Origin of the sequence: Ensifer sp. Root954 (assembly GCF_001429005.1) — a bacterium.
GTDB lineage: Bacteria > Pseudomonadota > Alphaproteobacteria > Rhizobiales > Rhizobiaceae > Ensifer > Ensifer adhaerens.
Genome location: NZ_LMJM01000012.1, coordinates 271 through 51,666, shown reverse-complemented (window position 1 = coordinate 51,666; position 51,396 = coordinate 271). Strand labels below are relative to the sequence as shown.

Annotated in this window: 58 protein-coding genes; 29 read left to right on the top strand and 29 right to left on the bottom strand. The window is 59.6% G+C overall.

The features are described from left to right. Positions 1 to 469: 469 nt before the first annotated feature. A complete protein-coding gene (locus ASE71_RS06585) occupies positions 470 to 847 on the bottom strand; it encodes a hypothetical protein (protein WP_034800313.1) in 378 nt (125 codons plus the stop codon). A gap of 670 nt (positions 848 to 1,517) precedes the next feature. Here ASE71_RS06585 and ASE71_RS35630 point away from each other — a divergent pair. From ASE71_RS35630 to ASE71_RS06570, 3 genes are read left to right on the top strand one after another with little or no spacing between them, the layout of a single operon-like run. Continuing rightward, complete coding sequence (locus tag ASE71_RS35630; protein WP_143106284.1) at positions 1,518 to 2,060, top strand: nutrient deprivation-induced protein; 543 nt, start codon at positions 1,518 to 1,520, stop codon at positions 2,058 to 2,060. Next, positions 2,053 to 2,472: a phage holin family protein gene (locus ASE71_RS06575; protein WP_034800315.1), complete on the top strand. Its 420-nt coding sequence runs from the start codon at positions 2,053 to 2,055 to the stop codon at positions 2,470 to 2,472. Before ASE71_RS35630 ends, ASE71_RS06575 begins: the two co-directional genes overlap by 8 nt. After that, positions 2,469 to 3,404: a DUF3618 domain-containing protein gene (locus ASE71_RS06570; protein ID WP_034800319.1), complete on the top strand. Its 936-nt coding sequence runs from the start codon at positions 2,469 to 2,471 to the stop codon at positions 3,402 to 3,404. The genes ASE71_RS06575 and ASE71_RS06570 overlap by 4 nt, the downstream gene beginning before the upstream one ends. A gap of 99 nt (positions 3,405 to 3,503) precedes the next feature. Here the strand turns inward: ASE71_RS06570 and ASE71_RS06565 are convergent, their stop codons facing one another. Continuing rightward, complete coding sequence (locus tag ASE71_RS06565; protein WP_060634943.1) at positions 3,504 to 3,725, bottom strand: hypothetical protein; 222 nt, start codon at positions 3,723 to 3,725, stop codon at positions 3,504 to 3,506. A gap of 271 nt (positions 3,726 to 3,996) precedes the next feature. On the opposite strand from ASE71_RS06565, the gene coxB reads away from it, so the two are divergent. The 7 genes from coxB (at position 3,997) to ASE71_RS37595 (ending at position 11,341) form a co-directional block, all read left to right on the top strand. Further along, on the top strand, positions 3,997 to 4,869 hold the full coding sequence (gene coxB / locus ASE71_RS06560; RefSeq protein WP_234798837.1) for a cytochrome c oxidase subunit II: 873 nt from the start codon (positions 3,997 to 3,999) through the stop codon (positions 4,867 to 4,869). Beyond that, the gene (ctaD, locus tag ASE71_RS06555) at positions 4,866 to 7,382 is read left to right on the top strand and encodes a cytochrome c oxidase subunit I (protein ID WP_060520203.1); all 2,517 of its coding nucleotides are present in this window, start codon (positions 4,866 to 4,868) and stop codon (positions 7,380 to 7,382) included. Before coxB ends, ctaD begins: the two co-directional genes overlap by 4 nt. Continuing rightward, the gene (locus ASE71_RS06550) at positions 7,382 to 7,762 is read left to right on the top strand and encodes a hypothetical protein (RefSeq protein WP_034800322.1); all 381 of its coding nucleotides are present in this window, start codon (positions 7,382 to 7,384) and stop codon (positions 7,760 to 7,762) included. The genes ctaD and ASE71_RS06550 overlap by 1 nt, the downstream gene beginning before the upstream one ends. Further along, complete coding sequence (locus ASE71_RS06545; RefSeq protein ID WP_060520202.1) at positions 7,759 to 8,388, top strand: cytochrome c oxidase assembly protein; 630 nt, start codon at positions 7,759 to 7,761, stop codon at positions 8,386 to 8,388. Before ASE71_RS06550 ends, ASE71_RS06545 begins: the two co-directional genes overlap by 4 nt. Further along, a complete protein-coding gene (locus ASE71_RS06540) occupies positions 8,388 to 9,455 on the top strand; it encodes a c-type cytochrome (protein WP_063891187.1) in 1,068 nt (355 codons plus the stop codon). The genes ASE71_RS06545 and ASE71_RS06540 overlap by 1 nt, the downstream gene beginning before the upstream one ends. 48 nt (positions 9,456 to 9,503) lie before the next feature. Further along, on the top strand, positions 9,504 to 10,838 hold the full coding sequence (locus ASE71_RS06535; protein ID WP_060520201.1) for a PQQ-dependent sugar dehydrogenase: 1,335 nt from the start codon (positions 9,504 to 9,506) through the stop codon (positions 10,836 to 10,838). 245 nt (positions 10,839 to 11,083) lie between these two features. After that, positions 11,084 to 11,341: a DUF6894 family protein gene (locus ASE71_RS37595; RefSeq protein WP_192445722.1), complete on the top strand. Its 258-nt coding sequence runs from the start codon at positions 11,084 to 11,086 to the stop codon at positions 11,339 to 11,341. A gap of 291 nt (positions 11,342 to 11,632) precedes the next feature. Here the strand turns inward: ASE71_RS37595 and ASE71_RS06530 are convergent, their stop codons facing one another. The 4 genes from ASE71_RS06530 to ASE71_RS35625 all read right to left on the bottom strand — a co-directional run bounded on the left by ASE71_RS06530 (position 11,633) and on the right by ASE71_RS35625 (position 15,549). Then, entirely contained in the window at positions 11,633 to 12,610 is a 978-nt protein-coding gene (locus ASE71_RS06530; protein ID WP_060520200.1) for a quinone oxidoreductase family protein, read from the bottom strand. 55 nt (positions 12,611 to 12,665) lie between these two features. Then, positions 12,666 to 13,232, bottom strand: coding sequence for a TetR/AcrR family transcriptional regulator (locus ASE71_RS06525; RefSeq protein WP_060520264.1), 567 nt, complete (start codon positions 13,230 to 13,232; stop codon positions 12,666 to 12,668). An 800-nt stretch (positions 13,233 to 14,032) separates the two neighbouring features. Further along, positions 14,033 to 14,521 carry a GNAT family N-acetyltransferase gene (locus ASE71_RS06520; RefSeq protein ID WP_034800331.1) on the bottom strand — a complete coding sequence of 163 codons (489 nt, stop codon included), beginning with the start codon at positions 14,519 to 14,521 and terminating at the stop codon, positions 14,033 to 14,035. An 857-nt stretch (positions 14,522 to 15,378) separates the two neighbouring features. Continuing rightward, a complete protein-coding gene (locus ASE71_RS35625; RefSeq protein ID WP_156400723.1) occupies positions 15,379 to 15,549 on the bottom strand; it encodes a hypothetical protein in 171 nt (56 codons plus the stop codon). A gap of 53 nt (positions 15,550 to 15,602) precedes the next feature. Between ASE71_RS35625 and ASE71_RS34945 the strand changes: the two genes are divergently transcribed. Next, positions 15,603 to 16,040 carry a PAS domain-containing protein gene (locus ASE71_RS34945; RefSeq protein ID WP_320410588.1) on the top strand — a complete coding sequence of 146 codons (438 nt, stop codon included), beginning with the start codon at positions 15,603 to 15,605 and terminating at the stop codon, positions 16,038 to 16,040. A 178-nt stretch (positions 16,041 to 16,218) separates the two neighbouring features. Further along, positions 16,219 to 16,779 carry a hypothetical protein gene (locus tag ASE71_RS06510; protein ID WP_060520197.1) on the top strand — a complete coding sequence of 187 codons (561 nt, stop codon included), beginning with the start codon at positions 16,219 to 16,221 and terminating at the stop codon, positions 16,777 to 16,779. A 331-nt stretch (positions 16,780 to 17,110) separates the two neighbouring features. Here ASE71_RS06510 and ASE71_RS37480 read toward each other — a convergent pair whose 3' ends face one another. The 14 genes from ASE71_RS37480 to ASE71_RS06450 all read right to left on the bottom strand — a co-directional run bounded on the left by ASE71_RS37480 (position 17,111) and on the right by ASE71_RS06450 (position 25,784). Further along, positions 17,111 to 17,338 carry a hypothetical protein gene (locus ASE71_RS37480; RefSeq protein WP_320410587.1) on the bottom strand — a complete coding sequence of 76 codons (228 nt, stop codon included), beginning with the start codon at positions 17,336 to 17,338 and terminating at the stop codon, positions 17,111 to 17,113. 50 nt (positions 17,339 to 17,388) lie between these two features. Further along, the gene (locus tag ASE71_RS35615; protein ID WP_060539275.1) at positions 17,389 to 17,733 is read right to left on the bottom strand and encodes a hypothetical protein; all 345 of its coding nucleotides are present in this window, start codon (positions 17,731 to 17,733) and stop codon (positions 17,389 to 17,391) included. 156 nt (positions 17,734 to 17,889) lie between these two features. Next, positions 17,890 to 18,123, bottom strand: coding sequence for a DUF982 domain-containing protein (locus ASE71_RS37590; RefSeq protein WP_034800350.1), 234 nt, complete (start codon positions 18,121 to 18,123; stop codon positions 17,890 to 17,892). 78 nt (positions 18,124 to 18,201) lie between these two features. Continuing rightward, positions 18,202 to 18,393 (bottom strand): hypothetical protein, encoded by a 192-nt coding sequence (locus ASE71_RS06490; protein ID WP_034800353.1) that lies wholly within the window; start codon positions 18,391 to 18,393, stop codon positions 18,202 to 18,204. Between the two features lie 86 nt (positions 18,394 to 18,479). Next, positions 18,480 to 18,728, bottom strand: coding sequence for a DUF982 domain-containing protein (locus ASE71_RS06485; RefSeq protein WP_034800356.1), 249 nt, complete (start codon positions 18,726 to 18,728; stop codon positions 18,480 to 18,482). Positions 18,729 to 19,981: 1,253 nt separating this feature from the next. Further along, the gene (locus tag ASE71_RS06480) at positions 19,982 to 20,242 is read right to left on the bottom strand and encodes an acyl carrier protein (protein WP_060520195.1); all 261 of its coding nucleotides are present in this window, start codon (positions 20,240 to 20,242) and stop codon (positions 19,982 to 19,984) included. A 35-nt stretch (positions 20,243 to 20,277) separates the two neighbouring features. Next, a complete protein-coding gene (locus tag ASE71_RS06475) occupies positions 20,278 to 20,463 on the bottom strand; it encodes a DUF3606 domain-containing protein (protein ID WP_060520194.1) in 186 nt (61 codons plus the stop codon). 396 nt (positions 20,464 to 20,859) lie between these two features. Beyond that, on the bottom strand, positions 20,860 to 20,985 hold the full coding sequence (locus ASE71_RS37345; protein ID WP_255381443.1) for a hypothetical protein: 126 nt from the start codon (positions 20,983 to 20,985) through the stop codon (positions 20,860 to 20,862). A gap of 513 nt (positions 20,986 to 21,498) precedes the next feature. After that, positions 21,499 to 21,630: a hypothetical protein gene (locus ASE71_RS37340; RefSeq protein ID WP_255381441.1), complete on the bottom strand. Its 132-nt coding sequence runs from the start codon at positions 21,628 to 21,630 to the stop codon at positions 21,499 to 21,501. Between the two features lie 67 nt (positions 21,631 to 21,697). Continuing rightward, a complete protein-coding gene (locus ASE71_RS36795; protein ID WP_082566399.1) occupies positions 21,698 to 21,883 on the bottom strand; it encodes a hypothetical protein in 186 nt (61 codons plus the stop codon). A 370-nt stretch (positions 21,884 to 22,253) separates the two neighbouring features. Next, complete coding sequence (locus tag ASE71_RS37335) at positions 22,254 to 22,385, bottom strand: hypothetical protein (protein ID WP_256385322.1); 132 nt, start codon at positions 22,383 to 22,385, stop codon at positions 22,254 to 22,256. 609 nt (positions 22,386 to 22,994) lie between these two features. Beyond that, a complete protein-coding gene (locus ASE71_RS06460; RefSeq protein WP_060634941.1) occupies positions 22,995 to 23,372 on the bottom strand; it encodes a hypothetical protein in 378 nt (125 codons plus the stop codon). A 519-nt stretch (positions 23,373 to 23,891) separates the two neighbouring features. Then, entirely contained in the window at positions 23,892 to 24,125 is a 234-nt protein-coding gene (locus ASE71_RS37475) for a hypothetical protein (protein ID WP_034800367.1), read from the bottom strand. Positions 24,126 to 25,547: 1,422 nt separating this feature from the next. After that, complete coding sequence (locus ASE71_RS06450) at positions 25,548 to 25,784, bottom strand: hypothetical protein (RefSeq protein ID WP_060520263.1); 237 nt, start codon at positions 25,782 to 25,784, stop codon at positions 25,548 to 25,550. A gap of 1,764 nt (positions 25,785 to 27,548) precedes the next feature. Here ASE71_RS06450 and ASE71_RS06445 point away from each other — a divergent pair. From ASE71_RS06445 to ligD, 3 genes are read left to right on the top strand one after another with little or no spacing between them, the layout of a single operon-like run. Then, positions 27,549 to 27,878, top strand: a complete 330-nt coding sequence (locus ASE71_RS06445; protein ID WP_034800371.1) for a hypothetical protein — start codon at positions 27,549 to 27,551, stop codon at positions 27,876 to 27,878. Continuing rightward, positions 27,875 to 28,093 (top strand): hypothetical protein, encoded by a 219-nt coding sequence (locus tag ASE71_RS06440; RefSeq protein WP_051659543.1) that lies wholly within the window; start codon positions 27,875 to 27,877, stop codon positions 28,091 to 28,093. Before ASE71_RS06445 ends, ASE71_RS06440 begins: the two co-directional genes overlap by 4 nt. Continuing rightward, positions 28,094 to 29,068: a non-homologous end-joining DNA ligase gene (gene ligD, locus ASE71_RS06435; protein ID WP_034800373.1), complete on the top strand. Its 975-nt coding sequence runs from the start codon at positions 28,094 to 28,096 to the stop codon at positions 29,066 to 29,068. Here the strand turns inward: ligD and ASE71_RS06430 are convergent. Further along, positions 29,065 to 29,394, bottom strand: coding sequence for a hypothetical protein (locus ASE71_RS06430; protein ID WP_034800375.1), 330 nt, complete (start codon positions 29,392 to 29,394; stop codon positions 29,065 to 29,067). The two genes, ligD and ASE71_RS06430, sit on opposite strands and share 4 nt — an antisense overlap. Positions 29,395 to 30,274: 880 nt before the next feature. Here ASE71_RS06430 and panD point away from each other — a divergent pair. Both panD and ASE71_RS06420 read left to right on the top strand, forming a co-directional pair. Further along, positions 30,275 to 30,727, top strand: coding sequence for an aspartate 1-decarboxylase (panD, locus tag ASE71_RS06425; RefSeq protein WP_060520191.1), 453 nt, complete (start codon positions 30,275 to 30,277; stop codon positions 30,725 to 30,727). 202 nt (positions 30,728 to 30,929) lie between these two features. After that, positions 30,930 to 31,226: an antibiotic biosynthesis monooxygenase gene (locus ASE71_RS06420; protein WP_034800376.1), complete on the top strand. Its 297-nt coding sequence runs from the start codon at positions 30,930 to 30,932 to the stop codon at positions 31,224 to 31,226. A 78-nt stretch (positions 31,227 to 31,304) separates the two neighbouring features. Here ASE71_RS06420 and ASE71_RS06415 read toward each other — a convergent pair whose 3' ends face one another. From ASE71_RS06415 to ASE71_RS06400, 5 genes are all read right to left on the bottom strand, one after another. Continuing rightward, a complete protein-coding gene (locus ASE71_RS06415; protein ID WP_034800379.1) occupies positions 31,305 to 31,496 on the bottom strand; it encodes a hypothetical protein in 192 nt (63 codons plus the stop codon). 30 nt (positions 31,497 to 31,526) lie between these two features. Next, on the bottom strand, positions 31,527 to 31,805 hold the full coding sequence (locus ASE71_RS06410) for a hypothetical protein (protein WP_034800382.1): 279 nt from the start codon (positions 31,803 to 31,805) through the stop codon (positions 31,527 to 31,529). Positions 31,806 to 31,869: 64 nt separating this feature from the next. Beyond that, on the bottom strand, positions 31,870 to 32,019 hold the full coding sequence (locus ASE71_RS36370) for a hypothetical protein (protein ID WP_164475055.1): 150 nt from the start codon (positions 32,017 to 32,019) through the stop codon (positions 31,870 to 31,872). Between the two features lie 262 nt (positions 32,020 to 32,281). Further along, on the bottom strand, positions 32,282 to 33,364 hold the full coding sequence (gene dinB, locus ASE71_RS06405) for a DNA polymerase IV (protein WP_034800385.1): 1,083 nt from the start codon (positions 33,362 to 33,364) through the stop codon (positions 32,282 to 32,284). Positions 33,365 to 33,390: 26 nt separating this feature from the next. Further along, positions 33,391 to 34,062 carry an SOS response-associated peptidase gene (locus ASE71_RS06400; protein ID WP_060520190.1) on the bottom strand — a complete coding sequence of 224 codons (672 nt, stop codon included), beginning with the start codon at positions 34,060 to 34,062 and terminating at the stop codon, positions 33,391 to 33,393. 233 nt (positions 34,063 to 34,295) lie between these two features. Here ASE71_RS06400 and ASE71_RS06395 point away from each other — a divergent pair, with 233 nt between their 5' ends. Genes ASE71_RS06395 through ASE71_RS06385 form a run of 3 tightly spaced genes read left to right on the top strand, consistent with a single transcriptional unit; the run spans position 34,296 to position 39,758 of the window. Then, the gene (locus ASE71_RS06395; protein WP_034800432.1) at positions 34,296 to 35,057 is read left to right on the top strand and encodes an ImuA family protein; all 762 of its coding nucleotides are present in this window, start codon (positions 34,296 to 34,298) and stop codon (positions 35,055 to 35,057) included. Then, the gene (locus tag ASE71_RS06390; RefSeq protein WP_060520189.1) at positions 34,972 to 36,495 is read left to right on the top strand and encodes a DUF6504 family protein; all 1,524 of its coding nucleotides are present in this window, start codon (positions 34,972 to 34,974) and stop codon (positions 36,493 to 36,495) included. Before ASE71_RS06395 ends, ASE71_RS06390 begins: the two co-directional genes overlap by 86 nt. After that, positions 36,492 to 39,758, top strand: coding sequence for an error-prone DNA polymerase (locus tag ASE71_RS06385; RefSeq protein ID WP_060520188.1), 3,267 nt, complete (start codon positions 36,492 to 36,494; stop codon positions 39,756 to 39,758). Before ASE71_RS06390 ends, ASE71_RS06385 begins: the two co-directional genes overlap by 4 nt. A gap of 812 nt (positions 39,759 to 40,570) precedes the next feature. On the opposite strand, the gene ASE71_RS06380 is transcribed toward ASE71_RS06385, so the two are convergent. Together ASE71_RS06380 and ASE71_RS06375 are read right to left on the bottom strand one after the other, a co-directional pair. Beyond that, positions 40,571 to 41,887, bottom strand: a complete 1,317-nt coding sequence (locus ASE71_RS06380; RefSeq protein ID WP_060520187.1) for an aspartate aminotransferase family protein — start codon at positions 41,885 to 41,887, stop codon at positions 40,571 to 40,573. A 2-nt stretch (positions 41,888 to 41,889) separates the two neighbouring features. Then, the gene (locus ASE71_RS06375; protein WP_060520186.1) at positions 41,890 to 42,939 is read right to left on the bottom strand and encodes a phosphotransferase enzyme family protein; all 1,050 of its coding nucleotides are present in this window, start codon (positions 42,937 to 42,939) and stop codon (positions 41,890 to 41,892) included. Between the two features lie 181 nt (positions 42,940 to 43,120). Between ASE71_RS06375 and ASE71_RS06370 the strand changes: the two genes are divergently transcribed. The 9 genes from ASE71_RS06370 (at position 43,121) to ASE71_RS06335 (ending at position 50,528) form a co-directional block, all read left to right on the top strand. After that, a complete protein-coding gene (locus ASE71_RS06370) occupies positions 43,121 to 43,801 on the top strand; it encodes a GntR family transcriptional regulator (protein ID WP_034800404.1) in 681 nt (226 codons plus the stop codon). 76 nt (positions 43,802 to 43,877) lie between these two features. Then, positions 43,878 to 44,618, top strand: coding sequence for an SDR family NAD(P)-dependent oxidoreductase (locus ASE71_RS06365; protein WP_034800406.1), 741 nt, complete (start codon positions 43,878 to 43,880; stop codon positions 44,616 to 44,618). A 199-nt stretch (positions 44,619 to 44,817) separates the two neighbouring features. Next, a complete protein-coding gene (locus ASE71_RS06360; protein ID WP_082566398.1) occupies positions 44,818 to 45,870 on the top strand; it encodes an ABC transporter substrate-binding protein in 1,053 nt (350 codons plus the stop codon). 90 nt (positions 45,871 to 45,960) lie between these two features. Continuing rightward, complete coding sequence (locus ASE71_RS06355; protein ID WP_060520185.1) at positions 45,961 to 47,040, top strand: ABC transporter ATP-binding protein; 1,080 nt, start codon at positions 45,961 to 45,963, stop codon at positions 47,038 to 47,040. After that, positions 47,037 to 48,215 carry an ABC transporter permease gene (locus tag ASE71_RS06350; protein WP_060520184.1) on the top strand — a complete coding sequence of 393 codons (1,179 nt, stop codon included), beginning with the start codon at positions 47,037 to 47,039 and terminating at the stop codon, positions 48,213 to 48,215. Before ASE71_RS06355 ends, ASE71_RS06350 begins: the two co-directional genes overlap by 4 nt. A 2-nt stretch (positions 48,216 to 48,217) precedes the next feature. After that, the gene (locus tag ASE71_RS06345) at positions 48,218 to 49,000 is read left to right on the top strand and encodes an ABC transporter permease (protein ID WP_060520183.1); all 783 of its coding nucleotides are present in this window, start codon (positions 48,218 to 48,220) and stop codon (positions 48,998 to 49,000) included. 41 nt (positions 49,001 to 49,041) lie between these two features. After that, positions 49,042 to 49,392 (top strand): helix-turn-helix transcriptional regulator, encoded by a 351-nt coding sequence (locus tag ASE71_RS37470; RefSeq protein ID WP_320410583.1) that lies wholly within the window; start codon positions 49,042 to 49,044, stop codon positions 49,390 to 49,392. Between the two features lie 210 nt (positions 49,393 to 49,602). Beyond that, positions 49,603 to 49,971 (top strand): MurR/RpiR family transcriptional regulator, encoded by a 369-nt coding sequence (locus tag ASE71_RS06340; RefSeq protein WP_060520181.1) that lies wholly within the window; start codon positions 49,603 to 49,605, stop codon positions 49,969 to 49,971. Continuing rightward, the gene (locus tag ASE71_RS06335) at positions 49,944 to 50,528 is read left to right on the top strand and encodes a tyrosine phosphatase family protein (protein ID WP_034800416.1); all 585 of its coding nucleotides are present in this window, start codon (positions 49,944 to 49,946) and stop codon (positions 50,526 to 50,528) included. Before ASE71_RS06340 ends, ASE71_RS06335 begins: the two co-directional genes overlap by 28 nt. Positions 50,529 to 51,084: 556 nt before the next feature. On the opposite strand, the gene ASE71_RS36605 is transcribed toward ASE71_RS06335, so the two are convergent. Further along, on the bottom strand, positions 51,085 to 51,396 hold a 312-nt coding region (locus ASE71_RS36605; protein ID WP_210178858.1), incomplete at its 5' end, for a hypothetical protein.

Below are 51,396 nucleotides of genomic sequence, written 5' to 3'. Positions count from 1 at the left end.
GGCGTATCACCATCTGCCGTAGCCGGAGGTGTGGCGGTCTGCGCGAGCGCGCCCAAACTCGATGCGCCGAGGAAGACCGCGGCGAGCAGTACGTTCTTCATGATGTTCGGTTCCTTTTTCTCAGCCCGTTAACGGCAATGTTCAAACTCGGCGAAACGCTTTTGGTTCCTAAGCATTTGGTCTTTTCCACTCCCGGCCGGAGCACTCGAACCATCAGCGGAGGCTAGTCCGCAATTCTTTGCGCTTACGCAAGTTGCATTTGCCGAAGTCGGGTGGGAGCCGCTTTTAGCATCAAGAAGTCAACGCCGGACGTTCTCTGCTTTGTAGGAAATGTGATTGCTGCGGATAGTCGACGTGCCATCGTGAGCCGAGCCTCACTGGCACGCCCGATGTCTGGCGCCGCAAATCTCGTTTAGCGTTGGCCCTCGAACGCCGTCCGCCGAGACCCATCGGTTAGAAGGTGCCATGCTTATTTTCTGGCGCTTTTGCCTCTTTGCATAAGAAGCTGCATTTCTTCAAATCGGCGTCGGCGTTCGCCATCTTCCTGGTCGGAAGAGTAGCAAGTCCGGGAGACGCAGAAGCGTAGGAGTTTTGTGATCGGATTTGGCTGATCGAATTCGCAGTCGAACGTATCTGACATTTCGGCCTTCTTCGTATCCGATCTCTCAGAATATTTGAAGCGGACGCCAGGGGGCTTAAGCTCAGGGAACGATTGCACGACCCCGACATTCAGCGTGTCGGTCATGAAAAAATTCCTTGCGACCGACGTGCAGGCCGATTCAAGTTCGGCACTTTGGGCAAAGGCTGGGCCAGCGATAAGAACTGCGGTGACAGGAAGCCATTTCATTTTCCTCTCCATTCGCACCTGGTCCACACGAAAAGGTTGTTGCGTGAACCCGAAAAGACCGGGAAAAGTTCCAATCCATGAGCAAAATGCGGACAACCGATAGAAACCCACGCCTGGTCCAAGAAAATCTCCTGCCACCACGACCTCATCGAGGTTTCAAGGAGCGAATGGAGGGACGCCGAGCTTAGAGGTGGGCCGCCAGTCGATGTCGTCATGCTGGACAAGAACCTTCAGGGGATAGCGGGCTTCCGGTAGCAGACGCCTGCAAGGAGAAATCGATAGCGTTTCTTATCTTGAAGTTCGGGAGCGCCCAAACTGCCCCAATTCTCTCCAAGCCGTTTTCGAGCTAGGCCTCATCGAGGGGGTTGAGGCCCTTCTTGAGCAAAGCAAGAGGAACGGCATCTTCCTCAACATGATCGGTCAGTAGAGTCCTAAGCTCGCAGCACCGCCGTTGGCGGACGCCGCGGTGCTGTGCAGGGGCTGAGGGAGTCCCTGCGCAGGGCGGGGTTGTTCCACGAGATCGATCGCAGTCGCCCAGCGTCTTCATTGGGCAGCGCCTTCGGATCGAACAAACGCCAAGCCAAGTGGCCGTATGAGGCAGGGAACAAGATAGCGATCCGCTGGTTGGAGCGCAACGAAGGGCCCGCGTCAGATAACCAGGAGGTTTGTGATGATCGAAAACCCGGAGAACCGTAGACAACAACAGCAACCTATTTCGCCCTCACAAGAAGGCGGCCCTTATTCTGGGGGGGGCGAGAGCGATGCAGGTCGGCCCCGCGTCGACCAGAACGTCGCGAGTGACGATCTTTCGGGCCAGGCAAAAGCGGCAGCAGCCAAAGTCGTGGATGACGAAAAGGGGGCATTGGCGCGCCAATTGCGTGGTCTTGCTGGCGCCATGGAGAAGGTGGGATCTGAACTTCGCGATTCCGATCAACCGGGGCTTGGCCGCTACACCCAGGACCTTGGAAATTCGATCGGACGGCTGGCCCGCGAATGCGAAGACCGGGATCTCGGTGAAATCGCGTCGATTGCAGAAAACTATGGGCGGAAGCAGCCCCTTGCCTTTCTTGGCATGGCAGCGATTGCGGGACTGGCAGCGAGCCGATTTCTGATCGCTTCGGCAAAGCGAACGGCCACCAAGACATCGAACTCCTCGTCATCCCCCCGCGCAGGCGACGATTGGTCATTTGAAAAGGACTTCCGCGATGCATAACCCCCGTGACGACCGCTCTTTACCCGACCTGATGACGGGACTGGTGACCGATATAGCCGGACTGTTTCGCAAGGAGATCGACCTCGCCAAGGCCGAGGCAAGCGAGAATATTGACCGGGCGATCGGCAGCATCGAGACGCTCATGGTTGGCCTTATCTTTGCTATTGCCGCGATCGGCGTGCTTCTGAGCGCTGTGGTCGAGGGTCTGGGCGCCTTTTTGATGCAGCAGGGAATGCAAGAGGCAAATGCCCATGCGCTCTCAGCGGTCGCCGTTGGTCTTGTCGTCGGCGTCCTCGCGTGGGTTATGATTTCGCGCAGCCTTGCCAGGCTCGGCAACCGCAGCATTCGGTTTGAAAAAACGACGGCGTCGCTCCAGCGCGACCTGGACGTGGCCAAGGAGACAGTGAAATGAACGTCGACATGCATTCGTCCGCCGACCTTCAACGGGAGATCGAGACCGACCGTCAAAGGATTGAAGAAAAACTGCATGCCATTCAAGAGCGAATGTCGCCTGGCGAATTAATGGATGAATTCATCGCCTATGCCAGAAGGAGTGGAGGTGCCGACTTCCTCAACAATCTGGGTGGGGCAATGAAGGCGAACCCGATCCCGGTCGCATTGACAGGGATCGGTCTTGCATGGCTCCTTGCCGATCCCGCCTCGCGAGCGCCTCAAGCGTCGGGCGTTGAGAAGGGAGTGGATGATTACCCGCTTGCGAGAGTAAAGGGCAACTTGCGACGGGTCGGACCGATCGAGGCAAATTTTGGCGAGCGCTACAGCCATTTTGAGGATGAGGACGGCAGTCGTTTTCGCGCGAAGACCGATGCGGCCGGCCGAAGGGCCGGTCACTTCGTCGATCCAAGTGGAACCGTCTATCGCGGTTTCGCCGATACGTCGGGCCAGGCGATTGCGGAAATCCGGGATGAGGCAGGCAGTTTGTTCGATGAAACAACCGGCTGGGCATCAGCGACATGGCGTGAGGTGAAGGGGGCGGCCAGCGGTGTCTCCGGTGCCGTTTCAGATGCCGCCCGGTCAGCAGCCGACAGCATTCGGAGCGCCCATGAGAGTGCTCAGGATCACGGGGCGCAGCTGAATGCCGCCATGCTCAAGACATTTCGAGATCAGCCTCTGGTTGGCGGAGCGCTGGCCTTTGCGATCGGTGCGGCCATCGGAGCGGCACTCCCCGCAACGGACTTTGAGGATGAGACCGCTGGCGAGGTTTCGGATCGCGTTCGCGGCCAGCTTCAAGCAACGGCTGGTGCAGCTGCCGAGGGCGCGATCGAGGGTGCCAAGAGCGCCTTGGGAGAGGCCAACAAGCCTGAAAACGAAAACCCTTCTGGCTGACGGCCGGAAATTGTCACTGACCGCAACCTTGCGGACGCCTGCTGTTCGCTAGGGGCAGAGGCGATCCCCGCGCGCGCTGAGGATTTGCGATCTTGGCGTTCAGGAGAATGCCGATCGCGTCGCGAAGTCTCCCCTGCTTTTGGGAGTGGCGGCAGCCGTTCTTCGGTTCCTGCGGCAATGCGGCGCGCCTCGCTCAATCGGGCGGAACGCCGTCATGCGATGGGCAAATTCGATAACGCGCACGAATTTGTCCGCTCTTGTGCCGAGCGCACAATCGCAGATTGCATCCTTGCCGCTCAGGCCGTAAGCGGCAACGAGCATCGGAACCTCCCTGTCGAGAGCGGTGCGTAGCTCACCGTTCAACACCTACCAATCCCGAGAAGTTAAAATCGGCGCGGGAACGCTTTCTGGAACTTTGCGGGGAGGCTCGGGTTAAGCGATCAACTCTTCTGGAAAGGACAGTAAAACGCCACGCCTCCGATCTCAAAGACGAAAATTGCTCCAAAGGCTGCCCTCAATCGCGGTTGCTCTGCCTGGCTGCCAGGGCACTCAATCCGCGTTGAGCCCTGCGGGTTCGGAAGCAGAGGCGACGTTGACCCTGTTTGTCGTCATGTCCTTCGGCGCAGCCGCGATCTGGTTCGCGGTGGTCGCCTTCGTCTGCTTTGCCGTGCGCAGTCAAAGACGAGTTTTCGCAGAGCCTGCCGCAAGCCGGCTCGTCCTGTGGGGCGGCGGCGTGTTCCCAACTGTGACGCTCTTTGCCCTTTTGACATATGCATTCTGGTTAATGCCGACGCTTAGACCTTCGCCGACTTTTCGCGATGCTACGGATTTTCGGGTCGAAGTCACCGGCAGGCAATATTGGTGGCAGGTGGTCTATGTCCATCGCGGCCTCACAATCGCAGCGGCAAACGAGATCCGCTTGCCGGTCGGTCGGCGAATAGAATTTTTACTGAAGAGCGATGACGTAATCCATTCCTTCTGGATACCCTCTCTCGGGGGCAAGATGGATATGATCCCGGGTCGCGAAAACCGCCTTTCGCTGATGGCGCAAAGAACGGGGGTATTTCGCGGCGCGTGCGCCGAATTTTGCGGGACGTCTCACGCATTCATGGCGCTCACCGCAGTGACCATGGAACCCGACGCGTTCGACGCATGGCTTGCCAGCCAGGCGAAAGCCTCGATAAACGTCGCGGGAGAGGGGCGTGCTCTCTTCTTGCGCCATGGCTGTGGCTCCTGTCATCGCGTTGCGGGCACGGAGGCCGCAGGCGCGGCTGGACCCGATCTTTCTCACCTAGGGTCTCGGCAGATGCTAGGAGCCGGGATCGTCGCCAACACCGAGGACAACATTGCTGGCTTCATCGCGAACCCGGGTGCGATCAAGCCTGGTGCGGCCATGCCCGCTTTCTCCATGCTGGCGCCGCAAGATATCCGTGCAATCGCCGCCTGGCTGAAAGGACTGAGATGACCGAGCCGGGCGCCCGCGCGAGTGAAGAGGAGCGCGCAGCGCAGAGCGAGCGGCTGCGCAAAGTCTGGGAGAATCCGCACGGCTGGCGCTACTGGACGAGCGTCAACAACACGCAGGTCGGGCTGTGGTATGCGTCCACCGCCTTCATCTTTCTGCTCTTTGCCGGCGCGCTGGCATTGATTATGCGGGCGCAATTGGCCATGCCCGACAATGATCTGGTTTCTGCGGACTTCTACAATCAGCTATTCACGCTGCACGGGACCGTCATGATGTTCCTGTTTGCCGTGCCAATCTTCGAGGCAGTGGCGATTTTTCTGTTGCCGCCGATGATCGGGGCTCGAGAGTTGCCGTTTCCGCGACTGGGCGCGTTCGGGTTCTGGAGCTTTTTTCTCGGTGGCATCTTTGTGTGCGGCTCGATTTTCTTTGATGCAGCGCCTTCCTCCGGTTGGTTTATGTATCCGCCGTTGGCAACCGACGAAAAACTTTCCGGCATTGGCGCCGACATCTGGCTGCTAGGCCTCTCTTTCATCGAGGTGGCTTCGATTGCAGCGGCGGTGGAGCTCATCGTCGGGATCATGAAATGTCGCGCACCCGGCATGCGCATCAATCTGATGCCGCTCTTCGCCTGGTATCTGCTGATTGTCGCCGGCATGATCCTCTTTGCATTTCCGCCGCTGATTGCCGGCGATATCCTCTTTGAAATGCAGCGCATGTTCGACTGGCCCTTCTTCGATCCGGCACGCGGCGGCGATCCGCTGCTGTGGCAGCACCTTTTCTGGATCTTCGGCCATCCGGAGGTCTACATCATCTTCCTGCCGGCGATTGCCTTGATGGCGATGATCGTTCCGACCTTTTCGGGGCGTCCGATCGTGGGTTACTCCTGGATCGTGCTTGCCGCGGTCGGCACCGGCTTCCTGTCATTCGGCTTGTGGGTACACCACATGTTCGCGACAGGACTGCCCCAGATATCGCTTGCCTTCTTTTCGGCCGCTTCCGAGGCAGTGGCGATCCCAACGGCGGTTCAAGTCTTCGTCTTCATTGCCACCATGCTTGCTGGCCGCGTCATCCTTTCTACTCCAATGCTGTTCGGGGCAGGCGGCATCGCCATTTTCGTCATCGGCGGGCTAACCGGCGTCATGGTGGCAATTGCGCCCTTCGACTGGCAAGCGCACGACACTTACTTCGTGGTTGCCCACCTCCACTATGTCCTGATTGGAGGGATGCTGTTCCCGGTCGTTGCGGGGATCTACTACTATTACCCCCTTATCGATGCAAAACGCCTGTCCAATACGCTCGGACGCATTGCCTTCTGGCTGATGTTTGTCGGTTTCAACGTCACCTTCTTTCCAATGCATCTGACCGGCCTTTTCGGCATGCCGCGTCGGGTTTTTACCTATCCGGGCGACCTTGGGTGGAACCTCTTGAACCTTGTGTCGTCTGTCGGCGCCATCGTGTTTGCCTTCGGCGTTTTGATCGTGGTGTGGGATGTCCTGCGCCCTAAGCACCGGGAGCCTCGCGCCGAACAAAACCCGTGGAATGCCGGAACGCTTGAATGGGTCAGCGAGCCTGAGGAAAACTGGGGTGTGCGCTCCGTTCCCTTCGTTTCGAGCCGCTATCCACTTTGGGATCAACCGACGCTTGCCCGCGAGATCAGCGAGGGGCGATGGTATCTTCCCGACGCCAAGGAAGGGCGTCGCGAAGGCCTGGTCACCTCCGTGCTCGATGCACGGCCGGAACAGGTCTTGCGCGTTGGCGGCACCTCAAAGGTCACCATCCTCTCGGCCTTCTCGCTCGGTGCCGTGTTCATCGCCTTGACGTTTAAGTGGTGGGTCGCAGGGGCCGTCGCCGCCTTCACCTGTTTCTGCGCGATCCTCTATTGGCTTTGGACGGGGACCGGGGAAATTCCCGAGAAGCCGCAGAAGGACGTCGGCGTTGGGCTCGCCTTGCCGCTTTACGCATCCGGTCCGTCTTCAGTCGGCTGGTGGGCCATGTTCATCACGATGGTGGGCGACAGCACCGCCTTTGCGAGCCTGATCTTCGGCTATTTTTTCTATTGGACGATACACGAAGACTTCACGGCGGGATCAGCTGGTCCCGGGATGATGTGGCCACTGGTTTCGGCAGCGCTCTTTGTCTTTGCGTGGCTCGCCACCTTGGCTGCAAGACATTTCAACGCCCTCGCGCGTACGGCGTTCGCGCGTGCCGCTTTGATCGTGGCGCTCGCCCTGACGGTCGTCGCATCCGCGGCTGGCATCGCGGGGCCCTGGTTGCACGCCATGAACCCGACCGCACATGTTTACCCGGCCATCGTCTGGGTGCTGGTTTGCTGGACAGTCGTTCATGCTTGTGTCGGCGCTGTCATGCTAGCCTATTGTCTTGCGCGAAGCCTTGCCGGGCGCCTTACGAAAACCCACGACATTGACCTGCGCAACGTGGCCCTCTACTGGCATTTCCTGGCAATTACGGCGCTCATCACCTTCTTCGTGATCGGTCTTTTCCCGGAGGCACTTTAATGCGTCTGCTGCCAAGGGAAATCGAAACGTTCTGGACGCTGTTTACGGGGCCGGCCATCTGGGCCGGGCACTTCCTGATATGCTACGCCAGCGCGGCGATTTTCTGTGCCAAACCAGCGTTGTTCGCGATGGAGTTCAAATCCTTGCGCCTAGGCATCGCCGTCATCACGGTTTTAGCGCTCGCAGCCATTGGGCTTTCGGCGTTCCTTGCGTGGCGCCAGTGGGGCTTCGGCGCGCACGATCCTCCGCATGACGATCCGACGCGCCACGATCGCCTTCTGTTTCAGGGATTTGCAACCTTGCTGCTTGCCGGCTTGAGTTTCGTCGCCGTCCTGATGACGGCACTGCCGACGATCTTTGTTTCGGAGTGCTTGCGATGAGGGTGCTCTGGCTTGCGAATGGTTGCCTCCTTTTGGCCGTTATCTGGCTTGGCCCGCTTTTGAGTGCGTGGCGCGGCTCGGTTACCGCCCACATGCTCGCGCACATGGGGGTCGTAGCAGTCGCAGCACCTCTGATCGCTATAGGTGTTGCTCCCCGTCTCGCCAGCTGTCGCCGGCCCGTGCTCACCGGGTTGCCGATCGTCGCCTCGCTCGTCGAACTCCTGGTGGTCTGGGGTTGGCATGCACCGGCTGCACGTCGGTTGGCGGAGAGTTCGCTTTGGGGCACCGCCCTTGAGCAGGCCTGCTTTCTAGCCGCCGGGTTGTTCCTATGGTCCACGTGTCTTGCGGCCGGGAGCACGAACAGGTCTTCAAGCAATGCGGCAGGCGCCTTCGGTTTGCTGCTGACGACCGTTCATATGACGCTCCTCGGCGCCCTCTTGGCGCTCAGCCCACGCACGCTCTATCAATTTGGCGATGTCACCTGTTTCGGCACGACCTTGACGGCGGCTCAGGATCAGCAACTCGGCGCCGTTGTCATGCTGATGGTTGGCGCCGCAGCCTATCTCGCAGGTGGGGTCGCCTTGCTTTCCGGTCTGCTTGCAGAGCCAAACCGGAGGGTCGCCTGATGCATGTTCGATGGAAGCACCTGGCCGTCGGGCTCGCCATCCTGCCGATCGTCGTCCTTTTTGCCACCTGGATCGGCTTCTTCAACGTCGGTGCGTCTTCCGGCCATTGGAGGATAACCGAGTGGTTTTTGCATTTTGCCATGCGTTCGGCCGTTCGCACCTATGCGCTCGCCGTTGATGCCCCGGAGAGGCTACCTGATAACGGCATCCCACCGGCAGCCGGTCACTTTGCCCGTGGCTGTGCTACCTGCCACGGTGCGCCGGGCGAACCGCGGTCCCCAGCAGCACTTGCGATGTTGCCGCGACCGCCGGATCTTTCCGCTGTAGTCGAGCAATGGGAGGACGCAGAACTGTTTCGCATCGTGAAGCACGGGGTTCGCTTCACCGGCATGCCGGCGTGGCCGACCCAGGCGCGCGACGACGAAATCTGGAGCATGGTTGCGTTCCTGCGAAAGCTTCCGGCTATGGATGCGGCCACCTATCGTTTGCTCGCCTATCGCGAGAGGCCACAGCCACCCATGCATGCGTTCCGATTCGAAGATGCATTGGCAGAATGTACCCGCTGCCATGGGACCGATGGGATGGGCTTTAGCCCGCTCACGCCTGTTCTTGCAGGACAGAAGGAGGCCTATCTGCTCGAAAGCCTCAACGCCTATCTCGAGGGACGTAGACCAAGCGGCATGATGCAACTTCCCGTGCAGTCGGTGGATCCGGGGCATCTTCGCGCTCTTGCCAGCCATTTCGCAGCTTTGAAGCGCAATGCGGTGGTGCAACCACTAAAAGACGATCGGGTGGGGCAGGGCGAGCAGATTGCGCAGCACGGCCGTCCCGCCCAAAAAGTTCCGGCATGCTTGGGCTGCCACCAAAATTCGCAACGTAACCCGTCCTACCCAAGGCTTGACGGTCAGCCCGAGGCATTTCTCGCGGCACAACTGAAGCTCTTTCGCGAAGGCTCGCGATCGGGAACTCCGTTCAGCCATTTGATGGAGAGTGCGGCAGAATACCTGTCTGACGCAGATATCGAGAATGTTTCGGCATATTTTTCGAGTTTGCCTCCTGAGGATTGAAACACCTTCGTGCCGAAATCGTTTGGCTCGGTCATTGAGGAGCCGGTCATGAAAAAGCTGCTGATCACCGTTCTTGTTGTCGCTGCGCTTGTGGTTGCCGCGGGTGGGGGCTTAGTTGCGCTGTCCCGGCATGAAGCCACGGTGCCGATCGAGCAGACCTATGGACCGGATCCGGTTCTCGTTGAACCGAAAGCGGAGTGGTTGCCTTCCGTGAACGTCGCCGAGGCCACGCCCTGGCCCAATGGGCAAATGCCCGTCGCGGCGCAAGGGCTTGAAGTCAAGGAATACGCCGGCGATCTGGAGCATCCACGCTGGCTTCATGTGCTGCCCAATGGCGATGTTCTGGTGGCCGAAAGCAATGCGCCGCCGAAGCCCGACGCGGGCTTTTCGATCCGGGCCTTCTTCATGGGCCTCTTCCAGGCTAGAGCCGGTGCCGAGACGAAGAGCGCCAACCGCATATCGCTTCTGCGTGATTCAGATGGTGACGGCGTGGCGGAAACCAAGACACCGTTCATCACTGGGCTCTACTCCCCCTTTGGAATGTCATTGCTCGACAGCACACTCTATGTCGCCAATGCCGACGCCATCGTCGCCTTTCCCTATCAGGAAGGCGCAACGCAAATCACCGGGGCGCCTGACAAGATCGTCGACCTGCCTTCAGGTCGCAACCATCACTGGACAAAGGATGTCATCGCCAGCCGCGACGGAACAAAGCTCTATGCCACCGTGGGCTCCAATTCCAACGTAGCCGAGAATGGCATGGATGAGGAGAAAGGACGAGCCGCGGTCCACGAGATCGACCTCGCCAGCCGACAGACGCGGCTGTTCGCATCCGGTCTTCGCAACCCCAATGGGTTGTCCTGGCAGCCTGATTCAGGCCAGCTCTGGGTCGTCGTCAATGAGCGCGATGAGATCGGCCCTGACCTCGTGCCCGACTATATGACGTCCGTACAAGATGGTGCCTTCTACGGCTGGCCCTATAGCTGGTATGGCCAACATGTTGATGATCGCGTCGAACCCCAGAACCAGGAGCTTGTGGCCGTCGCTATCAAGCCTGACTACGCGCTCGGGCCTCACACGGCGTCACTCGGCCTGACTTTCAACACCGGCGATCTGTTCGGGCCCGAGATGAAAAGCGGTGCCTTTGTCGGTCAACACGGCTCATGGAACCGCATCCCGCGCAGCGGCTACAAGGTCATTTTCGTGCCTTTTGCCGCCGGCCGGCCGTCCGGCCCGCCGCGCGATATCCTCACGGGTTTCCTAAGCGCCGAAGGTAAGGCTTTGGGTCGGCCGGTGGGCGTTGCGATTGCTCGCGACGGCGCGTTGCTGGTCGCCGATGATGTCGGAAACAAGGTGTGGCGCGTAGCACCCCACGCCAATTGAGTGTCGGGATCACCGCAGCGTTCGGCTGACCTTGCCCCTGGGCTGGAGGAATGCGGCGTTGCACGGTGGTCACCGCTTTTCCAGTGCACCATGGCCCGATAGCCGTAAATGTCACCGTCACGCTCCTGTCACGCGACAAGGCGGTCAGGGCCCGATAAGTTGCGCGCTATGTCAAGCCTCGAATTGTCGCTGGCAGCGCGCTTTGTTTCATCAGCGCAGCGGCATCACGTACGGAGTGGGATCTCATGCGCCGCTATCTATTTAATATCCATACAGCAGGCGTCGTTAGCCGCGACGAAGTCGGTCGAAAGTATTCATCGGATGGGGCTGCCGTCGCTTACGGTCAACGGGTCGTAGATGAGCTGACCAAGGATGAGGAATATTACGACGCCATAATAGATGTGGTCACGGCATCTGGACGGTTGGTTGCGCGACTTATATCGCGCAACGCTCCGCCCATGCGTCCCGTGAGCCAGCCGACGCGCCAAGTTTCATTGCATTGAGCATTATCTTCAGTGAGAATCTCTCCCGATCGCTAAGGGACAGGATGGAGTTTTCGCAGCATCTCCGGGGAGATCATCGATATTGCTCGTTCACTGGTGTGTCAAAGTGAGCTGAGCGCGGCGGCGGTACCTAACCTGGCGACCCCGCCCGAGGAGCGATGCTCGCAGTCCGCCTGGTTCCCGTCGCGACCTGTTGGATGTAACTCTCAGGATATCGCGGCCAATTTACAAACAAGCGACACGGAAGAATGGTTGTCGGGGCTGTCGACTGCTCATCCAAACGTGGGTTGTTCACGACCCTCCTGGAATCAGGAGCAGCTTGCCAGTTGTCTTGCGGCTGGCCATGTCCTTATGTGCCTGCGCAGCATCCTTGAGAGGGTAGCTTCCACCTGCAGTGACCTTCAACGACCCGTCCGCGATCCAATCGAAAAGCCGGCCGGCGCGCTCGCGAAAGAGTTCGGGTGAGTGGATATGGTCGAAGAAGACGCCATAGCCGATCTTGACGCTTTTCGGCAGGCTCATGATGTCGAGCGGGCCCGGCCCACCCAGCACCGGGCCATACCAACAGAGCGTTCCTGACCGCCGCAGTACTTCGAGGGACGCTTTGAATGTCTTGGGACCGGAGCCATCATAGACCACGTCCACTCCCCGACCACCGGTGAAGCGGAGCACCTCGTTGACAAACTCTCCTTCTGTATCGACGATCACGTGCTCGGCGCCGGCATTTTGCGCGATGGCGACCTTGTCTTTCGATGACACGCGCCCGATGACGCGCCCGCCTCGGAGCTTTATGATCTGCGTCAGGAGCAGTCCTACGCCGCCCGCTGCAGCATGAACGAGCGCGATGTCCCCAGGTTGGACGGCATAGAAATCGGTGGCAAAGTGGCTGGCGGTCAGGCCCTGCATCATGATTGATGCGGCCGTTCGGTCATCAATGAAGTCGGGGACCTTGATGAGCGACGTTGCCGGGATCGACAGCCGCTCGGAGTAGCTTCCGGGGGCATAGACCCAGGCGACGTGATCGCCCACGGCAAGATCCGTAACGCCGTCGCCAACACTGAGCACGCGGCCGGCGCCCTCGACGCCAAGCACTTTCGGGCTCGGGGTTTCCGTCCACGCCATGCCCTGCCGAACGCCGATATCCATGAAATTCACACCTGCCACGCGGACCTCAACGATAACGTGTCCGGGCGTTGCCACAGGCTCTGGGCGCTCGACGAATTCCATAACGTCGCTATCGCCCATGCCGTTCATGACCACAGCTTTCATAGTCAGCTCCTTTCTTGACTGATTGTTCCAGAATTGTGCAAATTTTTTTGGGGTGCTACCGGATTGCACGGATTGCCAGTTCTCCGAGAGATTCCAATTCCGCGCGAGGGCTACCTCCACGGGCCGCGATACGAATGCCAGCGATGCTGGTAATGAGGAAGGAGGCAACAGCCTCTGCCGACAGCGATTTTTCGACATCGTTTTCGGTCTGGGCTTGCTTGATGCACTCCACTGCCGCTTTCCTCAAGCGATTGTCGGCAGCATGATGGAGCGCGTTAAGTTCCGGCCGGCTCTGGCCAAATTCACAAATCGAATTGACGCCGAGGCAGGCGCAATCGGCGCGCTCCACCACTCGTTCTATCATTGCGGCGATCCCGTCGACGGCCCGTCGCTGGCTGCGCAACATCGTCACGTGGGCTTCAGTTTCTTCGAATGCATAACGTTCCACTGCTAATCGGTAGAGCGCCCATTTGTCTCCAAAGGTGTCGTAGAGGCTTTGTCGTCCGATCTTCATCGCGCGCACCAGCATCTCAGTCGATGTGCCCTCGAAGCCGTGTTCGCGAAACACGTCGATTGCGGCACCCACTGCCTTGTCTTTGTCGAATTCCTTTTTTCGCGCCATCGCCGTGAAATAGCTATTCTGGAACGATCTGTCAAGAAATGACATTGTGATCTGTAGTCTATGCGGCAACGCACAGGCGATCTTGATTTCGAGGAGTCGAGCGCGTCGCGGGACAACGTCATCGATATCGCTCGACGGCGAGGCCCCTAGTAGGTGAGGGGCGGGCCTTTCTCGTTGGCGATCGGCGGAATGCCACGGCCAAGATACCTCGCCTTTGCCCCGCCTTTGGCTATGATCCCTTTGGCTTGGGGGGCAAATTTTCTGAGCGAGGTCTAGGTCACCTCTTATCGCCGTCGCATCGACCAGATCTTGCGTGAAGGGCAGCCTGCCGCCTGGCAGCGCCAGCCCTCACGGACATGCGCCAGAAGATCGACCGTTATGGTCCCCTCGCGCGGCTCGGCGCCGAATTCGTTCATCAACCCGATTGCCGCAAACCAGAGAGCGTTGACTGCCGCGCGCCATCTTTGGCGTAGTGCCCGCCGGCGACGCTTCAGCCAGAGAGACTTCAAAATCCTTGGTTGCTGCTGATGGTGATACCGGTCGCGGTCGGCCAGATGTCGACCGAAAGGCTGCCGACGAGCGGACCCAGCTCCAATCAGCCGGCAACGTCTTCTGCCGACTAAAGTTCAATCCTTCACGGTCACCGACGGCGACAGTGTTCGCATCAGCATGGTACGAGCGTTCGGCTTGTCGGCTTCAACACTCCGGAAAAGTTCGAGCCCAGATGTTCGCGCATCGCCGACATGTCCGGTCGCTGGTGGCTGGCCAGGTGAGGTGTCGGCGCCCTGGATGCCGAGAAATTAAGCTTTCACGTCGAGTGTCATCTCGACCATCGTCGGGCGAAAGCCCGCTGCGGCAAAGAGCCGTTGAGCAGCTTCGTTTCTGTGCGCCGTGGAAAGCACGATAAGGTTTGCTCCTCGCTCTTTAAGCGCTGCAACAGCTGCCTCGAGCAGCATCCGGCCGATGCCTTGGCTGCGCTTTTCGGGCTCGACGAAAAGATCGTGAATGACGCCCGCCGGTCCTCGGAGCGCCATGTAGTCATGGCCCTCAACAGATGCATAGGCGTAACCGACGATCATTTCATCTTGCTCAGCGGCGAGGACCACGACCTCGGACTTTTCAAGCTGACTTCCCAACCATCTGGCATAAGATGCCTCCGTGCCGGTTCCCGTCGGGATGAAGCGCTCGGGGTCCCATTGATGATGAAGCGCCATCAGGTCAGCCCCGTACTTTCCGAGTACAGGCACATCTTCATCGCGGGCGGCTTTAATCGTGATGGTTGATAGCATTTTACGGCATGATCCGTCGTTGGTGTTATCCGGCCATCACCTTCGATATGCCCGGCCGAAGAACCTTGCATCGTAAATGAACTTCGTCGTGGCTCAACGGCTCGGAGGCAAACAAAAGGCGCTCTATCTTTGCCGCCAGGCTCTGTTCGCCAAATTTAACGGCGCGGTCGCAGACACGCCGCGCCGCTTGCCTTCGGACTTGGGGAATTGGGCGGTTTAGCGTAGAGAGTTTGCGGGGACAGCGTCCGGTCAATCCGCAATAGCAGCAATGTTTCCAAGTTATTCTATTGCCGCTTTCCGCGACCGCTCGCTGCTTTCGTCGAGATCGATAGCGTCGCCGAGCGGGGTAGCCGCGATTGATTTGATTTGTTGCGCGAGAGCCGAAAGCTTGCTCGCTATATCCTGCAGCTCCGACGCTGAGTTTGAGCCCGGGCGGATGCCGTTTACGCCACGTTTGTCCACGTTCTCGTCCCTCGCGATTGAACTTGGGTGTCCAGTATATTTTCAAGATTGAATATAAGGCCACCAAGTTCCGCGCGCTCTTACCTTGGCGCACAACCGGCCATTTGGATCTGAGTGCCGGTCCAAGCTGGGCCTCACCTGCAGTTGGATTGCGAAACAATGCTGCTTATCGGCTACACTCGCGCGCCGTTCGTTACAAAAAATGCTGCGCGCGCGAAAGAATCTGACGTGGCGGGTAGCGGTGCGGGTAGTCGTGTCTGTTAGTGCGTGCTAATGAGAATTCAACGATCTGACACGAACACCGCTACGAGCGTCGCAGACCTCGTGATCCAATTTAAAACGGCCCAGTGCCAACTGGATGAGACGGTTTACGGGTATGACATGAGCGCTTCCGCTCACTCGAAGAGACGATTAAGCAGTTGTTTCAATCGATCGAACGACGAGTGCCGCGCGACGCAGCCGAATTCGGGACGATCGCGACATTCTATCTCGATCTGCTCGAGGACTGTGATGGCGGCTTCAACAAACGGCTTCATGATGGCTTGCGCCAGCTGTTCGATCGGCACACCCCGCGTGGGCGCCCGAAGGGAATTGGGTTTGCGACGAGTGGCCAACGGCAATTGATGGCAGGGGGTTAGGCGGAGCAATAAAGGAAGGCGGAGAGCGCACGATTATTGTCGAACTCACAGATGCGGATGCGACGGACTCCGGTATCTTCACCTGGGATATCGTTCGCGACCTTGTCTATGGAGATTCGGCCCTGGCTGCGCTCTTCGGTCTCGCCGCGAGCGAGACGAGCCAGGGACTGCCGCTGAGACTTTATCTCGACCGGGTCCATCCGGAGGATCGACCAGGGTTGGCAAAGACAATTACGGAAAAGATCGTGAGCGGACGAGCCCAGCAGTCGTTCTACCGCGTCAGGACGCGGGCTGGCTGGTATGTCTCGGTCGTTGCTTTTGGTCGGTGTTTCCAGGATCGCGATGGAACACCGGTCCTCTATTCCGGTATCGTTGTCCTGGAAAGCGCAACATCGACCAACGACAACCGGCGGCATTAGCGCCGGAGCAGGATTTTCCCGGCGATGTTGGTGGGCCTGGCCGGACCTTCGCCGGATCGTTGCCGGTTGACCGGTGGACCTCGAGCTCCGATCTAAGGCTCCTGACGCTGCACAACCTGGCGCAACAACTGGTCTGCGGAATTCCTGCTCTAAGCGGAAGAAACGAGAGAGCCAAACAGTGAGACTGATCATCCGCCCGAACGACCGGTATCCGCATCTCGGATTGGACCGTCGTCCTTTGGCGATTGCCTGCGGCGAAGGTTGGCTGGGCATCCTGCACGCATTCTTCACCGAGGCCGACAAAGTGATGGCTGTAGGAGGCTCGTTCACGGTGCTCGAGGTGATGGAGGAGAAGGGCGTTCTGCACATGCATTATGCCATCGCACAGATCGCACCTGATGCTCGCCGCGCGATCGACGATGCCTGCCGCCTAGCCGCCGCGCGATCCTTTCACATCTGCGAGGTCTGCGGACGCCGTGGGCGTCTGCACACCTTCGGCGACCTCCGTAAGGTCGTCTGCAGCGAGCACGCTGACGGCGAACTCGGCAAGGGCGTACCATTCGAAGACCCTCTCAATGCTCTCGATCCCTATTTTCCTGACGTGGATCCGTTCATAGCAGCTCGGCCGACCGTTACGGAGTTCGATGCTGCTCCGATCATTGAAGGGTGGCTTATCGAGGAGGACAGCGAAGGCGGCCGGCGCCCGTGGCTATACGGCTGGTTCTCAGCGAGCCTGTGACCCGCGACGGGGAGCATGGGCACACGTCTCCCATCGTCCAAATGGACGATATGGTGCCCCCACGATGGGTTCGAACAGACACTCGGCTTTACCGCCTCGGCATGTGTTACCCGCCGGCCGAGCGCGAGATCCGTTACTGGGCGCAGAAGCTGTCTCGACGCCCTGTGCCCTACGGCGAGCGTCCCGGTGGCAGCGATGACATGGAGGCGATGCTGGCCTTCCTCCGTTCCAGCGGCCGCCTGCGATCAACGAAGATTGACCGCCTGGAACAAGCCTACCGCGAAGAGCAGGGACACGTAAACGAAGTTGGAAAAGTTCGCGCGACGTAAGGCTATGCTGATCGTGGTGCATCGGCTCCAATGCCGGAGTTCCGCTGATTTGGGGCCCCGCTTTCCTGCTCGTCGGGGTGTTGCGGTTTTCGTGCGCAGCGGGTCATTCCAAGTATGGGCGCCGGTGCGCTGACGCGCGCGGTTGCCCCATTGTACCTTGTGTAACCCTTGTCCATCAGCGCTTCGGCGTAGCAGCCGTCGCATGCCGGACTGACCTTGGTGCAGCTCATCCATGGTTTCGAAGTGTGGGTAATACGGGAGATCGCGGAATTCTCGGCCATCATTCGGCGCTACCTGCGTTTCGGTGCGCGTTGCCGCGCTCAACCCCGATCAGGTCGTCGAAGAAGTCGAGCATCCCCTGGAGGTGCGGACGAATTCTTGGACTGCTTATGCTGCAATTCCTCAGTTCGCTTGACACCTCTTTGAAATCGCCGATGGAAAAGCCGTCGATCGGCCGGATGCACGCCGCCAAGGGCGGACCCAGAAGCAATGGACGGAATGCCGTCTCAAAGCTTGGTGGAACAACGAAACCGACGTCGTTCGCTACTCGGAGATGAAGGAAGCCAACGCGGCTGAGAAAGCCGCGACCTCCGCGAAGAGATCTCGAAGCCCAGATCTTCCGCATCAAAAATCCATGAACAGGGCCACAACGACGTGCAGACTATAAACTCGCAGTGATCACCCGTCTTCGTGATGGGTGCCATCGGTCACTCGCTGCCCTTGAAGAGCCCGCGGCGGCAGCATGAGTTAATTTCTCACCTCAGGCTGGGCGACGCCAACGTTATCGGAGAATGCCGGCTTCTTTCGCAGCAGCTTCAAAGGCGGCCCTGGCTTCCGCGCCAGGAATCGTTCCCTCGGCAGCATCTAGGCAAGCTTTCCGGGCCGCTGCGTAACTCGCGCTCTTCGTCTCTGGCCAGGACTTCATAAGGAATGCGACCGCCTCTCGGGCATTCCTGATGACGTGAAAATGATTATCAAACGTTACTTCAACGTTCGCGTCCCAGATGTTTATCATCGCGGCCTCCGTAGGGTTGGCCTTTCCGAAACGTATATTAGGGAATTCTGTTCCAACGGAGAGATCGGACCGGGAAGCTTAGCAAGCATAACCGCTCATCTTAGCCGGTATTTCCTCACCTGGCACAGGGGTGACGTCTGGCGCCTCTTCCGGGACGTCGTCCGGTCCGGGCTCCTCAATGGGGCGATCCGGATTGTCTGGCATGGGATCGGGTGTCTCGCCGGGCGGGACCTCCACGGGCTTTCTCGGCTCTTTGGGGTCGTCGGTCATATCGGTCTCCCTTCTTGCAGGCCTAATGGAGCCGCATAAGTTTTGTTCCGCGAACCGGGAGGTGCGGCAGCATAAGACGAATGGATTCAGCGCAGCCTTGTGACCTTTGCCTCGGCGATCGCTTCAATGAACGCGGCGCGAGCTTGCTCCCACGGATACGTGCCCATCGCCGCGTCGGTGCATTTGTAAAGCGCGTCCGAGTACGCGACGCCAAAGTCTATGGGCCAGTTCTCGCTCAGGAGCTTAGCCGCTCGACCCGGGGTCCATACGATTTGCACCCCGTCGAGCTCCGGAAGCTGGATGATCACGCATTTGCTCCAACTCTGGATTTCCACCGGCCTCTCCTTATCTTGCGGTCGCGCCTACATTTTCGGCGGAATAATTGCGCCGGGCACAGGTCTAATAGGAGGTACGTCGGGACCGACGTCGGGCTCCGGCTCCTGGATCGGGGGCTCCGGGAGATCTGGTGGAGCATCCGGCGGCAGGTCCGGCGGGAATTCGGGATCTGGAACGGTCGGGATTGGGGACTTGGGCATGGAGGCCTCCTCTTTGGTGGTGCAACCGCGACCGAGCGGTGTTTGTTCCAAGAGCTCGGGCCGGGGCGCCCCGGCGAGGTGGCGGCGTGACCGAGCACCTGTCCGCGAAACAGTACCAGGCCGCCATCGCGATGCCGAAGCGTGGGAACAAGTACCAGACGCAGCGCACCGCCTCTCGACGACATCCGGCGTCGACGAGGCCGGCAAATGCATCGCCCAACTGATGGAGGCCGGCATGATGACCCCGCATCGATCCAGTCCGAAGATCCGACCGAGGAATATCGGATCGCTCTCACGGGCATGCTGATCCACGGTCTGCGCACCGTGTTCGTCGGCCTGAAGCGTGGCGAATACAAACTGCAGAACAGTTCCGTCCTGCCGATCTCATCAGAAATGCCGGCTATGGCCAACCTCGAATGCCGAAGCCTCCGCGAAGAGCGGATGCGCCTAGGAATCAAGGCTGGCCGCGAAAACGCTGCGCTCGGTGGCCCGTGCAGGTCCCGCTACGGGCTTAAGGACGTGCGCATCACGCAGGAGAAGAGGCGAGTTCGCCGCCCAGGGCTTCGTCGTCGTCGCCGAATGCCAATCGCACGACGAGTTCGCCAACGGCTGCAAGGCGAAGCAGGTCCTACCGGAGGCGCAAGCCTCTGCTGCATAAGCATCCCCCCGCCCAGACACCAACCAATCACGTCATCGCCGTCCGCGTCCACCAGCTGCGCACGCTCGCCTACCTGACGCCCACCGACTATGTCCGGCTTCGGAGCCTCGAACTGCGGATTCTGTCAAAGGTCATGCTCGGCCCGTCGCACTTCATATTGCTCGCGAAGGCTGTCCTCTATCTCTTAACGGACCCCCCGGCGAGAGGAGGACATTGCGACAGTTCGAAGACGTTCTCGCGGCTCTCGAATTCGCCTCGTAGGTCACCCAAGAACGCGGACCGTGTTTCGTCCCTACCGCCCCAATGTCAGGTGGAAGTGCCAACTACAAGTTAATTTACAGTTTGGCAGTGGCCGTCGAGCCGAATGTATAATGTCGCGTTTTACTCGGCTTTCTTATTGGCCATACAAGCGTTTGGATCCCCAAACGAAATCGATAACATCCCCAACTGTCACGAGTTGCTCCATTGACTCCTGGGCGATGAATATCCCAAACTCCTCTTCGATCAACATCGATAACTGGGATATTTTCAGCGGGTCAGTTCCAAGATCGTCCACGATTGCAGCGGAGTCGGCAAGGTCCGCGGCTTTGACGCCGAGTATTTCGATGAAAATCATCTTGACGCGGGCGGAGATACCGGCTCGTGTGGTAGCCATACGTCGCTCCCGTTTTTGTGTTCCCGACGCCGAGTTTAGCCCTTCTTTCGTTTCTCGGCTAATGCGTTCGCCTCCTCTCGCGAGTTTCCTGCTTCTTTGATGATCTTGCGGGCCTGGTCATCGGTGAGGCCGTGCTTCCGCTTGAAGTAATTGAGTTCGTAAGCCTGTCCGGCGGCAACTCGTCCGCGATCGCGACCAACGTTCTTCTTGTCGTCTGCCATAGGGTTCCTCCCGGGTTGCGACTGTTCACAACCGTGGAAGCCGCAGGAATGTTCCGCGACAAACTGAAATCCCATAATCTAGTGGGGTTAGTTGTTCCGCTTTGCCACATAAGTTGTTCCCGGATCGTTCTGGTGCGTATTAGTGGCCGAACCAAGCAAATGTTCTACGTGAAAGATATCAACCACCGAGCTACCAACAGGCCGACGCGGTGGTGGCAGCTGAGGGATCCGGCAACAAATCGATGGAGGCTGGCTAGCGGCGAAACCGAATAGGATTCGCGTTACTGTCGCTCGTCTTTATCGCCGCGTCAGTTCTACTTTTTTGGCCTTGACGACGAACCAGTGCGTAAGGCGCGGTGTCCGTTAACGCAGCCCGCTCGAATGTCGGCGTTGGCGTTACTTCTTATTGGTGTCCTTCACCTGAGATCCGAACGTCGGCGCAGCGGGTTTCGCGGCAGCCTTGTCCTTGTCCTTCTTGGGCTTTCTGGCTTCCTTGTTGCTTCGTACTTGACCCTTGGCCATTGGCGCGTCTCCTGTTGACGAAAAAAGCTAGCCGCTAACGGCGGGAGATAGCAACCGAATTCGGTCATCTTGAATGCATTCCCACTCTCCAAGGTTGGATCAATACCAGTCCTGAAAAGCGCGCGGTACGAGAAGTTCGCGCAGGCACTCGCCAAAGGCAAGACAGCAGATGACGCATATGCGACTCGATCAGAGGGACACTCGCTGGATCTTAGCGAGGACTTCACCGCCTCACGCCTGCGTCTATCACTGCTAATATTTCAGAAATCCGGCCGCCGCTGGTAACCGATTGGGCAACGTGGCGCGGCGCCTGTTAGTCTTCAGCTAGTTGCTCCGCAGTCGCGACGACCTCGGAGTGCCGAACGTCCCGTCGACATACTTGAAAAAAGTATGCTCATGATCCAGGCGACGATTGCGATGACGACTATCTTCATGAGGCACTTCCGGTTCGTCACGATCTACAGCAACACCCCGGACGCCCCATTATTCCGTCGCAGAGCAATCGGGGGGTCCCTAATTGGTGGGGACCATCGCCGGCGGCTCCGGTGGTGCCGTCTCGACCCCCGGTTCGAACATTAGGATGCTCAATACCAGGGCAACGAGAATGCAGATGAGCACCAGGAAGGCGACGCCGGCTTTATCCATGCCCCAGTTCAGCCCTCGAATGTGGGCATAAGGAGGCAGACAAGCGCGACGACCCAAGGACCGCGGTTTATGTGGTAGGGGCGGCAAGCAAGAGAACAATCGCGATAGCGATCAGCAGCGGCCCCATCCATCGAAAGTGCCTCGTGAGTTGAGCGAGCCATGGTACCTGAGTGTTGGTCTGAACGTAGCCAAACCCTGCTGCCGTCATCCAGAGGCCGGCGCAAAGCATGATGATCTGATCAACATAGGCCAACACTTCCAATTCCTTTGCCTACAGCCGGAGAGGTGGATGACGCGGGTAGCCAAATCGGGATACGGGGGAAATCGCAGCGGCCTTCAGTTTACCGAATGATGAACCATTCCATGGGATCGGCGCCTCGCTTGTAGCTCAGCCCCGCTTTCTCCAAGCTCTGCTTTAGGTCAACCGGACACAAACAGAGGTCCATTCGGCGCCAGTCCTCGCCGGGAGGCCATTTGGAAAACGGGTTGTGATCCTGCCACACAAGGTTTCGGCGCCGCTGAAGTCAACGAGTTCGCCAGGAGGTTGGATCATCGCCTACGGCCCGATTTGAGCAGCGGCGTCATTGATGTCCAGATTAACGCAGCCCGCGCGACCGTCGGCGTTACTTCTTATTGGTGTCCTTCACCTGAGATCCTAACGTCGGCGCAGCGGGTTTCGCGGCAGCCTTGTCCTTGTCCTTGTCCTTCTTGGGCTTTCTGGCTTCCTTATTGCTTCGTACCTGACCTTTGGCCATTTGCGCGTCTCCTGTTGACGAAAGAGCTAGCCGCCAACGGCGAGGGAATAGCAAGCGAATTCGGTCATCTTGCATGCCATCCCCACTCTCCGAGGTTGGATCAATGCCAGTCCTAAAACGCGCACCACGAGAAGTTCGCGCAGGCACTCGCCGACAAAGGCAAGACAGCAGATGATTTAGGGAGGACGGCGCCTGTTAGTCTTTAGATAGTTGCTCCGCAGTCGCGACGACCTCGGAAGTCCCGAACGTCCCGTCGACATACTTGAAAACAAGTATGCTCATGATCGAGGCGACAATTGCGATGACGACTATCTTCATGAGGCGCTCCCGGTTCGTTGCGATCTACAGCAACACCCCGGACGCCCCGTTGTTCCGTCGCAGACCAAGCGGGGGGCCCTAATTGGCGAGGACCATCGCCGGCAGATCTGGTTGTGCCGTCTCGACCCCCGGGTCGAACATTAGGGTCCTTAATACCAGGGCAAGGAGAATGCAGATGAGCACGAGGAAGGCGACGCCGGCTTTGTTCACAACCAACTTCAGGCTTCGAATGTGGGCAGAAGTAGGCGGGCGAGCCCGCGAAGAACGCCGGTGGTCGCTTCCAGCACTATGTTAACCGCCGCAATAGAGTTTCAGTGAGGCTGCGCGCTTGCCAATCTCAACAGATCTCGCAACGGCGGAAGGGCTTTGCGTTGGGAGCTTGCCGCCGCTTGATTGCATCATGACTTCGAGGGCTTGCTCGAATTCTGTCAGATCAACGGTCTTCTTCTGCGCAAGAAACCAATCTGACGTTTTTTGCCGTATCATATTGCGAAATCCTGCCTCTACGGCGCCCTTGTACTTAAGTGGGGCAACCACGCGCATACGCGCCGGTTTCCCGTCGGACGTGCAACCGTAGACGAAAATGCCGTTCTTCGCGGCGATCGCGTTCTCGCTACAAAACGAGAGCACCCCGGCTATTAGCAATGTAGCAGTCAGCGTGGGTTTCACAATTGCCCCTCGAAATTTCCCCAAGCATAACGTTCACTCAACGGCGCAACAAATGCAAGTTGTGCCCCTGGAATGCGCGACCATGCAATGACCGCCGCCTATGCGGGAGGGTGGCCGCCTTCTTTCGCGGTCTATTGGCCGTCCGATTCCCTCAACGAGGTACGGCGTCTATGCGGTCGGTTTTGGCTGCGCTAGGCGGTGTTTCATAACCAGTGAAGATCGTCGGCGCGGGTCTGAAGGCCCAAACCATAAGGATGCCCACGGAAGCGATGAGTAGCGAGAAAACGAGACGACTTGACATGGTGCTTTCCTCCTAGTTGGAGCGCTGTGAATGCTGATGCATTCGTCGCCATTTGTCAGCTCGTCATTTCTGGCAAAGAGACGCGCAAGCGCCGTTTGAGCCTCGCGGTCCGTGCGGTTAGGGAGGGGTCGGTTGTGTCCGGTCGCCGCATGGCAACCCCAGAACAATAGCACAGTTATCGCCGTGTGGTCGCAATTAGATAAGCGCCGAAGTCTTCGTCAAATTACCAACTGCACGATATGAGCAAAGGGCGTCATTGCCCACTTGCCGCTGTTATCCTTCGCAGTTTTGTAGATGATGAAGTCGCGCCCAATAGTAAAGGGTCCGTGCATCGTAATCTCATTGCCGGTTGAGAGTATTGCCCGAAATTCGTTTGTGTGGCGCTGCTCAATTTGGCCCCTGATCAAATCGGATAGGTCCTGGTCCAAAATACTGGACTGCGTGTCTATCATTGGATTCCCCCGAATTGTTGCCGCCTAGATTTTGATGGCGCCACAAATCCCGACCGTAGGCAAGGGGCAGCCGTCAATGTCTCCGAGCGGTGGAGCGGCCGGCACGAGTTCGCAAAGAGTGAGCACCGGCAACGATGAGATAACCAGCGTTCGAGCACCAGTCGGTCTGGTCGTGTGGGCATGACAGGAGCGACTGGCGGCGAACCAGGACGGGCAGTTGAGAAAACACGCTCAACAATCTCAGTTACGATATCCGGCTTGTGCGGGAGATCCTCCAGTGCCTGGAAGAGAACGGTCGTGGTTCAAAGATCCGCTCGCCCAAAGCGTGAGGAAAAGAGCGTCAAATGGCGCGCTCGCCTGTTGTGGACTGTTGCTCAAACTTGCAAGCATTGTTCGGGCCCGATGCCTGCAAATGCAATCGTTGATAGCGAGCATATACACACTTATCCCGGTTTTTAGGCAGGTCGCTGAAGCGGCGGCCTCGATGCGCGCCGTGGAGGCAGGCCGACCAGGCCACCGACGCCCCCGGCAACTGCGCCAATCAGACCGACAAGTTCGGTGCCAAAGGATTGCCTCGAAGCGCGCCTGACGGGGCCATAAGTTTCGAGGTCATCGACGGGTCCGGAGGGGATTGCCAATCCAGACCCGGTACGTAACAGATAGGATAGGGGCCCTGGACCGCTTGACACATTGAGTGCATGACCGAGCCACCACTACTCGGTGTGCAGCAATAGATGGCTTAGCGCTTGCGGAAGAACTGTCCGGACCCTCCACGTTGGAACATAACTCGAATGTAGTACGCAGGACGCCCGTTTGGGTGAATTGCCTTGCATTTCTCAGATTGGCAAACTGCGCCTGCATTTACACAAACCGCTACCGATTTCGACGCTATCCACCTGCGTTCGCGGTTTATATTGGCGTGTAGATGCTTGATATAACATATATAATTATGCGCGCATGAGCCTCCGCTCGGTGTCCCAGCGGAGGCTCACCCTCTCAGGCGCGCCGTAGGTAAGCTCGGATTTGAAAACAAGAAACGGCGTCGCGGGTTCTAATTGGGCTCATCGGTTTAGGGATCCGACTAAGAGAAATGGCCCCGATGGCGTGGTGGGGGGGAAGCCTTGGGTCGTCGCCGAACTCGACGCTGTCGCGGCGATGGCCCCCGGCGTGAGCTTCTGGGCTATCAGACGGATCGTGTCCGTGATCATTTGCGATCTGGGTAAACAAAAAGGCCTCGTCGTATGGGCGCGACGAGGCCAGTTGGCTTCATAATCATGAAGCACGGGCGCGCTTTCAATCCCCGGAGGGCGGGGAGCGATATGCGCGTTATCTAATATAGAGCGCAGACGTTCCAGTGCGAGGGCTCCGGCGAGAAGAAATCGCCCGGCAATACAGGGCTGATGATTGGCGTCAATGTGAGCGCTAGTGCCGCGTCGTCTCGGCCGCAAGCTCTATGTATCGGCCGATCGACCAGAGGTAGGCGACGATCTCCAGCCTAAGAGGATCTCGGTCCCGGTATTTCTCCGTTATCCGACATACCTCTTCGGTTGCAGAACCCTTCACCTCGCCGATCACGTACATCTCATGTCCAATGGCCGTGATATCGCACCCAGCCGCGATCAACTCATTCACGAAATCCGGGATTTCATTCGAGGTCATCTGAGATCGTTGCATGCATTTTACCACTCAACCAGTAAAGGCGGAGGATCTTGGGTCTGACAACGGATTAGGACCTTTGCGGGAAAAGTATCAGACTAAAGTCCGGTGCGCCATTGGGACCAATTGCTCTCGCGCAGCAGAGGAAGGAAAACCTGGGAGCCAGGTACCAACCGCTGCGTCTGAAAACGGTTTAGTAACCCACCGACTCCTCGGAGGCGCTCCTCAGGTCGCTGCCGATTGACCCGACGTAGCTGATTATCTGCAGCCTCAGTGGATACGGTCGCCGTCCTTAGGGTTCCCCTTCGTAAAAAGAGAAGGCCCCGTCCGGGAGAGCGGGGCCTGAGGTCGGCGTAGTGCCAATAGGCTCCATTCCGGGGACTATCGATGGAGCTCGGCCTAGATCCGCGGGGGTAATGGATCATAGGCAACAGGAAACGCCCGGAGGCGCCGAACGTTCCTGACGCCAAAAAAAATGGCCCCAAAAGTGCAACCAACGGGGCCAAGAGGTTCAGTGTCCAATGAGCCCTCGCAGGGGAAGTGGATAGCTTGGGCTCGTTGTCGAAACCGCAATCCAGGGGACTTGTTCCGCGCCACCATGTCGAATCCTACAAATTGCGCACTGGGGAAGCCTGATCTGATACAGGCATGGTCACGAAACTCACAATAGGTGGCGCTGGGTTTTCAGAAAAGAGGCCGGGGCGCACCTTCATAGGTGCCCCACATGCACGTGCGGGCTGCGCAGAACAGCAAGAATTGGCCCCCTGGAGCTATCGGGGGCCAATTCCTCTCTCCGCAGGGCAATGGGAAAACCTGGGAGCAGACTACAAACTGCTGTCTTTGGAAACGGTTCCGTCGTGACGAGACATCTAGGACGAACTCTTCAGGTGTCTGCCGACACCGTTGGGGTGCCCATCACGTTTAAAGGACTTGGAACTTAATTGATCTACGATCCGCTGCGTGAGCACGGAGTCTTCCCGCTTGACGGGCAAGGTACGCAAAGTTGTCCATCGTCTTGTCGCTTTTGCGCTTCTTAGGCTTTTCGAAGCCGATCAGTGTTGACGGTCTTTGGATCCGGGCTTTCTGTGGGGGAAATCAGGGTGAGCGTACAAAGTGCGTTGGCAAAGCCCATGATCTTAACCGAAACAAACGCGCAATTGCATCATTCGACCGAATTTGGGTGAGCTATCTGTTTGGGGCCGTTGGACAATACGTCCCCGAACTGAGGAGATGCCAACTCGAGCCAGGGTCTTTCCTGTCCTTACCGACTGAAACTATTGCAGCGACGATTGTTCATAAGGCGGCACATGCCCGGTTTATCAACGTCGGCATTCCTTACGAAAAGCTTGCATCCGACAAGGGTTCCCCCACCCACGTCGAAACAGGGTTACTGCGACACCGCCCGCGAGCGCACTTGGAAAACAGGCGAGATCGCTAGTGTCGCCATTCGGCAAGCAAAATGGCCCCGTCATTCTCGACGGGGCCTAGAGCGCGCGTGCTATACCAACCGTGCTACACAAAAGGGGTCTCCATTCTTAAAAATTTCGATGAAGGCCCGCCTTGATCCGTTGGGCAGTGGATCATCAGCAATGCAAACAACGGCCGCGGATGCGGAATGTTCCTCTGCGCTGACCGATTGCGAATGAGATCGCTTGGTACGCCAATCGAATCGAATCAATTGTGGCGTTTAACTGGCTGTCGATAGTAAAGTGAACCTATCCACGAGTATTGCGTTAGGGCCAAGCGGTGCGTTGAGGAGGCGGTGCTGTGAACACGAAGCTCCATATCGACGGGTCATTTCAGGCCATGCGTCAGGCGATTGACGATGCGCGCCAGGCGTTCGCGAGCGGAGGCGCCGATCATCATCGCGACGCCCTACAATACCTCGGTCGCGTGGTAATGAACTCATTGGCCGAGATCATTGAAACTGACGGCGGCACAGATGGTTACCTCTACGACGCCGACGGCATCGCGCAGGATATCGAGGATTGCTACCAAAAGCTGGTAGAGGAGGAAGAGGCCGCGGAACCGGACAACGAAGCGCGGCAACCTACTCATGGAACTATGAACCTTCGACAGCAGGGAGTGGGGCGATGATCACTGGCTCGGATCTGCTGCAGATTTCCTTGGCACGCATCAACATGGAGCGCTCTGAACTCGAAGAGGCCGGGGTAATCGACAAGGGGATTGACGGCGATAGAGCGTGGTCCAACTTCGGACGGGACATCGATACTTTCATTATAAAGCTGCCCCAAAGTCGGCTCGCTGCGTTAGCCGCGATGATCCAGAGACGAGCAAATCGTCAACGTTGAATGGCTAGAACCCTTAGAAAGAAACCAACCTCCACGCCGCTGCCCGAACCGATGCCGCGGCGCGTCGAGCCATGCGTCGCTACCCTCGTCGATCAGCCGCCGAAAGGTCCGGAGTGGACCTTTGAGGTGAAGTGGGACGGGTATCGGCTGGCGATCCATGTCGAGCCAGGCGAGGTGAGGGCGATCACTCGCGGCGGATATGACTGGGCTAAGAAGTTCGGTTCCGTCGTCGCCGATGCGCGCGAGCTCGGCCATGCGACCATGATCATAGACGGCGAGGCGGTTGTTCTCGACGACCGGGGACGCTCGGATTTCGGGTTGGTGCAACGCGTGGTCGGGAGAAGGCCGAGCCTGCGCGATGCCGGAGAGATCATCTTCTTTGCCTTCGATCTTCTCTATCTAGACGGCCAGGACCTTCGGATGATGCCCCTGAGCGAGCGCCGGCAACTGCTCGAGCCGATCGTCGCCGGTAGGGCTGGCGCGATACGTTTCTCCGAGGAAGTCCAGGCTGACGGCGCCGAGTTCTTCCGCGCAGCTTGCGAACTCGGCCTTGAGGGCATCATCGCGAAGCGGCGGGACGCGCCCTATCGATCCGGGCGCCGGCCGGAATGGCTTAAGGTTAAATGTGCTTGGCGCGATTGGTTCGTGATCATAGGATATGAGCCCTCGACGATGCCGGGCGCGATCGGCCGCCTGCTTCTGGCGGCGAGGAAGGGGGACGAGCTCGTCTACGTCGGCGGGTGCGGAACGGGATGGAGCAACAACGAGTCGGTGCAGCTTCGCGAACTGCTCGACGCGATCCCGGCTAAGCGGCCACCGGTGGCACTCAAGCGCAGGGGCGCGATCTTCTCCGAACCGCTGCTAGTCGCCGAGGTCGAGTATCGGGCGTGGACGCAGGACGCGAAACTGCGCCATCCCTCATTTAAGAGCGTCGGCGAGCGGGCGGAGAAGGTCGAAGTTTACCATCTCGATTAAACGTCTGATCTTTTGGTCGCCGTGCTTGGTGAGGCAGTCAGTGCTCGTGCCCATGCCGACAAGTCGGGCAACAAATCTCCGACGGTTCCACCTCCACCGGCCGCCATCCCATAGTCGATCGGGTCGCAGAATTCCTTTAAGCGCGCTTCGAGGTCCAACTCATTACGCGTGCCGGTCATGTACAGTTCCAGCGCATATCGGGCCAAGCGTTCAGCCTCCTCGCTCTCGCGGCTTATTGCTCGCGCAATTGCGACCTTATCAAAGACCGATGAGACGACCGTAAAATCTTGAGGAAGAATGTATCCAGATTGGCGTGGAGAAAGCATAGCGCAATCCCTCCCTTAGGGCGAAAGCGCATATGATCTCCCAGCCGCCGGAGCCCTTCTTAAAGTCCAGCGATAGTCTCATAATGCGCCGTTGGAGGCGCATTGGAAATTAACTTTGACATGTGGAGCGGAATTCTCGTTTTTCCGCTCTTGGCTGTCAAATTTTCGGAAAATTGCGGCGCGCAGCATCCACTCTTTAGCATTGATGCGGATGCAAACTCGCGTCGCGGAATCCCGGAATAGTTCCCGAAGTCGGTGTGTCGACACCGCGCAAACGCTCTACGCTGGGCCGGATAGCCCCACGCTCCTAGGGACCTCGACACGTCATGATTGCTCGCTCATAGCTGCGTGCCGTATCGGCCATTCATGTTCGAGAAAATCCGGCGCGGTCGTAAAACGATGCGAAAATGCGGTTTGTTCCTGGCTGCAGGCGAACCGATAGCGGAACCGTCGAAGGTATCTCAAGAAGCGCTAAATATCCTCCTTCGGCAGCTAACGGGCTGAAAAATAAACTGAATTAGTCGTGTCGGGGGCGGGCTAGTACATACGCCGTACGGATTGCGACAACGCGGGAGGGGAAAAGCTGGTGCCGACACGATTAGGATCGTCATTCGAGCCGGTTGATATATTAGCAAAGCCGTACCGGAATTGTCGAAAGCGACCTTCCTTGCGGGCGGCTTTGTTCGTATCTGAGCGCATCGGCTTGGCCGATGGAGTTTTTCTTCCCCGCGTTCAGAGAGCCATCTGGGTGCGAACCTTGCCCCGCCTTCCCCGGCGGGGCCTTCTCTCCGCTTGGCGATTGTCCGTGCGCGAAGATTTCTGCCTCGTCGGCAGCGCCAGGGCGCGACGAAACCTGATCAACCGCGAGGTGTGAAAAAGCATGAGAAACCTGGTCGCAGGGAAGCTCCATGGCATTTATGTCACCGAGGCGAACCTCAACTATCATGGGTCGATCACTCTTGACCCGGACCACTGTGAGGAGGCCGGCATCTTGCCGATGGAGTTCGTCGAGATCTGGAACAAGAATTCCGGGGCGCGCATCTCCACCTACGTCATCCTCGGTGAACGCGGTTCTAGGTGCTGCATCCTCAATGGTGCGGCCGCACGCACATGCCAGCCCGGCGACCAGATCCTTATATGCAACTCCGTTTACCTCGACGAAAGCCGGCTTACTTCCTTGAAGCCGAAGGTACTGACCTTCGACGAGAACAACCGCGTGCAGGATCGCCTCAGCTACTCGGTTGAGGTCGATGCATCTGGCAAATTCACTTTCGAAATCCTCGACGAGGCCGAGACGGCATTGCCGATACCGCTTATGGTGTCCGGCAGCTGATTGGATTTGGCCAAGAGGCAAACCTGACGGCTGGGTCGTCGCCAAGGACAAAAACGCAGCGGTCGCGGCCTCGCCAGCAACACGGCGTTCGTTGCTGCTGAACCAGTTACCGACGACCTTGCCGCACGGGTGCAGGCTCTAGCCAAAAGCGCAATTTGGACGGCAGATTATCAAAGGCAGAACAAGGCTCAGGGAGGCGCTCATGACCGCATTCAATGTCGTCCGCTTCAAGGTCAAGCCGGGGATGGCTGAGGCTTTTCTCGGCGCTCACCGGGACATAGCTCAAAGCTGGTCGGGTCTGCGTCATGCCAACATCATCGAGGCTGGCGAGGGACGATACTGCATTATCGCGGAATGGGAGAGCATGGAAGCATTGGTGGCGAGCCGGCCGCAGATGGTCGCCACGCTTGACAGCTTTCGTGAGACGCTCGAGGACCTCGGAGGAGGGCTCGGCGTAACCGACCCAATTGCAGGCCTGGTCGTCCTATCCGTGAAATAAACCGGAAGCGGGTTTGCCGTGGCGATGCGTCGTTGGGCTCAACATTAGCCGGCGATGCCACAAGACCTGTCTCGTCGTTTAATTGCGCTTTGCCGTTCGGGCACGTTCGCGCAGCATTTTCAGGTGCCTCCGCCGGATGTCATCGATGGAAATGTCACCCGCAATCCAGAGTCTGAGCAGAGCCTGGAACTCGGCGGTGTGGTCAATTGCAATGCCCCTTGCTTGCCACTTGGCAATCACACGATCGGCGATTTCTTTGCGGGTGGCCACGTCCTTTCCCCTTTCTGGTCTGTCCATTCATTATGGCGCGGGGCGCCCCTGCGACGTCAGTAGCAAAGATTGGTCTGGGCACTCGCGCGCCGTCGAGGACTGCCGATAAGTGTTCGTCAGCCTTTCCGCAAGTTGCATTGCTTGCTGCGCGGTCAATCTGAACTGCAGCGCCGACACGTTTTCGAGATCCGGATCGGCGCTGAATTCGATCCTCAGGAAAAGCTCGCCCGTCTCGTCGATTGCAGTGTTCCAGCCGACGACCGTTGATGCCCTTATGTTGCCGTGACCGTCCGTATTCCAGTCGATCATATTCGAACCTTTCCTCTTCGGGAAACAAGGACGCAGAGTTGGTCATCGTATCGATGAGCCGAACTCATCCGTTCACGGCGATTGCGTCGCTCCAGAGCGCACTTCCCATGACCTGGACTACAACGGCAACGACGGTGGCCGCGACAGTGAGCGCGGCGCCAAGACGTGCAACCTTCATCCGGCGATGCCGCGCGCCGCTCCAGTCATAACTCATCGCTTAACCTTGCGCTTGTGGTTGAGAGGTGCCTGGCTTTATGGGCAAAACCGTAACCCGTGGGCGGGGTTACGGTTCTGAGTTGCCGCTGTACGCTGCAATGTGATTGGCGACTGAACACAGTTTGCAAGGTTATGGTTAATTAAGAGTTTACTGAATAAGGTTCCCTGCAAAGGCCGCCCGTTCGGTGATCACGATTTCCGATAGTTGATCGCCAACCCTCATTCGGTCGTTCGGTGTCCTGGCGGACGAGCAAGGTGTTTTAGAGCGCGAAGGCAAGCTGTGGCTTGCTTTCGATCGTTGCTTCATCGAGTGACGACAGTGTCACGCCCAGCAACCGAATGCCTTTTGGGGCAGGGAAGAGTGGAGACAACAGCATCGTCATGACCGCGGCAAGCTCTGCAGTACTTGCGATCGGTGCCGCTGTTGTCTTGCTCCTAGTGATCTGCGTGAAATCCGCCCATTTCACCTTGAGCGTCGCGGTCTTGGCGCGAATACCGTTCCCTTCGCAGTAGCGCCAGACCTTTTCGATCAGCGGTTCGAGGCCAGCCCTGGCGGTCTCGAAATCATGGACGTCCACGGAGAACGTGTCTTCCGCGCCGATGGACTTGCGCACCCGGTCGGCCTTCACCTGACGTTCGTCGACGCCGCGGGCGATCCAGTAGAAGTAAGGTCCCGATTTTCCGAAGTGTTGCTGCAAGAAGGCGATATCGTGATCCTTCAGATCGGCGCCCGTTTCAATCCCGAGCTTGTGCATGCGCTCGGCGGTTGCCGGACCGACGCCATGGAATTTTTTGACGGGCAGCGCCTCGACGAAGGCCGGACCGTTCTTTGGCGTGATGACGAAGAGGCCATCCGGTTTTCTCTGGTCGGACGCCATCTTGGCGAGGAACTTGTTATAGGAAACGCCGGCCGAAGCGGTCAGGCCTGTCCTTGCCTTGATCTTGGCGCGGATCTCCTCGGCGATCTCCGTCGCAAGTTCCATTCCCTTGAGGTTCTCGGTGACATCAAGATAGGCCTCGTCGAGCGAGAGCGGTTCGATGAGCGGCGTGTATTCGGCAAAGATCGCGTGGATCTGCTGTGAGACTGCGCGGTAAGCATCGAAGCGCGGCGTCACAAAAATCAGCTCCGGGCATTTCCGCTTGGCGGTGACCGACGGCATGGCCGAATGGACGCCGTATTTGCGCGCCTCGTAGCTTGCGGCAGCCACGACGCCGCGCGCCTCGCCAAAGCCAACGGCAATCGGAAGCCCGCGAAGTACGGGATTGTCCCGCTGCTCCACCGAGGCGTAGAAGGCATCCATGTCGACATGGATGATCTTTCGCGTGCGCTCAGAGCGTTCCATCACCGATCACGCGACCCAACGACTGGTCATAGCAGCAGGTCTTCTTCGGGCAGGGCAGCAGGAGGCTCGACGACAACAAGCATGTTGCCCGGAAGCGGCCGCTGCAGGTGCTTCACCTCGTCCCAGGATCCGGTGAGCCACAGATCGACCTCGTCAGGTGTGGTCAGGATCACCGGCATGGCCTTTTGATGGATTGGCGAGACGATCTCGTTCGGGGATGTGGTGAGGAAGCCGAAGAGCTCGTATTCGCGCTCACCATCGCGCACGCGCCTGACACCCTTCCATGGCGTCCAGAAGCCGGCGAAGAACATCAGCGGCCGCTCCTTAGTTCCGGCAAACCAGGCATTGGGGATTTTACCGCCGGGAACCTTGGCCGCCGGATCCGGCTCGGCGAAGGAGTTGAAGGGGACGACGCAGCGACTGGTCGCCCCGAGCCAGCGTCTCCAGTGCGGAGAGGCGACGTTTCGGATGTTGGTGACGCCGGGATCGTAGTTCTTCACGAAAGCGGGCGGCGAGGGCATGCCCCAGGTGACACGCGCGATCTCTCGCTCTCCGTCTTCGCCGACGCGGACTACGGGCGCCTGATAGCCGGGGTAGACGTCATAGGATGGCTGGTTCCAGCCTGCCTTGTCGCGGAATGCCTTGGTGAATGCGATCACGGCATCACGTGTCGTCGTGATGTTGTAGAGATTGCACAAAGTTCAGTCTCCCTTTCTCACCTAGCTTCATATCAACGACTGCTCGCTTCTGTCCCCGTTCCCCGGCATTCGATCTGTTCATTGCACCAAGCAGCGTGTCCGTGCTGGCGTCTCGATCGCAATCAACAGTCTCTTTTCTGAACTTCGTTGACTCGCAACTCAAATAGGAACAAATAGAGAACATATCAACAGGAAGCGCTAATGCATAGCCCTAAGGAGTTGTTCCTTCCAAAATGCCCCGTCCAGTCGACAATACCGTCGTCTCAGAACTTCGCGAGCGCATCCAGCGCCTTGAAGGCGCAAGCGGCCGTGGACGACAGGTGCTGCCGTTTGGTGTCACCGAGATTGATCGGCGATTGCCGGGTGGGGGGCTTGTACTCGGCTCGTTGCATGAGGTCGCCGGCGGCGGCAACGGTGCGATCGACGGTGCGGCGGCGGCTCTCTTTTGCGCGGGCATTGCCGCCCGCTCGAAAGGCAAGGTGCTCTGGTGTGTGACGCGGCCCGATCTCTTCGCGCCGGCGCTGGCTCAAGTCGGTCTTTCGCCGAGCCGCGTCATCTATGTGGAGGCCGGCGACGAAAAGGCGCTTCTTTCCTGCATGGAAGAGGGGCTTCGCCACGGCGGCCTCGGTGCCGTCGTCGGCGAGCTCGCGCGCCTTTCGATGACCGCCTCGCGCCGCTTGCAGCTTGCAGCCGAGAGTTCCGGCACGTTGGGCATTGCGATCCGCCGCTGGCGACGACAGGCCGAAGCCTCGGATTTCGGGCAGCCGACGGCATCGGTCACGCGCTGGCGCGTGTCCGTCCTGCCATCCGTCCCCTTGCCGGTTCCAGGCGTCGGCCGCGCGCGCTGGCTCGTCGAACTCATCCGCTGCCGTGCCGGCGAAAGTGCAGATTTCGAAGTGGAGGCCCCAGATGCCAAGGGTCGTATCGCTCTTCCTTCCGAGCTGGCCCACGGATCGCCTGAGGCGCAAGCTCGGCGACGCAGCGCCGCCGGCTGAAACGCCTCTCGTCCTCGTCGGTCGCGAACAGCGAAGGCGTGTGGTGCTCTCGGTAAATGCCGCGGCGATTGCCGCAGGCCTGAGACCCCGCATGGCCGCCACGAAAGCCCAGGCGCTCGTCGCAGGTCTTGTCGTCATGGACGCCGATCCGGCCGCCGATCAAGAAGCGCTCGAACGCCTGGCGCTCTGGGCGCTGCAGCGCTATGCGCCGATCGTAGCCGCCGATCCGCCCGATGGCCTGGTGATCGATACGACCGGTGCCGATCACCTGCATGGCGGCGAGGACCTGATGCTGTCAGGCATGGTCAACCGGTTCTTCGGATCCGGCATCGAGGCGCGGGCTGCGGTTGCCGATACCTGGGGGGCGGCCCATGCCGGCGCCCGGTTTCTCGCTCATCCGACGCTGGTCGTCGCTCCGGGGGCGCAGCAGGAAACCATCCGTAACCTGCCCGTCGCAGCGCTTCGCCTCGATCCTGCAATCGTCCATGGCCTTCGCGTGCTGGGCTTCAACACGATCGGTGAGGTGGCCGGCGTGCCGCGGGCGCCGCTTGCCCTTCGATTTGGACCCGAACTTGGCCGTCGCCTCGACCAGGCCATGGGAAAGGTTGCCGAGCCGATCGATCCGGTCCGCACGCCTGAACTTATCGAAGTTCGCCGTTCCTTCGGTGAACCGATTGCGGCCGCCGAGACGATTGCGCGCTATGCCGCGAAGCTTGTGGGCGCGCTCTGTCGGGTACTGGAAGAAAGAGGCCTCGGCGCGCGGCGCGTCGACCTTCTCTTCCATCGCGTTGATAACACCTACCAGGCGATCCGCGCAGGCACCGCGACGCCCGTTCGCGACGCCAAGCGCCTGATCCGGCTCATCACTGATAGGATCGAGACGATCGATCCGGGCTTCGGGATCGAAATCATGTCGCTGACGGCGACCCACGCCGAGCCGCTGGTGGCAAGCCAGGTCGTTTCCTCGCTGGTCGAGGAACCGGAGGCCGATGTTTCCGGCCTCATCGACATCCTGGGAAACCGCATCGGCGCACGCCGGCTCTATCGTTTTCAACCGGTAGCCAGCGACGTGCCCGAACGCTCCATCAACCGCATCGCGCCGATGGCGCCGGACGAAGGTCTCGCCTGGCCCGGCCATTGGCCAAGACCGGTGCGCTTGCTTCTCCATCCTGAAGCGATCGAGACGATGGCGCTTCTGCCCGATCATCCGCCGGTCAGTTTCACATGGCGTGGTGTGCGCCGACGGGTGAAACGTGCCGACGGCCCCGAACGCGTCTTCGGCGAGTGGTGGAAGGGCGATGCCGAGCTCGTCGCCGTACGCGACTATTTCCAGGTCGAGGATGAGGCCGGCGAGCGCTACTGGATTTATCGCGCCGGCGACGGCGAACACAGCGAGACCGGCAGCCACCAATGGTTCCTGCACGGGATCTTCGGATGACGACGCCGCCTTATGCCGAGCTGCAGGTGACCTCGCATTTCTCCTTCCTGCGCGGCGCATCCTCCTGCGAAGAGCTATTCCAACGTGCCGCTGAACTTAGGCTCGAAGCACTGGCCATTGCCGATCGCAACAGCCTCGCCGGCATCGTGCGAGCGCACCAGGCGGCCAAGGATGTCGGCGTGCGGCTGGTCGTCGGCTGCCGCCTCGATCTTGAAGGCGATCTATCGGTTCTCGTCTTTCCGACCGACCGGCCCGCGTATGCGCGGCTTTGCCGGCTGCTATCGCTCGGCAAGAAGCGCGGCGGCAAGGCGAAATGCCGGCTTGCCTGGTCCGATCTCGTTGCCTATGGCGAGGGACTGATCGCGGTTCTCCTTCCCGATGCCGCTGACGAGGACTGCGCGCGGGAACTGCGCCGTTTGAGGCAAGAATTCGGCGACCGCGCCTACTTGGCGCTGACACTCCGCCGCCGGCCGAACGACCAGCTGCGCCTTCATCAGCTCTCCAACCTGGCAGCTTCAATCGGCGTGCCGACGGTCGTCACCAACGACGTGCTGTTTCATGTGCCGGACCGGCGCATCCTGCAGGATGTCGTCACCTGCATTCGCCACAACATCATGATCGACGAGGCCGGTTTCCGCCGCGAGCGCCACGCCGACCGCTACCTGAAGCCGCCCGAGGAAATGGCGCGGCTCTTTGCGCGCTACCCCGAAGCGCTTACCCGCACCATCGAGATCCTGGAGCGATGCCGGTTTTCGCTCGACGAGCTCGCCTATCAATATCCGGAGGAGCGATCCAATCCTGCACTGACAGCCCAAGAGACACTGGCGCAACTGACCTGGGAAGGTGCAGCCTGGCGTTACCCAGAAGGGTTGCCGGAAAAAGTCCGCAAGAACCTCGAGCACGAACTGCGGCTGATCGAGAAGCTTCAATATGCGTCCTACTTCCTGACAGTGAATTCGATCGTGCGTTTTGCCCGTTCAAGGGACATTCTATGCCAGGGCAGAGGATCGGCCGCCAATTCGTCTGTCTGTTATGTGCTCGGCATCACCTCGATCGACCCTGAAATCAACGACCTCCTGTTCGAGCGCTTCGTCTCCGAGGAACGGCGCGAGCCGCCTGACATTGACGTCGACTTCGAGCACGAGCGCCGCGAGATCGTCATGCAATGGGTCTTCGAGACCTATGGCCGTGATCATGCGGCCCTTTGCTCCACGGTCATCCGCTATCGGTCGAAAGGCGCCATCCGCGATGTCGGCAAGGCGCTGGGGCTGCCCGAGGACATGACGAAGATGCTGTCGTCGCAGGTCTGGGGCTGGGGCGAGGACATCGGCGAAAAACATGCCGAGGAACTCAATCTCAACCTGTCCGATCGGCGCCTGCGCCTCACGCTCGATCTGGCCCGGCAGCTGATGGGGGCGCCGCGTCACCTGTCGCAGCATCCGGGCGGCTTCGTCCTGACGAACGATCGCCTCGACGAGCTCGTCCCGATCGAGCCGGCGGCCATGGCTGACCGGCAGGTGATCGAATGGGACAAGGACGATATCGATATCCTGAAATTCATGAAGGTCGATTGCCTGGCGCTCGGCATGCTCTCGTGCATGAAGCGCGGCTTTGACCTGCTCGCCGAACACAAGGGCATCAATCTCGATCTCGCGAGCATCCCGGCCGAAGATCCGCGCACTTACGCCATGATCCGGCGTGCCGACACGCTCGGCACCTTCCAGATCGAGAGCCGCGCGCAGATGTCGATGCTGCCGAGGATCAAGCCGCGCACCTTCTATGACCTCGTCATCGAGGTGGCGATCGTGCGCCCCGGCCCGATCCAGGGCGACATGGTGCATCCCTATCTTCGCCGGCGCGAGGGCAAGGAGGCGGTGGTATACCCGAAGCCGGAACTGGAGCAGGTGCTTGGAAAGACGCTCGGTGTGCCGCTCTTCCAGGAACAGGCAATGCGGGTCGCCATCGAATGCGCCGGGTTCACGCCGGGCGAAGCCGATCAATTGCGCCGCGCCATGGCAACGTTTAAGCATACCGGCGGCGTTTCGAAGTTCGGCGAGAAGCTGGTTCGGGGAATGGTCGCTAACGGCTATGAGCCGGACTTTGCGATTAAGACCTTCAAGCAGCTCGAAGGTTTCGGCAGCTACGGCTTTCCGGAAAGCCATGCCGCGTCCTTCGCGCTGATTGCCTATGCCTCCTCCTGGCTCAAATGCTGGCACCCGGATGTCTTCTGTGCGGCTCTCCTGAATGCCCAACCGATGGGCTTTTACGCCCCGGCCCAGATCATGCGGGACGCGCGCGACCATGGCGTCGAGGTCCGGCCTGTGTGTGTGAACGCCAGCCGCTGGGATTGCACGCTTGAGGCAACAGCGGATGAAACTCGCTTTGCCGTCCGTCTTGGTCTTCGCATGGTCAAGGGACTGGCGAATATCGATGCAGCAGCGATCATTGCGGTGCGCGAGGAGCGAGCTTTCGAGAGCGTCGACGATCTTTGGCGTCGGGCAGGGGTGCCGGCCGGCTCGCTCGTGCAGCTTGCCGAGGCCGATGCCTTCCAGCCTTCACTGAGGCTTGCCCGGCGCGAGGCACTTTGGGCGATCAAGGCATTGCGCGACGAGCCGCTGCCGCTCTTTGCCGCGGCATCTGCCCGTGAAAGTCGGACCGTTGCCGAACTCGATGAGCCATCAGTGGCGCTAAGGCCGATGACTGCGGGCGGCGAAGTGGTGGAGGACTATGGGCATGTCGGGCTGACGCTGCGCGACCATCCGCTCTCGTTCCTGCGCGCGGATCTGACGAAGCGCCGCATCGTCACCTGCCGGGAGGCGATGCAGACGCGTGACGGCAGGTGGCTTGAGGCGGCCGGCCTGGTGCTTGTCCGCCAGCGGCCGGGCTCCGCCAAAGGCGTGATGTTCATCACGATCGAGGACGAGACGGGCATTGCCAATCTGGTTGTCTGGGCCAAGACCTTCGAAAGCTATCGCCGCGTGGTCCTCGGGGCCGGCATGCTCGGCGTCTATGGTCGTATTCAGCGAGAAGGCGAGGTCGTGCATCTGGTCGCCCATCGGCTGACCGATTTGTCAGGCGAACTTGCCAGCGTCGGCGAGCGGGATGCCAGCTTTCCGCTTCCGCATGGGCGGGGGGATGAATTTCATCATGGGGCGCCGGCGCCCGACCCGCGCGGCCTGCCGAAGGGGCCGCGTCCGCGCGATATCGTCGATCCCTATCTGCATCTCGATCAGATCAAGGTGAAGACGCGCGATTTCCGGTGAGAAGTGTTTTCTTGGAATCCTCGAAAGCCGGTTCACTGCTTCGTGCGGCCCGAAGTGCCGACGCTCGGCGAGGCGTGGGATGAGGTATCGCCCCACTCGGGGCGGTTCCCCCATGCCGCACCAAGCTCTGGCTAACGTTTGCCTAGCCTCGTCCGCCCCGCAGCCCGAATTGAGAGAGATGAGTCAGACGAGAGTCCGATAAGTCCAGAGCCAATGGCCACTTCGAGGGTCTGGCTGTATTCACTTCCCGCGAGCCCTTGTTTCTTGGCATGATTTTCAGCGGCGCCGCGTGAGACGGATGGCGACACGCCATACCGCACACTGTGGAAGGCGCCCAGAATAATAAGAAGTTTTTCGTCCAAGCTCTTCATAGTTTACCTTCAATCTATCTTGTGATGGAGGCGGCAATGGCGACCACTGGTGGACGGCATTGGACTCACCTGCGGTCACCCGCGTGCTGCGGTTCCTTGGCTGCGTAATGGTTAGCCGCGCTTATCGCGCAGGCGTTGGTAAGGCGCTTTTCTTCGACGAGATCGCTCCATCGACACCTGCTTGTCAGGTTTGATGAAACCATGCCTTTGTTAGAAGCACTTAGAGGCGCCGTGGCCGTGACGGGTCCTTCCAAAGCAAAAGTAAGGCCCCGGCCCTAGGCATGGGTTCTGACCGCGATTTTGAAAGGAAGGTTTGTTAGAGCGCGATGCCAATCGCGCAACAATCAAAGCTAGCGAGCAAACTCGAGAGATCGTTCTACCTGTGTCTTCGCCTAAGCGTCAATCGGTAGTAAAACCCGACTGCGGCGCGAAGCCTCCTATTTAGAGAGACCGCAACACGTCGCCAAATGCATCCAACAGCATGTCCGCATTCTCGCGAGAAAAGACGAGAGGCGGCCGTATTTTCAGAACATTGGCATTGGGACCGGAGGCGCTGATGAGGATGCGGCGATCTCGCAGACCATTTACGATCCGAGTCGTTAGCGCGGCATCGGGGTTCTTGGCGGCAGGGTCGGCTACGATCTCGACGCCGATGAAGAGACCGGAACCGCGCACGTCCCCGAGAGCGTGGTATCGATCCGAAAGGCTCTTGAGGCCACCCATCAGGTAGGAACCGACTTCCAGCGCATTTTGCTGCAGCCCCTCAATGCGGATAGTGTCGAGCACTGCCTTGCCGGCCGCGGCGGCGACCGGATTGCCGCCGAAGGTGTTGAAATAGCGCGCCTTCGGGCCGAACTCAGCGATAACCTCGGGGCGCAGCACTATGCCCGCCATCGGATAGCCGTTACCCATTGGTTTGCCGATCGTCACCATGTCGGGTGCAACGCCGTGGCGTTCGAAACCCCACATCGTTTCGCCCGTTCGGCCGAAGCCGGGCTGCACCTCGTCGGCGATGAAGAGGCCGCCAGCCTCGTGGATCGCGTCCACCGCAGGCTTGAGAAAACCTTTCGGCCCTTCGAAGATGCCGTCGCTGGAAAAGATCGTATCCGTGATCAGCATGGCCGGCTTGATGCCGTGACGCTTGAGATCGGCGATTGCGGCGCGCACGTCGTTGCCGAATTTTACCGCCATCTGTTCGGGCGAGTGACGGTAGCTGTCCGGCGCGGGCACCGTGCGCACATGCGGGCCGAGCGTCACGGATTCGCCGAGCGAGGGCGAGAATTCGGCAACCGCGCTCGTCAGGCCGTGATAGGCGAGGTCCGTCGCGATGATGCCGGTGCCCCCAGTGACGAAGCGGGCGATGCGAACGGCGAGATCGTTCGCTTCACTGCCGGTGCAGGTGAACATGGCCTGGCTGAGCGCCTCGGGGAAGGTGGCCGTCAGTGCCTCGGCATAGGCGACGATCCCTTCGTGCAGGTAGCGTGTGTGAGTGTTGAGCACGGCCGTCTGCTTCGTGATTGCCTCCACCACGCGCGGATGGCAATGGCCGAGCGAGGCGACGTTGTTGTAAGCGTCGAGATACCGCTCGCCGGCCGTGTCGTACAGAAAAACGCCTTCGCCGCGGACAAGATGCAGCGGTTTTTCGTAAAACAGGCGGTAGGCGGGACCGAGCACTTTTTCTCGGCGCGCGATAAGCGCCCTCTCGCTCTCGTCTAGTCGGTCGAAATCTGCACGCGAAAAAGCATTCACCATCGACATGATCAAGCCTCGGAAAGGTTGGGCGCGAGCCGTTTCAGCCCGGCCGGAGTGAGATCGACTATGTTCTGCAGGCCGCGGCATGCGGTCGCGTGGTTACGCATGATATAGGCCCGGTTCTCAGGAAAACGTGCGGAACGCCACTCCGCGATGATGATGGACATGGCGAGGCGGGAACGGGCGAGAAGCGGTAGCAGCTCGATTTCGGCCGGCTCCAGCGCGCGCGCCGACAGGAAGCCTTCGAGGAAGGCGCCGGTGCGGGCGGCCCAGTTGTCGGTCGCAAGGTGATAGGAGAGGGCGACGGCAAGGTCATTGATCAAGGGCGCATGCACCATGTCGCCGAAGTCGATGATACCAACAACTTTGGTCGGCTCTGCCGGATCAAGCAGGATGTTGTGCGGATTGAAATCGTTATGGATGATCTGCCGGCGCTTGATCGCGGCGATCGCCGGCATCGAGCGTTCGAACTCGGCGAGTATGGCCTCCACCTGCGCTCGGCGCTCGATGCCGACATGGTCGAGCAGGGCGACAAGGTCGAGTGTATGAGAAATGTCCCACATCAACTTTCTGGCGGGCGGGCGGCCTTTGTAGTCTTCGAGACCCAGCCCAAGTTGTGCGAGCGCTCGGCCGACGTTGCGGCTCTGCGTCTCTGAGGCCGAGGTGCGGTACTGCAGTTCGCCGCCGAGGAAGGTCAACAGGCGCATGACGCGGGGGCCATCGGAGGTGGAAAGCGTATGGCTCGGCGCTCCGGTTTTCGTGAGCATGAGCCTTGGCACCGGTACATTGGGGGCCGCAGCCTCCAGATGCATTAGCGCACCATCCTGGAACTCAAGCGAGGCCGGGTCTTCGGCGGGATTGGCAATCTTGAGGATGAAGTCCTCTCCGTCCGAGCGGGTAAAAAGAAAAGTCTCGTCCCTTTCGCTTGAGAGCCGCCTGATCGAGCCGCTCGCGCCATAGACCTTCCTCACCGCCGCCTCCGCATCGGAAAGCGATGTCGCGCTCCATGTTGCCGACATGGAATCGGCGTTCTTGGCGGTGGGCGATGGCTCCGTCATGCTTGCTCCGTTGGCGCGGTCGCCCGCATTTCCGTCAATCTCTGCCCGTCAGCTGACCACGACAACGACGACATTGTCGCGCCGAGCCTTTCGGTGAATGATGTCTGCGACACGCCATACTTGAAACACAGCGAAAAAGATGCATCAAGTATCTTGTTATTCCATTTTTTGGACGAATTCCATGCCTCAATTCACGTCACTGGATCATGAGAACCTCAACAGCGTCGTTTATGGTGCGTTGTGCGATGCGCTTATCCAGGGCCGGTTCCAACCCGGCGATCGGCTGAAGATCCGGGATCTGGCAGAGCAATTCGGCACAAGCGTTACGCCGATCCGCGACGCGATCCTTCGGCTTGCCAATGACGAGGCGATTATCTTCCGCTCGCCGCGTGACATCCGCATCCCGGGCTTGAGCGAAAACCGCTACCGCGAGATCCGCGCAATACGGGTGCGCCTGGAGGGACTGGCCGCGGAGACTGCGGCTCAGGTGGCGACGAGCGCGGATATCGAAGCGTTGGAGCGAATCTTGCGCGAAAACGAACAAGCAATCGAGGCCGGCGACCGACTGAAGGGTACGCAACTCAACCAAGCCTTCCACTTCCTGCTGCCGCAGATCGCCGGACTGCCGGTGCTGAACAGCATCCTGCGGCGGCTCTGGCTGCGGATGGGGCCACACATTTCCGATGCTTACATAGAGGGCGGACGGGCTATGATTGACCACCACTACCCGGTCGTCGAAGCCCTGAAGCGGCACGATCCCGCCGCCGCTTCGATGGCAATCGTCGACGACATCCTGCTCGGCGGCAAGCCGATCCTCGAGCGCATCGAACGGGGCAGCGAGCCGGAGGCGCGCCGGGCTTAACGTCGCTTGGAATAGGAGACTTGCAATTCATGGGCAGCCTATTACGATGCATCAAACATCAAAAGGAAGCGCTCCGATGACCGATGATTGCCGGTACATGTTGCTGACGGGGGCGAGCCGCGGGATCGGGCACGCAACGGTCAAGCTCTTTCAGTCGAAGGGCTGGCGCATTCTCACCGTTTCTCGCCAGTCTTTTTCCGAGGAATGTGCCTGGCCGTCCGCACGCGAGAGCCATATCCAGGCGGACCTTGCCGATCTCACGCAGATTGACCGCCTGGCTGCGACCGTGCGCGAGCGCCTACCGAACGGCCGCCTGCATGCCCTCGTGAACAATGCGGGCATTTCGCCGAAGGGACCGGGCAAGAGTCGCCTCGGTGTGCTGGATACCGATGCCGATGTCTGGACGCAGGTACTCAACGTAAATCTTGTGTCGACCGCTTTGATCGCCCGCGCGCTCATGCCGGAACTGGAAGCGGCGAAGGGCTCGATTGTCAATGTTACGTCCATCGCAGGCTCTCGCGTCCACCCTTTTGCAGGCGTTGCCTATGCGGCGTCCAAAGCGGCGCTGGCCTCACTGACCCGCGAAATGGCGCACGAATTCGGCCAACGCGGCGTCAGGGCGAACGCCATCGCGCCGGGCGAGATCGAAACGTCTATCCTGTCGCCCGGAACCGATGAACTGGTGGCGGCGGAAGTGCCGATGCGAAGACTGGGCGAACCGCGCGAAGTAGCGGAGACCATCTACTTCCTTTGCACCGAGCCATCGTCCTACATCAACGGCGCGGAAATCCACATCAACGGAGGGCAGCACGTCTGACAACGGTCAAATCGGGAAAAACCCGTTGGCCTGCAATGACTAGAATGCATCCATCGGTTGAAACGTCCAAGGGAGAATGGGCGCAAAGACCGGTGAGGGCCGCAGCCACCGCCGCAAACGGGACGGGGACAACGGTCTGCATGGGATCGTCATCGGAGCCGCAAGCGGCTCTTTCACAAACGAAGAAAAGGGGAATGCCATGAAGACAATCTTTCAATCGGGTGTCCTGGCGGCGGCTGCCGTCGTTCTGTCGGCGGGCCTTGCTGTGCCGGTTTTCGCGCGAGATCTAACAGTCGTTTCATGGGGTGGAAACTATCAGGATGCCCAGCGCAACATCTACTTCAAACCGTTCTCCGAAAAGTCCGGCAAGCCAGTGCTCGACGAAGCCTGGGACGGCGGCATCGGCGTCATCCAGTCGAAGGTCAAGGCCGGCGCACCGAACTGGGATGCGGTGCAGGTGGAAGCCGAAGAACTGGCGCTCGGTTGTGCCGACGGTCTTTATGAAAAGATCGACTGGGACAAGATGGGCGGTAAGGACAAATTCCTCGAATCTGCGGTCAATGACTGTGGTGTCGGCGCCATCGTCTGGTCGACGGCCATCGCCTATGACGGCGACAAGCTGAAGGAAGGCCCGACTTCCTGGGCGGACTTCTGGAACGTCGAAAAGTTCCCCGGCAAGCGCTCGCTGCGCAAGGGCCCAAAATACACGCTGGAATTCGCGCTGCTCGCCGATGGTGTCTCCAAGGATCAGATCTATGACGTTCTCGGTACAGAGGAGGGGGTCGCCCGCGCCTTCAAGAAACTCGACGAATTGAAGCCTAACATCGTCTGGTGGGAATCGGGCGCACAGCCGTTGCAGTTCCTCGCATCGGGCGAAGTCGCTATGACTTCGGCATACAACGGCCGCATCACCGGCATCAATCGGTCGGAAGGCAAGAACTTCAAGGTCGTCTTTCCCGGCAGCATTTATGCCGTCGATAGCTGGGTCGTGTTGAAGGATGCGGAGAACAAGGAGGCTGCGCAGGACTTCATCGCTTTTGCGAGCCTGCCGGAAAACCAGGCGAAACTGCCGGAATTCGTGGCATACGGTCTGCCGAACAAGGAGGCTGCGTCCAAAGTACCGGCGGAATTCTCCAAGGACCTGCCAACCGATCCTGCCAACATGACAGATGCCATCTCGCTCAATGTCGATTTCTGGATCGACAATGCCGAGACGCTGACGCAGCGCTTCAACGCCTGGCTCGCCCAGTAAGAACATCCGTGGTGAAGGGCGCTCCACCGGGAGCGCCCGTTCCTGGATGGCTGGGTGCGTTTCTTGAGGACGCATCCTTCGCCTTTAGCGATGGAGTCTTCCGTGGCCGAATACATTCGATTTGACCGCATTACGAAATTCTACGGCCCGCTTTGCGTGGTTGAACATCTCGATCTCGGCATCGGGAAGGGGGAGTTCGTCAGCCTGCTCGGCCCGTCCGGCTCGGGCAAAACGACGCTTCTTATGATGCTCGCTGGCTTCGAGCAGCCGACCGCGGGCGAGATCCTTCTCGACGGAACTGCCATCAATAAGGTGCCCACCTACAAGCGGGACATGGGTGTTGTCTTCCAGAGCTACGCGCTCTTCCCGCACATGTCAGTCGGCGAAAACATCGCTTTTCCGCTCCAGATGCGGGGTATTGGCAAGGCGGGGATCGATGAGCGCGTCAAACGTGCACTCGACATGGTGCAGCTTTCAACCCTTTCCGACCGACGGCCCTCGCAGCTCTCGGGTGGCCAGCAGCAGCGCGTGGCGCTGGCCCGGGCGCTTGTCTTCGAACCGCGTGTCGTGCTGATGGACGAGCCACTCGGCGCGCTTGACAAGCAGTTGCGCGAGCAGATGCAACTCGACATCCGCGATCTGCACCGCCGCCTCGGCCTAACAATCGTTTTCGTTACGCATGACCAGTCCGAAGCGCTTACGATGTCGGATCGCGTCGCCGTCTTCAACAAGGGCAAGATCGAGCAGATCGGGACACCCCGGCAGGTCTACGACGAGCCGGCGACGCGCTTCGTCGCCGAATTCATCGGCGAGACCAATCTCGTCGAAGGTGTCGTGGAAACCGTGCAAGGCGCGGAAGCGACTGTGCGTCTTCGTTCGGGGGCACAAATTGTGTCGGCGGTTTCCGGCAGCGTCGCTTCCGGCCAATCCGTCTTTCTCTCCATCCGTCCGGAACGGGTCGATCTCAGCGAGACGCGCAGTGAGGGTCGAAACGTCTTGGAAACGGAAGTTACGGATTCCGTTTATCAGGGCGATCATTTGCGCGTGCAGTTGCAGAACGCCACTCACCCGCTGATCGCCAAACTCGGCAGAAGGTCGCGCGAGTTTCCGCCAGGCACCAAAGTCTTTGCGGCGTTTTCGGCCGGCGATTGTCGGGTCATTGCGCCATGAGTGGAGTCTCCTCCCGCACTGGACAATCGCTGCTTCTTCTGGCGCCGCTGCTCTTTTTCCTCATCGGCTTCTTCCTTTGGCCGCTCTTCAGCATGATGGCGCAGTCCGTGTCGGATCCGGCCGTGTTGCGGCTGCTGCCACGCAGCGCGGAAGTTCTGGCCGATTGGGACCGTAAGTCTCCACCCACCACACCCATGCAGATGGCGCTGATGGAGGACCTGAAGTCCGTCGACGACGATCAGGCGCTTGGTGACATGGTGCGGCGTCTCAACAGCGCCCGCTCCGGTTTTCGCACGCTGATGGGGAAGACGACGAGTGCATTGAAAGATACGGCGAACCCACCCGCCGACCTCGTTTCCATCGACAAACGCTGGGAGAAGCCGGAGTTCTGGCTGGCGATCGCAGATGCGCTCTCGCCCTATACCGACCGCAACCTGCTTGCCGCCGTCGATCTTGGTCGCAATGCGGCTGGTGATATCGAGCATCTGCCGCCAGACCAGTCCGTCAACGCCGTGATCCTCATGCGCACCTTCTGGATAGCCGCGCTCGTCACCTTCGCATGCGCCTGTATCGGCTTTCCGTACGCAATCATCGCCGCTTCGCTCGAGGGTTGGAAGCGTGATCTGATGCTTGGCGCCGTGTTGTTGCCGCTGTGGACGTCGCTTCTGGTGCGCACCGCGGCCTGGTTCATCCTGTTGCAGGAGCAGGGTCTCATCAATGATCTCCTGCGCGCCATCGGCCTCATAGATGCGCCGCTGACGCTGATCTTCAACCGCACCGGCGTCATCATCGCAATGACCCATGTGTTGTTGCCGTTCATGGTGCTGCCGATCTATTCCGTGCTCATCACCATCCCGAAGAACTTGATGCCGGCCGCCGCCTCGCTCGGCGCGCGCCCGCTGCGCGCTTTCCTGCGAGTGCTGCTGCCGCTAAGCCTCAGGGGTGTGGCGTCCGGCGCTCTGCTAGTGTTCATCTCTGCGATTGGCTATTACATAACGCCGGCGCTGATTGGCGGACCGGGCGACCAGATGATCTCCTCGATCATCGCCTTTTACGCCACGGGATCGGCGAATTGGGGCATGGCCGGTGCGCTCGGGGTCGTACTCCTGGTCGCAACTCTACTGCTCTACAGCGTCTACTCACGGCTCTCCAGCGACGAAGTTGGGGGGCGGTGACCATGCCGATGAAAATCGCCAAGGCCACCTTCGCCACGCTGACGATCCTCTTCCTCGTCGCGCCACTCATTGCCATCCTGCCGCTCGCCTTCACCTCGAGCGTGATCCTCACCTATCCGATCCCGTCGTGGTCCCTACGCTGGTTTGAGGAACTCTTCTTCGCGGACGCCTGGCGGCGGGCAATCGTCAACAGCCTGATCATCGGCACGGGCACGACCTTGCTCGCAACCGCGCTTGGTACGGCCGCGTCGCTCGGCCTGCGCAACCGCCTTCTTCTCTTTCGCGGTTCGATGCGCACACTTTTCCTGCTGCCCATGGTGGTGCCGGCCGTCGTGCTGGGGGTCGGCATGCAAGTGCTGCTGGCGGGTTTTGGCCTTACCAACAGTTACATGGGCGTGATCATCGCCCACACGGTCGTTGCGGTGCCCTTTGTGGTCGTGAGCGTCACCGGCGCGCTTGCCGGCATCGACCAGCGCGTCGAGCTTGCGGCCCAGAGCCTCGGTGCTTCGCCAACGACGGTGTTCCGCCGGGTCACCCTGCCGCTCGCCATGCCGGGCGTACTCTCTGGCGCGGTGCTCGCCTTTGCGACGTCGTTGGACGAAGTCGTCCTCACGCTCTTCGTCGCAGGCCCGAACCAGCGGACGTTGGCGCGGCAGATGTTTTCCAGCATCCGTGAAAACATCAGCCCTGCGATCGCTGCGGCGGCCTTCCTCTTCATCGCGGGGACGGTTTTGATCGGGCTCGTTGTGGTTGTGTCGCGGTCCTTGATTGCGAAGCGGCGCTAGGAGACGGGAAGCACAGCGCTCCCAGCATCTCACCGCAGACGGTGTCGAACTCTGCAGGATTGCGGTGCGGCGGCTTGCATTTCCCGGACGCAGTACGTGACCTCCGCAGAGGCATAGGTCTCAGCCAGCAGGAGTTTGCCGAGATCGTCGGCCTCACTCGTCGGCAGATCGCGGAAATAGAAGTTGGCGGTGCGAACCCAAGGTTGGAGACACTGGAGAAAGTCGGCCGGGGGGCTTGGTCGTTGGCTTCGTGGCGAAGCCAGAGCCGGACCCTAGTCTGCTATCCTCGGAATACACGGTTTGAATTCCGTCCGATTAAAAGTGAAATCTCGTCTAAATCAAAGTGGGGCTCACCCACGTTCACAACCTTCACATTCGCCGGATTAAATTGATGCTCAAGCGGAACGCTAAGTACGGGGCATCCGGTCCCATCCCCTTTCGGATGTTGAAGGTCCTGCCACGGCCCTTTTTCCGCGCTTCCCGTGACGCGAATTCCTACTTTCCCCCACAGCGCGGCGCTATGCTGAAAACTCTGATACGCTTCATCCCCGGCTCGTTTGCAATGCTGTCACAGCTTCGCCGTCCTACCCATCTTCACTGACATGAATTCCGATCCAACCTTGCAGATGGTTTCCGCACCGCGCCTGACGGGAGAAGACGTGCTTTTCGTGCTCTCCTTCTCGGGCCGAACGAGCTATCTTATTTCGAACATCGAGATTGCCAAGAAGGCCGGCGCACGTATAGTTTCCATCTCTCCGGGCGGCTCCATCGTCGCCTCCCTCGCCGATGGAAGCATCAATCTCTACGCCTACCGCGCCTCGACCCATCCCCTCATCGTGCCGACCGGCCGCGCCCCGATGTATGTGATGCTCGACGTGCTTTTTGCCCTGCTCGCGCAAGTGCGAGGCAGACACGCTATGAACCGGATGCAAGGACAATCGACATGGAAACGACCTTTTCGCCAGTGCTGACCGTTTGCGGGATCGACGAACTACCGGGCCAGAGCGACAGGAAGGTGACCCACGTCCTGTCGATCGTCGATCCGGAGCTGCCGGAACTTGAGGCGTTTGGCGGTTACGGCGCCCATCACCGCACGACCTTGCGCTTCCACGACATCATTGCAGCCGTACCTAACCGGGTGATGCCGCGCCCCGACCATGTCGAGGCGATCCTTCGCTTCGGCAACGACTTCCTGGAGCGCGCAGATAAGCAGGCGTCGAGCCACGTTCTGGTGCATTGCCATATGGGCGTGTCGCGATCGACCGCCGCGATGCTGGCCCTGATGGCGCAGGCAAACCCGGACGAGCCGGGCGAGAGCCTGTTTGCCCGTCTTGTCGCCATTCGTCCGCAGGCCTGGCCGAACTCGCAGATGATCGGCTTTGCCGATGAACAGCTCGGCCGCGGAAGCGACCTCACCACGGCGCTGCGCCGCCATTACGGACGACAGATCAAAAGCCGCCCCGAGTTCACCGAATGGATGACCTCCCTCGGTCGCGAGGCGGAGTTGAAGATGGCCATGCTCGGCTGACGTCGACCGCTGGCTCGTAGACCTTTTGAAGGATCTTTCGTGGCCGTTCGATGATCATGCGATCCCCGAGCTTGAAGGCGGCCCCGCCCTCTGCGGCCGCGACCTCAGCTGCGTCGCGCACCGAGCGGGCCTAGGCGTCTCGCTGACGCCGCCACATATCCAGGCATCGACTAGTCGCATGTTCTCGATCAGATCAGGCGAGCAATCGACGCTGACGAGAGGGCGCGTTTAGAAAGGGAAGGGGCTCTTTTCGGGAGCCACCATTGGGTGGGGGAGCACGGCTCCCACATCGTCAGCGCCGCCCACACTTTCGCCCGCGTGTATAACGTCATGGTGAAGCGGGCGGCTTGCGGTTGGGATGGTCGCATCGTTTGATGCAGTTTATCGTCTCTGACGCGGTGACCGCTTCTTTTGCGCGACTCCTCAGCGAAATCGACCTTCTTCGGAACGTCGGCCGCCGTGCCATCAGCCCTTCGAGGCGAGATCGAGCAACGTCGCTCGCAGAAGATGATCACCTTCTCCTGCCAGAACCTCGGCCTGTAGCGAGCCCATTTTCTCAGAGATGCTCGAGACCCATGCTATCGGCAACATACACATCGGCCGCCTGCTGGAGAGGCAGGCAAATGGGAGGCGGCTCACCACCAGGATCAGTACCCCGTATTTGAGCGGAGCTGCTTGCCGGGGGCGTGGGCCCGGTTGCTGAATAATCGCCGGCGCCTGCCGAACCTCCTGGGTCGATCGATTTCCGCCCGTTTAAGCGGGCGGAAAGCGCCTGCTGCTGTCTGTGGATAGAAATACCGTTTAAGTTCAATTGGTTGTGAGATTTATGTCGGGCCCATGAAAATCCCTGTTGACGTGTCGGATGTGT

Excerpts from the sequence above, each read along its gene's own strand:
- ASE71_RS06520 (WP_034800331.1), bottom strand. The coding sequence starts at position 14,521 with ATGCTATCAACCATCACGATTAAAGCCGCCCGCGATGAAGATGTGCCT.
- dinB (WP_034800385.1), bottom strand. The coding sequence starts at position 33,364 with ATGGAACGCTCTGAGCGCACGCGAAAGATCATCCATGTCGACATGGAT.
- ASE71_RS06395 (WP_034800432.1), top strand. The coding sequence starts at position 34,296 with ATGCCCCGTCCAGTCGACAATACCGTCGTCTCAGAACTTCGCGAGCGC.
- ASE71_RS37475 (WP_034800367.1), bottom strand. The coding sequence starts at position 24,125 with ATGATAGACACGCAGTCCAGTATTTTGGACCAGGACCTATCCGATTTG.
- ASE71_RS06535 (WP_060520201.1), top strand. The coding sequence starts at position 9,504 with ATGAAAAAGCTGCTGATCACCGTTCTTGTTGTCGCTGCGCTTGTGGTT.
- ASE71_RS06375 (WP_060520186.1), bottom strand. The coding sequence starts at position 42,939 with ATGACGGAGCCATCGCCCACCGCCAAGAACGCCGATTCCATGTCGGCA.
- ASE71_RS06480 (WP_060520195.1), bottom strand. The coding sequence starts at position 20,242 with ATGGCTACCACACGAGCCGGTATCTCCGCCCGCGTCAAGATGATTTTC.
- ASE71_RS35615 (WP_060539275.1), bottom strand. The coding sequence starts at position 17,733 with ATGCGGAAGATCTGGGCTTCGAGATCTCTTCGCGGAGGTCGCGGCTTT.
- ASE71_RS06475 (WP_060520194.1), bottom strand. The coding sequence starts at position 20,463 with ATGGCAGACGACAAGAAGAACGTTGGTCGCGATCGCGGACGAGTTGCC.
- ASE71_RS37345 (WP_255381443.1), bottom strand. The coding sequence starts at position 20,985 with ATGGCCAAGGGTCAAGTACGAAGCAACAAGGAAGCCAGAAAGCCCAAG.
- panD (WP_060520191.1), top strand. The coding sequence starts at position 30,275 with ATGAGAAACCTGGTCGCAGGGAAGCTCCATGGCATTTATGTCACCGAG.
- ASE71_RS37335 (WP_256385322.1), bottom strand. The coding sequence starts at position 22,385 with ATGGCCAAAGGTCAGGTACGAAGCAATAAGGAAGCCAGAAAGCCCAAG.
- ASE71_RS06530 (WP_060520200.1), bottom strand. The coding sequence starts at position 12,610 with ATGAAAGCTGTGGTCATGAACGGCATGGGCGATAGCGACGTTATGGAA.
- ASE71_RS06350 (WP_060520184.1), top strand. The coding sequence starts at position 47,037 with ATGAGTGGAGTCTCCTCCCGCACTGGACAATCGCTGCTTCTTCTGGCG.
- ASE71_RS37340 (WP_255381441.1), bottom strand. The coding sequence starts at position 21,630 with ATGGATAAAGCCGGCGTCGCCTTCCTGGTGCTCATCTGCATTCTCGTT.
- ASE71_RS06380 (WP_060520187.1), bottom strand. The coding sequence starts at position 41,887 with ATGTCGATGGTGAATGCTTTTTCGCGTGCAGATTTCGACCGACTAGAC.
- ASE71_RS06420 (WP_034800376.1), top strand. The coding sequence starts at position 30,930 with ATGACCGCATTCAATGTCGTCCGCTTCAAGGTCAAGCCGGGGATGGCT.
- ASE71_RS37590 (WP_034800350.1), bottom strand. The coding sequence starts at position 18,123 with ATGATAAACATCTGGGACGCGAACGTTGAAGTAACGTTTGATAATCAT.
- ASE71_RS06335 (WP_034800416.1), top strand. The coding sequence starts at position 49,944 with ATGGAAACGACCTTTTCGCCAGTGCTGACCGTTTGCGGGATCGACGAA.
- ASE71_RS06345 (WP_060520183.1), top strand. The coding sequence starts at position 48,218 with ATGCCGATGAAAATCGCCAAGGCCACCTTCGCCACGCTGACGATCCTC.
- ASE71_RS06410 (WP_034800382.1), bottom strand. The coding sequence starts at position 31,805 with ATGATCGACTGGAATACGGACGGTCACGGCAACATAAGGGCATCAACG.
- ASE71_RS06450 (WP_060520263.1), bottom strand. The coding sequence starts at position 25,784 with ATGACCTCGAATGAAATCCCGGATTTCGTGAATGAGTTGATCGCGGCT.
- ASE71_RS06440 (WP_051659543.1), top strand. The coding sequence starts at position 27,875 with ATGATCACTGGCTCGGATCTGCTGCAGATTTCCTTGGCACGCATCAAC.
- ASE71_RS06570 (WP_034800319.1), top strand. The coding sequence starts at position 2,469 with ATGAACGTCGACATGCATTCGTCCGCCGACCTTCAACGGGAGATCGAG.
- ctaD (WP_060520203.1), top strand. The coding sequence starts at position 4,866 with ATGACCGAGCCGGGCGCCCGCGCGAGTGAAGAGGAGCGCGCAGCGCAG.
- ASE71_RS37480 (WP_320410587.1), bottom strand. The coding sequence starts at position 17,338 with ATGAGCTGCACCAAGGTCAGTCCGGCATGCGACGGCTGCTACGCCGAA.
- ASE71_RS06370 (WP_034800404.1), top strand. The coding sequence starts at position 43,121 with ATGCCTCAATTCACGTCACTGGATCATGAGAACCTCAACAGCGTCGTT.
- ASE71_RS06540 (WP_063891187.1), top strand. The coding sequence starts at position 8,388 with ATGCATGTTCGATGGAAGCACCTGGCCGTCGGGCTCGCCATCCTGCCG.
- ASE71_RS06385 (WP_060520188.1), top strand. The coding sequence starts at position 36,492 with ATGACGACGCCGCCTTATGCCGAGCTGCAGGTGACCTCGCATTTCTCC.
- ASE71_RS06360 (WP_082566398.1), top strand. The coding sequence starts at position 44,818 with ATGAAGACAATCTTTCAATCGGGTGTCCTGGCGGCGGCTGCCGTCGTT.
- ASE71_RS06365 (WP_034800406.1), top strand. The coding sequence starts at position 43,878 with ATGACCGATGATTGCCGGTACATGTTGCTGACGGGGGCGAGCCGCGGG.
- ASE71_RS06390 (WP_060520189.1), top strand. The coding sequence starts at position 34,972 with ATGCCAAGGGTCGTATCGCTCTTCCTTCCGAGCTGGCCCACGGATCGC.
- ASE71_RS35630 (WP_143106284.1), top strand. The coding sequence starts at position 1,518 with ATGATCGAAAACCCGGAGAACCGTAGACAACAACAGCAACCTATTTCG.
- ASE71_RS06525 (WP_060520264.1), bottom strand. The coding sequence starts at position 13,232 with ATGGCGCGAAAAAAGGAATTCGACAAAGACAAGGCAGTGGGTGCCGCA.
- ASE71_RS06355 (WP_060520185.1), top strand. The coding sequence starts at position 45,961 with ATGGAGTCTTCCGTGGCCGAATACATTCGATTTGACCGCATTACGAAA.
- ASE71_RS06565 (WP_060634943.1), bottom strand. The coding sequence starts at position 3,725 with ATGCTCGTTGCCGCTTACGGCCTGAGCGGCAAGGATGCAATCTGCGAT.
- ASE71_RS06545 (WP_060520202.1), top strand. The coding sequence starts at position 7,759 with ATGAGGGTGCTCTGGCTTGCGAATGGTTGCCTCCTTTTGGCCGTTATC.
- ASE71_RS06575 (WP_034800315.1), top strand. The coding sequence starts at position 2,053 with ATGCATAACCCCCGTGACGACCGCTCTTTACCCGACCTGATGACGGGA.
- ASE71_RS06550 (WP_034800322.1), top strand. The coding sequence starts at position 7,382 with ATGCGTCTGCTGCCAAGGGAAATCGAAACGTTCTGGACGCTGTTTACG.
- ASE71_RS06585 (WP_034800313.1), bottom strand. The coding sequence starts at position 847 with ATGAAATGGCTTCCTGTCACCGCAGTTCTTATCGCTGGCCCAGCCTTT.
- ASE71_RS06490 (WP_034800353.1), bottom strand. The coding sequence starts at position 18,393 with ATGACCGACGACCCCAAAGAGCCGAGAAAGCCCGTGGAGGTCCCGCCC.
- ASE71_RS06430 (WP_034800375.1), bottom strand. The coding sequence starts at position 29,394 with ATGCTTTCTCCACGCCAATCTGGATACATTCTTCCTCAAGATTTTACG.
- ligD (WP_034800373.1), top strand. The coding sequence starts at position 28,094 with ATGGCTAGAACCCTTAGAAAGAAACCAACCTCCACGCCGCTGCCCGAA.
- ASE71_RS37595 (WP_192445722.1), top strand. The coding sequence starts at position 11,084 with ATGCGCCGCTATCTATTTAATATCCATACAGCAGGCGTCGTTAGCCGC.
- ASE71_RS06340 (WP_060520181.1), top strand. The coding sequence starts at position 49,603 with ATGAATTCCGATCCAACCTTGCAGATGGTTTCCGCACCGCGCCTGACG.
- ASE71_RS36370 (WP_164475055.1), bottom strand. The coding sequence starts at position 32,019 with ATGAGTTATGACTGGAGCGGCGCGCGGCATCGCCGGATGAAGGTTGCA.